Consider the following 57,671-nt stretch of genomic DNA (forward strand, 5'->3'; position numbering starts at 1 on the left):
TCCACGCGGGCGCCCGCTACCTGTTCCTGCTGGATGGCGTGCCCACACCCGACCCCTACGCGCGCTTCCTGCCGAACGGCGTCCACGGCGAGGCGGAAGTCGTGGACCTGCACGCTTACGAGTGGCAGAACACGGCCTGGCGCGGCCTCCCGCTTGCCGAGTGTGTGTTCTACGAGCTGCATGTCGGGACTTTTACGCCGGAAGGGACGTACCGGGCGGCGCTGGAAAAACTGCCCGAACTGAAGGCGCTGGGCGTGACGGCCATCGAATTCATGCCGCTGGGAGCCTTTCCCGGCCAGCGCGGCTGGGGGTATGACGGCGTGGCGCTGTACGCCCCCTACGCTCCCTATGGCCGCCCGGAAGACCTGATGGCGTTCGTGGACGCGGCGCACGGGCTGGGGCTGGGCGTGTTTCTGGACGCCGTCTACAACCACTTCGGGCCGGACGGCAGTTACCTCAGCGCCTACAGCCCGAGTTACTTCACGGACCGCTTTTCCAGCGCGTGGGGGGCCGGGCTGGACTATGCCGAACCGCACATGCGGCGCTATATCACCGGCAACGCCCGCATGTGGCTGCGCGACTACCACTTCGACGGCCTGCGGCTGGACGCGACCCAGGCAATGCAGGACGACTCGCCGGTCCACATCCTGCGCGAACTGGCGAGCGAGGTTCACCGGCTGGGCGGCACCCACCTGCTGCTGGCCGAGGACTACCGCAATCTTCCCGAACTGGTCACCGAGGACCACCTCGACGGCATGTGGGTGGACGACTTCCACCACGAGGTGCGCGTCACGCTGACCGGCGACCGCGACGGCTATTACGGGCCGTACCGGGGCGGCGCGGCGGCGCTGGCGAACGTGATCAATCGCGGCTGGGTCTTCGAGGGGCAAATCTGGCCGCTGGAAGATGTCCCGCGCGGCAAACCAGCCGACGGGCTGAACGCCCCCAGCTTCGTCTACTTCATCCAGAATCACGACCAGATCGGCAACCGCGCGGTGGGGGACCGGGTGCATCACCTGGAGCGCGTGACGCCCGCGATGTTCCGGGGCGCGTCCACGCTGCTGCTCACGCTGCCGATGACGCCGCTGCTCTTCCAGGGGCAGGAGTGGGCGACCACCTCCCCCTTCCCCTTCTTCAGCGACCACCACGGCGAACTGGGCCAGCTCGTCAGCGAGGGGCGCAAGAAGGAATTCGGCCATTTCGAGGGCTTCAGCGGTGAGAACGTGCTGGACCCGCAAGCGGAGGCGACCTTCGAACTGGCGAAACTGGACTGGGCCGAACGCGAGGGGGGCGAACACGCCCGCACGCTGGCGCTGTACCGCGACCTGCTGCACCTGCGCCGCGACGACCCCGTGCTGAAGGACCGCGAGCGCCGGAATCTCCACGCGGGCAGTGCCGGGAACGTGCTATGGGTGCGCCACGTCACGGGGGGCGGTGAGCGGGTGCTGCTCTGGAATGTGGGGCAGGAAGCCGTGGACGTGGACCGGGCGTCCCTGCCCTTCTCTCCCCCGGTGCAGGTGCTCCTGCATTCCGAGGGCCGCGAGGACCGCACGCTGGAGCGCGGGGAGGCTGTCCTGCTGGGGTCCGGGGCATGACCGATCCCGCAGCCCGCGACCCGCGACCCACGACCCACCTCCCCTCCGCCACCTACCGCCTGCAACTCCACGCGGGCTTCGACTTCGCGGCGGCGCGGCGGGTGCTGCCGTACCTCAAGCGGCTGGGCGTGACCGATCTGTACCTCTCCCCCATCTGGACGAGCGCGCCGGGGTCCACCCACGGCTACGACGTGACGGACCACGCGCAGGTGAATCCCGAACTGGGCGGCGAGGCGGGGCTGCGGCAGCTGGCGGCGCGGGCGGGGGACCTGGGGCTGGGCATCATCGTGGATTTCGTCCCCAACCACATGGGCATTCAGGGCGGGCACAATCCGTACTGGGAGGACGTGCTGACGCACGGGCAGGCCAGCCGCTACGCGCACTTCTTCGACATCTCGTGGCAGCCGCTCAAGCGGGCGCTGGAAAACAAGGTGCTGCTGCCGGTGCTGGGTGACCAGTACGGGCGCGTGCTGGAGCGCGGCGAACTGCACCTGGGACGGGAAGGCGGGCGTTTTTTCCTGACCTACTGGGAACGTCGCCTGCCCCTCTCGCCGCGCAGCCTCTCGCCGCTGCTGAAGGAGGTGGCGACGCAGCTCACCCCCCGCACGCCCGAACAGGCCGAACTCGCCAGCATCGCCAGGGCAGCGGGCAACCTGCCGCGCAGCACGAGCGCCGACCTGACCGACGAGGACCGTTTGGCCCGCGCGCAGGAAGGCGAGGTCATCACCCGCCGCCTGGGGGCGCTGGCGGAGGCGTCAACGGTCCGCACGGCCCTCGACCGTGTGGTGGAGGCTGTGAACGCCGACCCCGCCCGCCTCGACGCGCTGATTCAGGAGCAGAATTACCGCCTGGCCTCGTGGCGGGTGGCCGCCGAGGAGATCAACTACCGGCGCTTTTTCGACATCAACGACCTGGCGGCGCTGCGGATGGAAGACCCGCGCGTGTTCGCCTGGGCGCATGCCAAGCTGCTCGAACTGATCCGAGACGGCGTGGTGAAGGGCGTACGGCTCGATCACACCGACGGCCTCTTCGACCCCGCCGGGTACTTCCGGGCACTGCAACGCGGCGCGGCGGAGGCGCTGGGGCGCGAGTGGACGGAAGGTGAACCTCTCCCCCTCTACGTGGTCGCGGAAAAGATTCTGGAACCGGGCGAACGGCTGCCGGAGGACTGGGCGGTTCACGGGACCACCGGCTACGACTTCCTGGCGCAACTGAACGGCGTCTTCGTGGACCGGCAGAGCGAGGAGGACCTGACCGCCATCTACCGCCGTTTCACCGGGGACCGCGAGAGCTACGGCGAGCATCTCTACCGGGGCAAGCTGCTGATCCAGCGCGTGTCCCTCCCCGGCGAGGTGAACGTGCTGGCCGAGCACCTGGAGCGCATCGCGGAGGCGGACCTGCGCTCGCGGGACTTCACGCTCCTGGCGCTGCGCGACGCCATCCGCGAGGTGATCGCCTCCTTCCCGGTGTACCGCACCTACGTGCGCCCCGACGGTTCCCGCGAGCCGGGCGACAACGCCAAGATCGAGCAGGCCATCCGTGATGCGCGCAGCCACAGCCGCCAGGGCCAGCGCGACCTCGACCCCAGCCTCTTCGACTTTCTGGAGGCGGTCCTCAAGCTGGACGCCCCCGACGAGGCCACCCGCGAACGCTATGCGGGCTTCGCGCTGAAGTTCCAGCAGCTCACCGGCCCGGTGACGGCGAAGGGGGCGGAGGACACGGCCTTCTACCGCTACGCGCGGCTCATCTCGCTGAACGAGGTGGGCGGCGACCCGGCCCTCTTCGGCACGCCCCGGCAGGCGTTTCACAAAGGCGCCCAGGGGCGGGCGGAACACTGGCCCGGCTCCATGCTCGCAGGCAGCACCCACGACACCAAGCGCGGCGAGGACACCCGCGCGCGCATCAGCGTCCTGTCGGAGATGCCGCAGACCTGGGCCGCGTACCTGAGCGCCTGGTCGCCGCTGATTCGCGTGCTGGAACGCCCACTGGACCTGGGACCGGCGCCCACGGCGCTCGACGTCTACACCTTCCTCCAGTCCGCGCTGGGGGCCTACCCGCTGGACGGGCGGCTGGACGACTTCGCGGACCGCCTGAGCGCCTACATGCTCAAGGCGGCCCGTGAAGCCAAACTCCGCACCAGTTGGGCGGCCCCCGACCAGGAGTATGAGGAGGCGCTAGAAGGGCTGGTGCGCGGGTTGCTGGCGGAGGAGCGTTTTGCCGAGAGCCTGCGCGAACTGCATACCCGCATCAGTCCTTACGGCGCGCAGAACGGCCTCTCGGCGGCGCTGGTCCGCCTGACTGCCCCCGGCGTCCCCGACACCTATCAGGGTTCGGAGGGCTGGAACCAGAGCCTGGTGGACCCCGACAACCGCCGCCCGGTGGACTACGCCTGGCGCACCCGGCTTCTTTCCCGCATCGAGAAACGCCACGCGGAAGACGGCCCCAGACTCGCGGCGGACCTCCTCGCCCGGTATGAGGACGGCGGCGTGAAGCTGCTGGTCACCTGGGCAGCCCTGCGAGCCCGCGCGGCCTTCCCCGACCTGTTCCAGCATGGCACTTACCGCCCTATCGAGGCTGGGAAGTACCTGCTGGCCTTCGCCAGAGAACACGAGGGACAGACGGCGGTGACCGTCGCCCCCCGCCTGACGTACACCCTCACGCGCGAGCAGACGCGCTGGGCGCTGGGCGAAACGTGGGGCAACCGACAACTGGCCCTCCCCCGCCCCGGCACCTATGAGAACGTGCTGACCGGCCAGCGCCTCCGCGCCCGTAGCGAGAAAATCCCGCTGGCGAAGGTGCTGGAGGAGTTCCCGCTGGCGCTGCTGGTGAGGAGGTAGGGAAGCGGTCAGCTTTCAGCGGTCAGCCGTCAGCAGAAGACGGAAAAGCTCTCGCCGATGCGGAGGCATTTTTGCTGCTGAAAGCTGAGGACTGACCGCTGATGGCTCCTCCGGGAACCTTTCGCCCCCCCGCCCCGTATCCTGTCCCGTATGCAACTGACTGCTACCCGGACGGAAAATCTGGTCCGCACCTTCATGGCGCGGACGTACTCGTGGATGGCGGCGGGGCTGGCGCTGACCGCCGGGGTCGCGTACCTGACGGCGCAGAACGAGGGGCTGGCGTATCAGGTGATGGGCCTGCGGCTGCCGCTGGTGCTGGCGCAGCTCGCCATCGTGTTCGTGCTGAGCCTGGCCGCGCAGCGCCTCAGCAGCGTGGTAGCGGGCATCCTCTTTATCGCCTACGCCGCGCTGACCGGCCTCACCTTCAGCGCCCTGCTGTTCGCCTACAGCCCCAGCGCCGTGATCGCGGCCTTCCTGACCACGGCGGGCACCTTCGGCGCCATGAGCGTGGCGGGTTACGTGATCAAGCGGGACCTCAGCGCGATGGGGCGCTTCTTCCTGTTCGCCATCCTGGGCCTGTTCGTCGCCATGATCGTGAACGTCTTTATCGCCAGCAGCGCCCTGACGCTGGGCATCAGCATCATCGGCGTGCTGCTGTTCGCGGGCCTGACCGCCTACGACACGCAGATGCTCCGCAACCTGGCCCTGAGCGGCGTCAGCGGCGAGATGGCCGAGCGCGCGGCGATCAACGGGGCGCTGGCCCTGTACCTGGATTTCGTGAACATGTTCCTGTTCATCCTGCGCCTCTTCAGCGGCAGCAGCCGGAGCTGAGGGGGAAAAGGGGTGAGGGAAAAGATGCTCCAGCCTTTGCCGGAGCATCTTTCTTCTTTCCCTAATGCCTAACCCCTGGCTCCTAACCCCTCACCCCTACCTGACCCCCGACAGCTTCAACCAGTAATAGTCATACTTGCCCAGCGTCAGCGGGTACGGTTCCTCTCCGATGGTGGGAAAGTGACTGCCGCCCGCGAGGCTGACGGGGAGGCGGCCCGCGTGGGCGGCGAGGTCGAGCTGGACGGGCTGGGCGCTCCCGGCGAAGTTGCTGATGATCAGGAGGGTTTCGCCGTCATGGTGGCGGGTAAAGGCCAGCACGGCGGGGTTGTCGGTGTCGACGAAGGTGAGGTCGCCGTACGCGAAGGCGGGGAGGTGGCGGCGCACTTCGAGCTGGCGGGACACCCACTTCAGCAGGCTGCTGGGGTCGAGTTCCTGGCTGTAGACGTTGACGCGCTGGAAGCCGTACACCGGGTCCTGGTTCGGCGGAAAGAAGCACTGCTCGGGCAGGGCCGTGGAAAAGCCGCCGCTGATGCCCGCGTTCCACTGCATCGGCGTGCGGACCCCGTTGCGGTCAGAGAGCGAGAGGTTGTCCCCCATGCCGATCTCGTCGCCGTAGTACAGGATGGGGCTGCCGGGCAGGGCCAGCAGCACGGTGGTCAGCAGTTCGATCCGGCGGCGGTCATTGTCGAGCAGCGGCGCGAGGCGGCGGCGGATGCCCACGTTGATCTTCATGCGGGCGTCCGGCGCGTAGGCCGCGTACATGAAGGCCCGCTCGTCGTCGGTGACCATCTCCAGCGTGAGTTCGTCGTGGTTGCGCAGGAAGGTCGCCCACTGGCCGAAGCTGGGAATTTGCGGCAGGCGGTCCATGATCTCGCGGATGCTGGAGGTGTCCTCGCGCCTGAGGCTCATGTACAGCCGGGGCATCACCGGGAAGTTGAAGGCCATGTGGAACTCGGGCTTCGTCTCCGTGCCGAAGTACTCCACCACTTCCTCCGGCCACTGGTTCGCCTCCGCCAGCAGCAGGCGGCCCGGATATTCCTCGTCCACCGCTCGGCGGAGCTCTCTGAGGATCGCGTGTGTTTCGGGCAGGTTCTCGCCGTTGGTGCCCTCGCGCTCGATCAGGTACGGCACGGCGTCCACCCGGAAGCCGTCGAGGCCGAGGTCCAGCCAGAAGCGGACCACGTTCAGGAACTCCTCCTGCACCCTGGGGTTGTCGTAGTTCAGGTCGGGCTGAGAGGAGAAAAAGCGGTGCCAGTAGTATTTCCCGGCCATCTCGTCGAGGGTCCAGTTGCTCGTCTCGGTGTCGGTGAAGATGATACGGGCCTCCGGGTATTCGGTGCCGGTGTCGCTCCAGACGTAATAGTCGAAGTATTCGTTGGGGCTGCCGTCGGGCAGGGTGGGACCGCGCCGGGCCGCCTGAAACCAGGGATGGTCGGCGGAGGTGTGGTTCATCACCAGGTCCCCGATCACGCGCAGGCCGCGCACATGGGCCTCGCGCAAAAAGACCTTGAAGTCGTCCAGCGTGCCCAGGTCAGGGTGAATCTCGGTGTAGTCGGCCACGTCGTAGCCGTCGTCGCGCAGGGGGCTGGGGTAGAAGGGCAGCAGCCACAGGCAGTCCACCCCCAGGTTCTTCAGATAGTCGAGCTTGCTGGTCAGGCCCGGAAAGTCGCCCTTGCCGTCGCCGTTGCCGTCCGCATAGGTGCGGACCGAGAGTTCGTAGAAGACAGCACTCTTGTACCACTCGGGAAGCGGGGCAGCCTGGGTCATGCGGGGCAGTCTAAGCCGTGAATTGGAACCGCTGCCAGGGGGAGAGATGAGGGTGAGCCAGCTTTCATCCAACCCATTCCTCTTTTTGATAAAGATAAATCATTATGTCCCGTCTTCACCCCTCGGCCCGCAGCAAGCTCCCCAGGGCAAGGCGCCTCCCGGCCCCGCTGCTGCTCACCGTCAGCCTCGCCGCCTGCGCGTCCCCGACGGCTCAGGCGGCGGCCCTCCCCGTCAGCGCGACGACCAGCATCATCGGGGACTTCGTGAAGGCGGTGGGGGGCAACCGTGTCAGCGTGAACGTGATCGTGCCGCCGGGGGGGGACACCCACAGTTTCCAACCGACCACCGCCGCGATCCGGGGCCTGGCGGGAAGCCGCGTCCTGTTCGCCAACGGCGCGGGTCTGGAACCCTGGCTGCCGAAGCTGAAAGCCGCCGCGCCCAGCATCCCCGTGCAGGAACTCACGGCGGGGCTGAAGCTGCACACGGTGGGGAGCAGCCGCGTCCCTGACCCCCACGCCTGGTGGGACCCGGCGCTGGCCGCCGGATATATCCGCCACGTGCAGCAGACGCTGACCCGGCTTGACCCAGCGGGCAAGGCCATGTACGCGAACAACGCCGCCGCGTACCTCAAGCAACTCGCGGCGGCGGACGCCTACGCCAGAAAACAGTTCGCCACCCTCCCCGCCTCTCACCGCCAGCTCGTCACCAACCACGACAGCCTGCATTCCCTGGCGGACCGCTACGGTCTGAAGATCGTCGGTACCGTGCTGCCGGGGCTGGGCACCGAGCGCGAACCGGGCGCCCGCGAGCTGGCCGCGCTGGTGCAGGCGGTGAAACAGAGCGGCGCCCGCGTCATCTTTACCGAGAACACCGTCAACGCCCGGCTTGCCCAGGCCCTCGCCCACGAAACCGGCGCGAAGATCGCCCCGCCCCTCTACACCGACGCGCTGGGGCCGAAAGGCAGTGCGGGGGACACGTACCTGAAGGCGTTCCGGGCGAATGTGGACACGATTGTGAAGGCGCTGCGGTAAAACGTCCGTTCCCCAGAACTGCCCCCTCTTGATTCCGCACTCGCAATATCAACACTCCCCGCGCTATGCTGCCGCCCATGCTGGGGGTGGAGAACCTGACGGTGCGGTACGGGGCGCAGACGGCGCTGGAAGACGCGACGGTGCGCTTCCTGCCGGGCACCTTCAGCGCCATCATCGGGCCGAACGGGGCGGGCAAGAGCACCCTGCTCAAGACGCTGGTGGGCCTGACGCCGCCGTCGGCGGGAAAGGTGGTGTTCACGGACGGCGGAAGCGTGCGGGACGACGTGGCCTACGTGCCGCAGCAGCAGACGCTGGACTGGGCCTTTCCCGTCACCGTCTGGGACGTGGCGATGATGGGTCGCACCGGGCGCGTCGGCTGGCTGCGCTGGCCGGGGCGGGCCGACCGGGAGCGGGTGGCGGAAGCCCTGCGGCAGACGGGCGTCCTCGACCTGCGCGGGCGGCATATCGGCGCCCTCAGCGGGGGGCAGCGGCAACGGGTCCTGCTGGCACGGATGCTGGCGCGGGACGCGCGGGTGCTGCTGCTGGACGAGCCGCTGACCGGGGTGGACGCCGCCACGCAGGAGCAACTGATGGCCCTGCTGCGAGCCCAAGCTGGCGGGGGCCGCGCCGTGGTGATGGTCACGCACGACCTCGAACAGGCCCGGCGCTGGTGCGACCAACTGGTGCTGGTGAACCGCCGCATCATCGCGGACGGCCCGCCCGCAGAGGTCTACACGCCGCGCAACATCGAGGCGACCTTCAGCAGCAGCCATCTGGGACACACGCATGCAGAGGCGTGAGGCACGGGGCAGGGGGCGGAGCCAAAGCTCACGCCATCGCCGCTCCCCATTCACCGCCGAAGGCGACTCCTGATGCACCTGCTGACTGACCCCCTGCAATTCGACTTCTTCCTGCGGGCGCTCGCCGCCGTGGCGCTGGTCAGCATGCTGTGTGCGCTGGTGGGCGCTTGGGTGGTGCTGCGGGGGCTGAGCTATATCGGGGACGCGATGAGTCACGCGGTTCTGCCGGGCATCGTGGGGGCGTTTCTGACGGGGGGGAATCTGCTGCTCGGTGCGCTGGTGGCCGCCGTGCTGACGGCGCTGGGCATCGGGGCCATCGGTGGGCGGGGTGGGCTGAAGCAGGACAGCGCCATCGGGATCGTGTTCGTGGGGATGTTCGCGCTGGGCGTGGTGATGCTCTCGCGGGCCTCCACCTTTACCACCGACCTCAGCAACTTTCTGATCGGGAACCCGCTGGGCGTGACGGTGGGGGACCTGTGGGGGGCGCTGGGCGTGACGGTGGTCGTCGGTGCCCTGCTGACCGCCGTCCAGAAGGAACTGCTGCTCGCCTCCTTCGACCCCACGGAAGCGCGCGCCATCGGCCTCCCGGTGCGGTGGCTGAACAACCTGCTGCTGATTCTGATCGGCCTGGTGGTGGTCCTGACGGTGCAACTGGTCGGCACCACCCTCAGCGTGAGCCTGCTGATCACCTCCAGCGCCGCCGCGCGTCTGCTGGCCCGCAGCCTGAAGAAGATGATGGGGCTGGCGGCCCTGCTGGGCACCGTCGGCGGCGTGACCGGGCTGTACCTCAGCTACTACGTCAATACCGCACCGGGTGCGACCATCGTGCTGGTGAACACGGCGATTTTTCTGCTGGCGCTGCTGCTGAGGCGGCGGGAGTGATCCGCCATCTGGCGTATCCTGCTCGCCCCGCCCCCGCGCTAGGCTGCCCCTGACGGTCCGGGTTTCCCGGCGTCCCGCCTTCCCCCACTCAACGGAGTTTCTGTTCTTGCGTCCCCTCCCCCTGCTCTGACTTTCGGCCCGAAGTTCCGTCCCGCTGCGTGTGGGGCGGCTGCGCCCGCAGGGGGTTGGTCTTGTTGCGTCTGAATGGCGTCGCCCGTGTGTACGGCGACCGGACGGTTTTTGAGGATGTCGATCTGGAGGTCGGTGCGGGCGAGCGGCTCGCGCTGATCGGGGAGAACGGCAGCGGGAAAAGTACGCTGCTGCGCCTGATGGCGGGCCTGGAGGCGCCGGACGCGGGGACGGTGACGCGAGCGGGGCGGGTGGCCCTGCTGACCCAGGACGCCGACACCGGGACGGGCACGGTGCTGGACGCGGTGACGCCGGAAGAGTTGCGGGCGGCGCAAAGAGCGTTCAACTGTGCGTCAGCCCGGCTCGCGGAGGGCACCGATGAGGCCCTGACCGCCTTTGCCGAGGCCGAGGAAAGCTACCGGCTGGCAGGCGGCTACGACTTCGAGGTCCGGGCGGCAGGCGTATTGCACGGCCTGGGGCTGGACCCGCAGGCGCAAGCGGCGCGGCTCTCCGGCGGCCAGACCCGGCGCGTGATGCTGGCGCGGCTGCTCCTCTCCCCCGCCGACCTGTACCTGCTGGACGAACCGACCAACCACCTCGACGCGGACGGCGCGGCCTGGCTGGAGGGCTGGATTCGCGCCTCGGAGGCCGCCTTCGTCCTCGCCAGCCACGACCGCGCGTTTCTGGACGCCGCAGCGGACCGCACGGCGGAACTGGAACGCGGGCGGCTGACCGTCTACCCCGGTGCGTATACGGCGGCGATGGAGGTGAAAGCCACGCTGCGGGAGGCGCAGGCGCGGGAGTACGAGGCGTACAGACGCAAACGGGAGGCGCTGGACGAGGAGCGGCGGCGGCAGGCCAGCAAGGGCGCCGTGGAGGAAAACCGCCGCCGGGCGCGGGACAACGACAAGTTCCTGTCCAGCCACAAGGCGGGGCGGGCACAGCAGATTCACTCGGCACGGGCACGCGCCATGCAGAAACTGATCGACCGGCTGGACGAGCAGGCGGCCGAGAAACCCTTTCAGGACCGCCGCACCGTCCGCCTCGACCTGCCAGCGACCCCACCCGGCCCCGCCGAAGTGCTGACCGTCCGCGACCTGACCGTGACGCGCGGCGGGCAGGCGGTGCTGTCCAGCGTCCGCCTGGACGTGCGCCGGGGGGACCGCATCGCCCTGACCGGACCGAACGGCGGCGGCAAAAGTACGCTGCTGGCGGCCCTGCTGGGCACGTTGCCGCACACCGGCGAGGTCCGCTGGGGCCAGGGCCTCCGCCTCTACGCGGCGGGCCAGCACGGGGAGGAACTCGCGGACCTGGGGACGGTCGGGGAGGCGCTGCTGGACGCGAACCCCGCCCTCACGCCGCACCAGCTTCACGAGGTCGCCGCGCAGGTCCAGCTCCCAGGTCCCGCTTTTCCCCTCGCGGGTCTGTCGGGTGGGCAGCGCACCCGCCTGAGCCTCGCGCGGCTGAGCGTGACGCGGGCGCAGGTGCTGGTGCTGGACGAACCGACAAATCACCTGGACATCCGCGCAATTGAGGCGCTGGAAGGTCTGCTCGTCGCCTTCCCCGGCACGGTCCTGCTCGCCAGCCACGACCGCGCCCTGGTGGGCCGGGTGGCGACGCGGGTGTGGGAGGCAGGAGGGGGCGGGGTGGGGGAGGTTTGAGAGCATAGGACTTACGCGAAACTCCGACTTGGAGTATCGAGGGAGTTGAGAAAACGTGGCGCTGGGACGCTCTGCCCGTTCACCCCCTCCCGGCCTCCCCCCTCAAGGGGGAGGAGTAAAAACGCCCTCGCAAACGGCCTCGGTCTTTGAATCGCGTAAGTCCTATGCATTTAGCGCCCCTCCCCCGCGTTACGCTGGCCCCCGCGTTCCGGGTTTGGTTGCCGCCTATTCACTATTCAAAGGACGGTGAGATTTACGCCCACGCTCTCCACAGCATAGAGTCTGGCCCCAACTCCCACATTGGGCCATAAGTCATTCAGCCCATTTAGCCCAATTCGATGAGCAGTATCCTCTTCGCGACTTATCAGGATGTCGTGGGTGTGTGCCATTGAGTGGCAAACCCCAGGTAGCGGCATGAACATGCCCTTCGTCTTACTAAAACGAATGAGGACTGACGATGACGGAAGCAGAAGCTATTGCGCTGGCAGACGCACCCCGCACCCGGGCCAGCCTCGCCGCTGACCTTCGCGCACTCGGCGTGCAGGCGGGTGAGGTGTTGATGGTTCACAGCAGTCTGAGCAGCCTGGGGTGGGTGGCGGGCGGCCCTGTGGCTGTCCTTCAGGCCCTTCAGGACGTGCTGACGCCAGCGGGAACGCTGGTCATGCCTACGTTCACCCTGCACCTGACCGACCCGGCGGGCTGGCGCAGATTCCCTGTTCCACAGCACTGGTGGGCCACCATCCGGGCCGAAACACCAGCTTTCGACCCGGCCCTGACGCCCACGCGGGGCATGGGCCGCATGGCGGAACTCTTCAGAACGTGGCCGGACGTGAGGCGCAGCAATCACCCGCACAGCTCTTTTGCGGCGTGGGGCAGGCACGCCGAGTTCATCACGGCGAACCATGAGCTGAGGTTCTCGCTGGGGGAAGGTTCCCCACTCGCTCGCGTGTACGACCTGAACGGGCGGGTGCTGCTGCTCGGCACCGAGAACAACAGTAGCCTGCATCTCGCGGAGGTCCGGGCCGGGAAGCAAGCCACCGTGCAGTTCAGCGGCCCTGTCCTCGTTGACGGGCAGCCGCAGTGGGTGACCTTCGACGAGTGCGATTACGCCGAAGAAACCTTTCCGCCTGTGAAGGCCGCCTTTGAGGGAAGCGGCGCGGTCACCGTTGGAAAAGTCGGCTCCGCCCCCGCAAAACTCATGTCCCAGCGTTCCCTGGTGGACTTCGCCGTGCATTGGTGGAAGACGAATCCTCCGGTAGGGAACAACCCAGCCTTAGAGCCTTAGCAGCGCAGGAAAACGCCTGACGTGAGGACCGACCTGAACCCTGTGCCTCCTGTGGGATGGGCCCAGACCCACTAGGATGAGGGCGTGGAACCCTCGGGCGCGAATCAGGGCCAGGCGGCAGCAGAGCTCATCTCGCAGAGAATCGCCGAACTCGGGGACTGGCGCGGGGAGACGCTCGGTAAAATGCGTCAGCTCATCCATGACGCCGACCCGGATGTCGTCGAGGAGTGGAAGTGGGGCGTTCCGGTGTGGTCGCACGGCGGCATCCTCTGCACGGGCGAAGCCTACAAGAACGCCGTGAAGCTGACCTTCCCCAGGGGCGCGTCTCTGGACGATCCGGCGCGGCTCTTCAACGCGAGTCTCGAAGGCAAGGTGCGCCGCGCAATCGACATCCACGAAGGCGAGGACGTGGACGCGGCCGCCTTCCAGGCGCTCGTTCGCCAGGCGGTCGCCCTCAACGGGGCGGGCAAGTCGAAGCCCTAATCCCCGTTCACCCCACCCGCCACGCTCGCCCTCTGCCTGGGCATCCGCCGCAGCACCGCCCACACCAGCAGCGTGCCGAGGATGGCGAAGACCGCGCCCATCAGGAACGCCGCGCCGGGGAAGCGGAGGGGCGCGCCACCCCCGTTGAAGTAGGCGAAGACGGCGGTGGCGAGGATCGGCCCGACCACGCCCACCAGGCTGTTCAGGCTGGTGATCGCGCCCATCACCCGCCCCTGCTCGGTTTCCTTGACCTGACGGCTGATCAGACCCTGGATGGCGGGGTTGGCGAGGCCGCCCAGCGCCCCGAAGATCAGCGAGAGGTACAGCAGGAAGGAGGTCCGCGCCACGCTCAGCACCAGGAATTCCCCGATGGACATGACCAGCCCCAGCAGAATGGTGCGCCGCTCGCCCAACACCGCCATCGCCCGGCCGATCAATCCGGCCTGGACGCCCGCCGTCAGCAGACCGAAGACCGCGAGGGCCAGGCCGTTCTGCGCGGGCGACCAGTTCAGCACCGCCTCGGTGTACAGCACCCAGGTGCTGAAGACCACCTGCCCCGCCAGCCCCAGCAGCACGAACGTTCCCGCGAGGTTGCGCGTGATGGTGTATTCCCCCAGAGCCTTCAGCGGCGTGAAGGGGTTGAGGTTCCGGCGGCTTAGCCGCTGCCCCCGTGCTGAGGCGGGCAGCGATTCCGGCAGCACGAAGAGGCCGTACAGGAAGTTCAGCAGGGTCAGGCCCGCCGCCGCTAGGAACGGGAGGCGCAACCCGAAGTCGCCCAGGAACCCGCCGAGCGCAGGCCCCAGGATGAACCCCACCCCGAAAGTCGCCCCCAGCAGCCCGAAGTTCTTCGCGCGGTCCTCGGGCGGCGAAACGTCCGCGATGTAGGCGTTCGCCACCGTCAGGCTCGCGCCCGTCACCCCGGCGACGATGCGGCCCAGGAGGAGCCATCCCAAGCTCGGCGCGAAGTAGAGCAGCAGGTAGTCAAAGGCCATCCCCAGCAGGCTCAGCAGCAGCACCGGCCGCCGCCCATAACGGTCCGAGAGCGTCCCCAGGATGGGGGCAAAGAGAAACTGCATGATGGCATAGGCCGCTGTCAGCCAGCCGATGAAGCGCGCTCCCGCCGCCTCCGACCCCGCCAGTTCCTTGACCAGCCCCGGCAGCACGGGAATGATCAGGCCGATGCCCATCACGTCGATCAGAGCCGTCGCCAGAATGAAGATCAGAGCCGCAGGTCGCTGACGCATAACAGTTCACTCTAAGCGCCGCGCCTCGGGGGTGGGATAGCGCGACTGGCCTAACAGGGGACCGTGCGACGCGGCGCGTCAAACGGTCAAACAGTCTAAGGCCCAAGGAGAGGGAATCCCGACCTCCTTAGACCTTTAGACGGTTAGACCGTTAGACAGGCGCGCAGCGCCTCAGTAGAACGTGGCGACGCGCTCGACGCTGTGGCGGTGGTGGGGGAAGCCTTCTTCCGCGCGCTTGCCGATGGGCAGCATCCCGGCAAACTGGACGTGTTCGGGCAGGCCGAGGAGGTCGCGGACCTTCTGGGGATCGAAGCCCAGCATGGGCACCGTGTCGTAGCCGAGGCCACGGGCGGCGAGCATCAGGAAGCCGAAGGCGATGTTGGCCTGGGTCAGCCCCCACTGGCCGCGCTGGGCCACGTCCTGGCTTTCGAAGTTCTTGCGGAGGCCCGCCGCACGGGTCTTGATCTGCTCCTCGCCCATGCCGGGATGGACCGTTTCCTCGGCGGTGTTCAGCACGTCTTCCATGTCGCTGTAGACGACGATGACGGCGGGGGCGCTGGTCACCTGGGTCTGACCGTAGGCGGCTTCCTGAAGCCTGGCCTGGAGTTCGGGGTCCTGGATCACGGCGAAGCGGGTGGGCTGCACGTTGTTCGCCGTGGGCGCCAGGCTCGCCAGCCGCAGGATTTCGCTCAGGTCGTCCGGGTTGATGGGTTCGGGCGCGAACTTGCGGATGCTGCGGCGGGTCTGGATGGCTTCGGTGACGGTGAGGGGCCGGGTCAGGGTGGCGGTCATGGGCAGAATGCTATCCCCACTGGTTTGAAATGTCAAGCGGTGTGATTTGCGCCGCACTTTATCTGCCCTGAAGGTGTACAGTTGAGGCATGAATCCCGCACTCCCAGCCTTTTGCCCGGTCTACCGGGCCATCGGCGTGTTGCAGGAGAAATGGGTGCTGCACATCGTCCGCGCGCTGCTGGACGGCGAGAAAGGCTTCAACGAACTCGCCCGCGCCGTGGGCGGCTGCAACAGCGCCACCCTCACGCAACGCCTCGAACACCTCGAAGCCCTCGCCCTGATTGCCAAGCGCACCGAGGACACCCAGGGCAAACTGGCCCGCAGCGTCTATAGCCTCACCCCCGCTGGCCGCGAACTCCAGGGCGTGATCGACGCCATCGGCAACTGGGCACGCGAGCATCTGAGCGAGGCCGCCCTCGACCCCGCCCCGCTGGCGTGAGCTACACCAAACGCATCGTCATCGTCCCGCCCGATCCCACGTGGCCCGCCCGCTTCCAGACTGTCGCCCGCCAACTGCGGGACGCCCTCGGGGAGCGGGTTTCTGGCATTCACCACATCGGCTCCACCAGCGTGTCCGGCCTGCCCGCGAAGGACGTGCTGGACGTGCAGCTCACCGTCGCGGACCTGGGGACGGCGAACGATGTGCTGGCCCTCCTGGCTGCCCTGGGCCTCACGTTGCGCCCGGAGGTCACGGCGGACCACCTCCCGCCCGGCCTGGAGTTGCCCCCCGCCGACCTCGCCAAACGGTACGCGCACCGGCCCGGCGAGCTACACGTCCACATCCGGGAAGAAGGCCGCTTCAACCAGCGCTATGCCCTGCTGATGCGTGACTTCCTGCGGGCCGTCCCCGCTGCCCGGGACGCCTACGCGGAGATCAAGCGGCAACTGGCCCGGCTGCAGCCGGCGGATACGGAGGCCTATTACGCCGTCAAAGACCCGGTGATGGATTTGCTGATCGCGGGCGCCGAACAGTGGGCCGCCCGTACAGACTGGCACTTGCCCCCGGCCGACGCTTAGACTCAGGCCGGGCAGGTGAGAGGTGAGGTCGCTGATATTCACGCTTTCAGCGGTGATCACGGCAAAGCTCACGTCTATAGCGCGTTGGAACGTGTCGCTTCGCGGGTGTGAGGCATGGACTTTGAAGGAGTCAGTGAGTTGGTTAGCCTGTCCGCAATGCTCACCAGGCGATGATTAGAGTTTTATCCCTGCCAGGAGGCACTTGGGCTAGAGTTGTCCGCTACCGAAAGGTGTGAGATATGACTACTGAGCAAGCTCACAGTTGGCCGGAACTCAATTACCAAGAAGACCAGGAAACCATTGAGGTCATTCACCTGCTCAGTCAGATGTTGGGCAAAGTGCGTCTGGCACTCTGTCCGAGAATGAATCAGTACTGGCAGGTGGCTTTGAACGTCGGTCTGTATGGCCTGACGACTGGCCCTGTTCAGGCGCAGCATACCCAATTCCAGATCACCCTTGATTTGGTGCACAGTCGTTTGGTCATTCAAACTCAGGATGGAAGACAGCGCGATATTGCGTTGCGGCGCCAGAGCATGGCCGATTATTTTGCACAGTTCACTCAGAGTCTGCGTGAGCTGGAACTGCATGTGTACCTCTGGCCGCAGCCCCAGGAAATCGAGAACGCCGTGAGGTTTGATCAGGATCATGTTCAGCGCAATTACGATCCCGACGTGGCCGGGCGGTACTTTCAAGTATTGGGTCTGGTTTCCAAGGTGTTGCAGCGTTACCGGGATGAATTTCAAGGCAAGTCAAGCCCAGTGCTGTACTGGTGGGGAGGAGCAGATTTAACGGTCACGCGGTTCTCTGGCCGAACTGCTCCCGCACACCCGCCCAGCCCTCTCCTGGCTTATAAAGTGATTGAGGATGCCTATTCACATGAAGAATGCAGTGCTGGCTTCTGGGCAGGCGGCCCTGATCACAAAGAGGCGGCTTTTTACGCATACCACTATCCTGAGCCAAAGGGGTATCCTCAGTGGCCTGTTCAACCTGCCGAGGCGAAGTACGACTCAACGATGGGTGAATTTCTCCTGCCCTATCAGGCGGTGAGGGACTCGGATCAACCTGAAGTTTTGCTGATGAGTTTCCTGCACAGCACGTATGAGGCGGCAGCCACCCTCGCGCATTGGAACCAAGCTGAATTTAAGTATGTGCCGACATAAGTAGCTGGTGGGTGTAACTCAGGAGTTACAACCTTGCGATTCTGGGTGAATAGCCGTGGTGGCGCAGAAATTCCTCGTCTTCTGCCAGGCGGTCGAAGATGACGTTCAAGCGGAGGAAGGGGAAGGACAGGGTCAGGGCCAGCCCGGCAGCCTCTTCGAACGAGAGGTCTGGGGCGCGGTGCAGCATCATCCAGGTGAAGGCGAGGAACACCAGCAGAATTCAGCGGTCCAGGCCCCTGGCAGTTTGCAAAGCGAACTGGCTCAATCCAAAAGAGCATGGGTCAAAAAGCCCCCCTCACCCCTTGCTTCGCAAGGCCCTCTCTGCTTCGCAGCTTTGCAAGTCCCACCAGGGGAGAGGGGCAAAAACAAAGTCATCTTTACGACAACTGCTCTAAATCTAAAACAGTGCCCCGGCATGGGCCGCGATCAGCAGCGCCGCGTCTGCCGGAGCGAGGGTTGAGGTATCGATACGGATGGCGTCGGGGGGCGGGGGCAGGTTCCCCGCCTTCTCCAGCAGTTCCCGCAGTTGCTCCGGGTCGCGCAGCTTGAGCCGTTCGGCCCGTTCGGGCAGGGTCATCCGGCGGGCGAGTTCGTCGGTGTGGCAGGACAGCCAGACGGGGACAAAGGCGGCGCCGCGTGCCGAGGCGAGGCCGCGCAGGCTCTGCACAAACTGCCACTCGCGTTCCTCGTTGGTCAGATAATTGGTAAAGATGTGGCTCACGTCACGGGGCGCCGCCAGCGCAGCTTCGAGCACAACCGCCCGCACCCTTTTCACCAGGGTCCAGACCTGGGCAGGTACGGGTTTCTGACCATCCAAGCCAAACGCCGTGAAGACCGGATCATTGCTGAGATGGTTATCCAGCAGTGCCGCCCCCGTCAGCCGCGCCAGTTGCTTGCCAATGGTCCGCTTGCCGCTGCCAGGCGGCCCGACGAGGTAATAGACGATGGGCGCCATACGTGCAGGCTAGCGGGTGGCGAGGTGGGAGGCATGGGCCGGATGGCACAGGCGCGGCCCACTTTCCTCTCCAGAAAAAAAGGCCCCACACCCAGGGCCTTCCTAACTCCTAAAGCCTAACCCCTTACTCCAGCACCGCCTCGTGCGTGATCTCCACATTCCCCTTCATCACGTTGCTGATGGGGCACATGTCGGCGGCCTGCCGCACGTGCTTCTCGAACTCGGCCTGGTCGATATTGCCGACCTTGCCGCGCACGATGAGGCGCATGGTGCTGACCTTGAAGCCCTGGCCCTCGCGGACCATCTCGCAGGTCGCCTCGGTGCGGAGGTCCTGCGGGTCGTGGCCGTCACCGGCGAGCAGCGCCGAAAGCTGCATGGTGAAGCATCCGGCGTGCGCGGCGGCGAGCAGTTCTTCGGGATTGGTGCCCGCGCCGTTCTCGAAACGGGTCTTGAAGGAATACTGGGCGTCCTTCAGTACACCGCTCCCGGTGCTGACGGTGCCCTGGCCGCTCCTGAGGTCGCCCTTCCACTGGGCACTGGCCTTGCGCGCGATGTCTGCCATGTCAGGCAGTTTGCGCCCCAACTATCTTGCGGCGCGTTGAGACTCGCTTCACATTGAGCGGAAGCTAGACTGCCTTCCATGCAGAACGCAAGCTGGGAGCCGTCCGCCTGGGACCTGTCCACCGGGAAAGGGGGGGCGCCCGTCCAGGGGTACGTCTGGCAAGCGGAAGATCCCCGCGCCGCCGTGCTGCTCGCGCATGGGTTCGGGGAGTACGCCGGGCGGTACGTGGAACGCTACCACCGCCTGATTCCGGCACTGGTGGAGGCCGGGTTCAGCGTGTACGCCTACGACCACCGGGGACACGGGCGGTCGGAGGGGCGCCGGGCCGTGGTGGACGCCGCGACGCTGGTGGAGGATCACCTGCGGGCACGGGAGACGCTGCGCCGTCAACCGCTCCCGGTCTTCGCCTTCGGGCACTCGCTGGGCGGCCTGGTCACGGCGGCGAGCGCGGCCCGTGATCCGCGTGGCCTCAGCGGCGTGCTCCTCTCCAGCCCGGCCCTGCTGATCGGGGAGGACCAGCCCGCGTGGTTGAAGTCCCTCGCGCCCGTCCTGGCGAAGGTCGCACCCGCCGCGCCCGCTGCCGACCTGGGCACCGGGGGCCTCTCGCGCCTGACGGACGAGGTGAGCGCGTACCGGGCTGATCCAAACATCTTCCAGGGCAAGGTGCCCGCGCTGGCCGCCGCCTCCATGCTGCGCCTCAGCGGGCAACTCTGGCCGCAGTACGCCCGCTGGACCCTCCCCACGCTGGTCTTTCACGGCACCGCCGACCGCATCACCGACCCGGACGGCTCGCGCCGCTTCGTGGAGGCCATTCCCGCCCCCGACAAGACGCTACGCCTGGTGGAAGGCGGCTACCACGAACTCCTGAACGACGAGCCGCGGGAGGAGGTGCTGGGCTGGATTCTGGACTGGCTGCGGGAGAGGACACAGGAGCCGCAGCGGGCCTAACGCCGGTCGGGTTCTGCCCCCCGCACCGCCTCCTGAAGCCCGAAATCCTGCGCGATCAGCCGCGCCGTCATCTTGGCGCTCATCATCACGCTGGGGGTGCCCGCGCCGGGCTGTACGCCCGCGCCGACGAGGTAGAGGTTCTGCACGTCCTCCGAGCGGTTGTGCGGGCGGAAGTAGGCGCTCTGGATCAAGGTGGGTTCCGGGCCGAAAGCGTTCCCCAGATAGCTGTCCAGCGTGCCTTCAAAGTGGTCGGGCGTGATGTACTCCAGATGCGCGAGGCGGGCGCGCAGCCCCGGGATGTGCCCGCGTTCTTCCAGCAAGGCCAGCACGCGCTCCACCAGCTTCGGCCCCTCCACTTCCCAGTCGATCCCGCTGCCGTTGTGCGGGACCGGAATCAGCGTGTAGGCGGCATGATGCCCCGGCGGCGCGAGGCTGGGGTCGGTGAGGGTGGGCACGTGGAGATACTGGCTGAAGTCCGTGCCCAGCACCTTCTGCCCGAAAATTTCACGCAGCAGTGCCTCGTAACGCGGTCCCAGGATGATGTTGTGGTGGCGGAGGTTCAGCGGCCTGCCGTCATCGCGGAAGCCGAAGTAGATCACCAGCAGGCTCATGCTCTGGCGGGCCGCCTTCACGCGCAGGTCGCTGTTGACGAGGCGGGCCTGCGGCGGCACCCGCTTGAGGTAGGTGTTGGCCCAGTCGCCGTTGCTGACCACGAGATCGGCGGGGCGTTCCTCGCCGCCCCGGAGCCGCACGCCACGCGCCACCCGTTGGCCGAACGGTGAACGGACCGGCCGCCCCCACTCGTCCGTCACGAGAATCTGCTCGACCTCCGCGCCGTACTCGATGCGCCCACCGAGTTCCTCGAACTTCCGCCCCAGGGCACGCACCAGGGCGCCGGTCCCGCCCAGCGCGTAGTGGACGCCCCAGGTCTTCTCGACGAAGTGGATCATCGCGTAGATGGCGGGCACGCTGAGGGGGTTGCCGCCGATCAAGAGCGTCTCGAAGGAGAAGACCTGCCGCAGCTTGGGCGACCGGAAATACTTGCTGGTAAAGGAGAAGAGCGTCCGCACCGCGTCCAGCTTCAAGAGATCGGGCACGACGCGCAGCATGGTGCTCACGTCCCCGAAATGCGTGTAGCCCAGTTCGAGAAAGCCGCGCCTGAAGATCGCCTCCGCGTCCGCGTGAAACCGCTCGTAGCCCGCGAGGTCGCCGGGTGCGAGTTCGGCAATCTGGCGGCGGGTGGAGTCGGGGTCGCCGTCGTAGTCGAAGAAGGTGCCATCGTCGAAAGAGATGCGGTAGAAGGGCAGGATCGGCACCAGTTGGACGTAATCGCGGGTCCGGGGGCCGCCGCTCTCCCCCGCCCGGACGCGCTCCCCGGTCAGCACGTGCTCCGGGTAGTCGGGCTGCCCGGGCCAGCCCTGGTCCCGCTCCAGCGCGAACAGTTCCTCGATGAAATGCGGCACCGTGATCACGGTCGGCCCCATGTCGAAGACGTAGCCGTCCGGCGTGCGCTTCTGGTAGGCCCGCCCACCTGGCCCGTCCAGCTTCTCCAGAATGGTCGTGTCGAAGCCCAGGCTCTGAAGGCGAATCCCGAGGCTCAGGCCGCCGAAGCCCGAGCCGATGATGAGGGCCTGTTTACGTCTGCTGGGGAGGGAATGGGGCACTAGGAAACCTTTGAAGGGACGTCGGCGATGCGCTTAGGACTGACGTGATTGGGAAGAGGAAAGCGTGTAGGACGCCGTTTTTTCTCCTCCCCCTTGAGGGGGGAGGTTGGGAGGGGGTGAACGGGCAAAGCATCCCAGCACCACTTTCTCTCCCTGCCCCGCTCTTCCCGCGCAGGCTTCGCCTCAGGCCCAGCCTCACAGCTCCCCACCCACCGCCCCCCGCAACTCCCACCATGCCTGCGGCAGCATCAGCAGCTTGCGCGGGCCGCTGACGTGGGCGCGGCGGCGGAAGTTGTCGAAGTCGGCGCGGGCCAGGTCGTCCAGAATTCCCTCGTAGGAACGGGCAGCGGTCTGCACGGCGAGACGGGCGCGGCCATGCAGACAGGGGATCCCGGCGCGGCCCTCGGCGTACCACGCGCGGGCGAGGGCCGAGAGATGGCGCATCAGCGCGCGGTAGCCGGGCGTGACGGTCCCGGCTTCCAGCGCGGCGCGGGAGACGGCGTATTCGCGCAGCAGCGTCTCGGGCAGGTACACCCGCCCGCGTTCCAGGTCCTCGCCCACGTCGCGCAGGATATTCGTGAGCTGCATGGCCTGCCCCAGCCTCAGCGCGTGGGCCAGGGTCCGCTCGCCCCCGCTGTAGCCGCAGATGGGCGCGATCATGTGGCCCACCACACCCGCCACACGGCGGCAGTAGAGCGTGAGGTCGTCCAGATCGCGGTAACGGTGGCCGCAGAGGTCCATCCGCAGCCCCTGGTGCAGTTCCTCGAAGGCGGCCAGGGGAATCGGCCAGCGGGCGGCGGCCCAGGCCAGCGCCGTGTCGGTGGGGTGGGGCGCGGGATTCCCGGCAAAGGCAGCCCGGACCCGTGCCCACCACACACCGAGCTCCGCCTCCGCCTCCCCGGTCCCCAGTTCGTCTACGATGTCGTCCCCGGTGCGGCAGGTGGCGTAGACCGCCCACACCGCCTCCCGCTGACCGGAAGGGAAAAAACGCGACCCCAGGTAAAAGGTCTGGCTGTGCCCGCGCGTCACGTCCCGGCAGTGCGCCACCGCCTCCGCGAGGGAGGGTGGGGGGGAAGGCGGGGGGGCAAGATGCGGCACGGTCAGCGTCCTCCGTGCGAGTGTAAGCGGCGAGGCGGAAGGGAACGTCACGCTTTCTTACAGAAACGGGCGGGGTTCAGGGTTTCTTGGCTCTGGCGCGGGTCAGGCGTGACGTTCATTATGCTGGGCGTGACTGGCCCATCTTCTGGGGGCCTGTGGAGGCAAGCATGCAAGAAGAACATAAGAGCCTGGGGGGGGCGCTGGTCGATGTCTTCGACGCGGGCGTCACGCTCGTCAAGTCTGAGATTCGCGCGCTGCTGCGGCAGGTGACGAACGTTATCAAGGCCAAGGGGATCGGCGTGGTGCTGCTGCTGGCGTCGGTCGGCCCGCTGCTGATGGCCCTGGTCTTCCTGATTCTGGCGGTGTTCTATCTGCTGATGCGGCTGGGCCTGGGCGCCTGGGTGGCCGCGCTGATCATCGCGCTGCTGGGCTTCATCCTGACCGGCGTGCTGGTGATGATGGGCCTGAGGCGCCTGAGCGCCGAGGTGCCGCACGACGAAGGCGAGCGCCGCCGCATGAACCCCGACCACATGACCGAGGACGAGCGGCTGGAAGCCCAGTACCAGGCGGAGCAGTACCAGGCCGAGCAGGCCGCCAGGGCGCGGGCGACGGCAGGCACCGCCCCCGTCACCGTGACCTCCGGCGCGTCCGTGATGGCGGGCAGCGGTGCGGCGAACAACCTGCGGCCAGGGGCGGACTACAGCGTCCCGGCGGGGGCGGAGGACCGGGTGGAGGGCACCGTGACGCTCCCGATGCCGCGCAGTGCAGAGGGCCGCACCGAAACCCTGCCGGTCTACGGGACCAATCCCGACAACAGCCAGCCCGCACACGGCGGCAGCGTGGACGACTTCAGCGTCCTGGGGGACACCGGGGCCGCCGGGGACCACGGACCCCAGCGGGGCCACAAGAAGCACGACCCCAACATCCAGCATCCCGTCGTGCTGAAGGACGAGCCGGGCATCGACGTGAGCACCACCCCCACGTTCCGTGAGGACATGAAGAAGGAGGGCTACTGATGGCGGACCGGGTGACGGTGGAGCGGGCCACGGTGGACATTCCGGCGGCGGACCGGGTGACGGTGGTCCGGCCGGTAACGGCTGAACGGGCGGCGACCGTGGACCGGCCCGCCTTCGGCGCGCAGCACGGCGGGCCGTACCTCGACGAGCGCGAGGAAGCCCGCGCCCGCCTCAAGGCCAGTGTGGACGCCCTGGCCGAGCGGGCCAATCTCCAGGTGCAGATGCAGAAAGAACCCCTCAAGATGCTGGGGGGTGCCTCGGCGGTGGGGGCGGCGGCGGGAACGCTGCTGGGCATCGTCCTGGGGCGGCAGTTCCAGCGCACGAAGAAAATCTACGTGGACGCCGACAGCCCCGAGAAGGACCAGAAGGCGCTGATCCGGGCCCAGAAGAAGGAGAAGGGCGGCACCGGCGTCGGCGGCGCGCTGGTGGCGACCCTTACCACCCTGGGCATCAAGGTTCTCAACGACCGGGTCCTCACGCCCAAGCTGGAGGAGTTCGCCCATGGCCTGCTCGACCGCGCCGGGCAGGAGGGGGGGCAGAAGGCAAGGAACGCGGCACCGCGCGCAGCGGGGCAGCCCCGGCCCGCCGCTCAGCAAACCGGGGGGAACTGGTCCCTCAGCGGGAGCCGCCCCGCCCCGGCCCCGGCCAACACGGACGTGACCGCCAGCTTCCTCAAACGCGACGAGGGCGCGGAGGCCAGCGACGCGGCCCGGGTGGGTGTTCCCGGCGGCCCCAGCGTTCCCGGCACCGGCAGCAGCATCCCCGTGCCCGTCAGCACCGTGCAGGCCAAGGCCCAGGGCAGCCCCATCGGCCCCGAGGAGAAGACCAACCCCAATATCCGCTGAGGCTTCCTGCCCCCGGCCCGCCCGCGACGGTGGGCCGTTTTTGTGTGCTGCTTTTTGATAGGCCGGAATCACTTCTGCTAGCCTGGAGACATGACCGCCACCCGCAGCACCCGCCAGCGCGACGTGATCACCCGCGTCCTCGACGGCGCGGAAGGTCCGCTCGCGGTGGGCGAGGTCCTGATCCGCGCGCAAACCGACCTGCCGGGGCTGGGGGTGGCGACCGTGTACCGCACCCTCAAGCTGCTGACCGAGCAGGGCCACATTCACCCCGTGACCCTCGACGGCGAGACGCGCTACGAGCGGGCGGGGCGGGGCCACCACCACCATTTTTCCTGCACCGGTTGCGGGCGCGTCTTTACGCTGCACACCTGCCCGGTGGCCCTGCCCAGCGGCACCGTCTACCCCGGCGGCTTCATCGTGGAGGCGCACGAGGTCACGCTGTACGGGCGCTGCCCGGAGTGCGCGGCGGCCCCGACTGACGCCTGAACCCACCGTCCTCAGCGGGCCAGGGTGGTCAGCAGGCGCTGGAGGGCCGCCCGGTTGGGCGCCGAGTCGAGGTAGGGATTGTCCTCCGGGTGTTGGGTGAGGCGCAGAACCACGCCCAGGCCGCCGGGTACCTGAAAACCGTAGCGGGTCAGGGTGGGGTTCACCGGACCGTCGGGCGCAGCAAAACGGGCGCGGGCGGCCAGCAGCTCCGCCCGCCGGTCGAGGTCGGCGCGGGCGCGGGTCAGCAGGGCGCGCTGCGGCCCGGTCAGGGCGGCCAGCAGCCGCGTCTGCACCTGCTCCGCCGCCAGCGGCCCGAGGGCCGGCGCGGTTGCCAGCGGCCTCAGTTCCGCCCGCAGAACCTCTGCGGCATCCGGGCCGAACGTCAGTGTGCCGCGCGCAGTCAGCTCGGTGAGCAGGCGCACGGTGAGCAGCAGTTCCAGGGTCGGGACGGCGGACTGCACGGCACCCACGTTCGGATTCCCCCTCCCAGGTGTCCCGCCGCGCGGCGCGGGCGGCAGATCGTTGGGCCGCAGCGGCGCGGCGCCCGCCAGACTCCAGCAGGCACAGACGAGCAGCGGGAGAGTCACCGCAAGGCGCGACATGGCCCCAGCCTACTCCCGGCGGGTGACGGTCGCCTGACCTGCCGCACACGAATCTTCAGCCAGACACGCGCCCGGCTGACTCTCCGGGCGCGTGCGGTCTGGTCGGGACTGTTCAGGCAGGCGAGGCTCAGGGAGCCAGGCGCAGGGCCCGCTGCTTGGGCGTCTCCTCGGGGAAAATCCAGGCGCCCGGCTTCGGCAGCAGGTCGTGGCTGATGCGCGCCTGCCGCCTGACCGCCTGGGTGGACAGGCCGGTGAGGTTCTCGTACCACTTGTACGCCTGCACGTCCACCCCGGCGGCGATGGCGGCGTCCAACACCTGACGGTAGCCCTGGTGGGACAGGCGGGCCGCTTCCAGGTAAGACATGGCATTGTACTGGCTCTGGGCCTGCACGAACAGCGCGTCGGCGCCCTGAGCGGCAGCAGTGACGGGCGCGGCCTTCCCGGCGCGGCGGGTCAGTTCCAGAATCGCGTTGGTGTTGTTCAGGTACGCGGCGCTCAGGTACCGGTACTGAGAGTCGAGGTTGAACTGGCCGAAGGTTCTGCTCAGGTCGTTGTACGACATCACGGTGCCGCTCTCGTCACCCACGTCCACGAAGCGGAAGCGGCCGCTGGGTCCGTAGGAGAGGTCCTGCTCGCTGTCGTACCCGTCGTGGGGGTGCGAGAGGCTGAGGTGGTGCCCCGTCTCGTGGACGAGCGTATCGGTAAAGCCGTACCCGTAGGGATTGATCAGGCTGGGCGTCAGGAAGCCGTACACGAAGCTCTGCGTGCCGGTCTGGCCGTCGTCGTAGGCGATGCCGAGCAGCCCTCCCTGGCTGTCGGTGTTGTCGTTGAAGGCGTAGATGGGCAGCAGGTACTGGCCCGCCGGAGCCGTCTTGTAGCTGTCCCGCAGTTCCTTCACGGTGTACTGGAAGAGGCGCTCGCCGCTGTAATCGGCGTACTCGGGCGAGCAGGCGTCCTCAAAAACCGTGAAGAAGCACCGGTACACGTCGGCCAGGTCACCGTTCAGCGGCGTCTGCTTGACCGTGTTGCTGAACTTGGCGAACGGCCGCAGCACCGACACGCGGTCTTGCACGAGCGGCGCGTTCAGCAGCTTGGCGGGGTCGGCCGCGCCCGCGCCCTGCTCGACATGCATGTCCAGCCGGATGTCCTCGGGCATCTGCGGAGGCGTCAGGGCCGCGCGGTAGAGCGGGCTGGGCGTGAACAGCAGGTTCAGGGCGGTGTAGCGCGTGACCAGTGCGAGGTCCACGCTGACCTTGCGGCCATACGCCGTGCTGGCCTTGCGGGTGCCGTATTCCCAGATGGGCGGCATCCGGTAATCGGCGGTGCCGTCGCCGGTCGAGTCCGCATGGGTCACGTCCCAGGCGTCGGTCCAGTAGTCGGGGTTGGCCGAGAGGTCGTAGAACCACACGCGCTGCGGGGCCTGACCCTGGCGGACGCTGCCACCCCAGGCGATCATGCGGCGGCTGGCCCGCGCGCCGAACTTCGTGCCGGTGTCGCTATCGGCGGCATTGGCGCGGGTGTAGGAGTGGAACTTGAAGTCCGGGCGGCTGTACCAGTTGATCAGGTAGACGGTGTATTCGCCGGACTTTACCCCAACGCGGCTCCCGTTGTCGGCCAGCCAGTTCTCGGTGTCCTGCGCGTCGATCTCATAGTTGCCGGTCACGGGGCGCGTGATCAGCGGGGACGGCGTGGTGCAGGTGTCGTCGGGCTGCTCCACGTCCTTGCCGGTCTGGGGGTCCTTGACCACCACGAACTGACAGTTGAAGTACTTCTGGTACACCGTCAGCGGCTTCTCGGTTCCCTTGCTGGTCAGGAAGGCGAAGAAGTCGTCCTCGAACTTCTGGTCCGCGAACACGTAGTTGTAGTCGTAATCGAAGGCGTTGCCGGTGTACTCGGTGTTGCCGTAGGCGCTGGGAGCGCGGTTGATGGCCTGATAACTTTGCGGCAGCGTGTCCTGGAAGTCGCGGACATTCACCTCCTGGGGCGTCTGGACCTGGCCGGGGGGAGGCTGCCGGTAGCCGACAAACACGACGTTGACCTTCAGACGGGTCCGGATGGTGTCCTGCTTGTTGGGACTGAGCACCTGGAGGCGGCCGAAGTCCGTCTCGGTGCCGGAAGGCGGAGACTGGCCCCCACCGCAGGCCGCGAGCAGCGAGAGGCTGAGCAGGGAAACGGCGACGGTGCGAAGTTTCATAAGCCTCCTGTGTCCACCGGGGACCGTGAATGAAATGACGTTGGTATGAGGAGTGTACGTGTTTTCATCCCTCTCAGGGCCGCAAACGTGGCAGTGGAGGGCCGTTCCAGCCCGCTGTCCGCTAACCAGTGTCCGCCGAAAGGAGACAGCACCTCGGATCTGGCCGGATCACCCGGTTGTCTGCGGCGGAAGCGCGAGCAGCAAGAGAGCGGTGAAGTGCTGGAAAGTGCCCGAACGGGAGCGACGCTGGCAGCCTCCGCCGCACACCCCCTGGCTCGCGGCGTTGCAGGGTCTTGGCCGGGGCGCTCCCCGCTTCCCCGGTTGACCCTCCCGCGCCTCCCCTGCTACCCTCTGTCCAGCTCCCGCGTGGAGCGACCCTATCCAGAGCGCCCGAGAGACCTGGCTCGTTGACGGCGCGGCAACCGGACCTCATCACGTCACGGTGCCAAGGCCAGCCCGGCGCGGTGTTAACGATGACTGCCGTGCCCGGGACCGATCAGGGAAGGTCACGCGGACGAAACGGCCCCGCCCCTTCTCGCAGCCCGAGAGGGGGCGCGGCTTTTGGGCGGCTCCCCCACAGACCAGACGAACCTTTTTCTGTGAGGAGGGCCTCCCTATGGCTTCCAGCAACCTGCCCCGCAACTTGCACTTCGAGACGCTCCAGGTCCACGCCGGGCAGCACCCCGACCCCGCGACCGGCGCGCAGGCCGTGCCGATCTACGCCACCAATTCCTACGTCTTCGAGTCGCCGGAGCACGCCGCGAACCTGTTCGGCCTGCGCGCCTTCGGCAACATCTACAGCCGCATCATGAACCCCACGAACGCCGTGCTGGAGGAACGCATCGCGGCGCTGGAAGGCGGCGTGGGGGCGCTGGCGGTGGCGAGTGGGCACGCGGCGCAGTTCGTGGCGATCACCAATGTCGCGCAGGCCGGGGACAACATCGTCAGCACGCCGAATCTGTACGGCGGCAGCGCGAACCAGTTCCGGGTGACCCTGCGGCGGCTGGGGATCGAGGTGCGCTTTACCAGCAAGGACGAGCGCCCGGAGGAGTTCGCTGCTCTCATCGACGACCGCACCCGCGCGGTGTACCTCGAAACCATCGGCAACCCCGCGCTGAACATCCCCGATTTCGAGGGGATCGCGGCCGCAGCACACGCCCGGGGCGTGGCGGTGTTCGTGGACAATACCTTCGGGGCGGGCGGGTACTACTGCCAGCCCCTGAAGCACGGCGCGGACGTGGTGCTGCACTCGGCCAGCAAGTGGATCGGCGGGCACGGCACCGGCATCGGCGGGATTATCGTGGACGGCGGGACCTTCGACTGGGGGAACGGGCGGTATCCCCTCTTCACCGAACCCAGCCCCAGCTACCACGGCCTGAACTTCTGGGAGGCCTTTGGCACAGGGAACGCGCTGGGATTGCCGAACATCGCCTTTATCACCCGCGCGCGGACCGAGGGGCTGCGCGACCTGGGGCCGACGCTGGCGCCGCAGCAGGCCTGGCAGTTCCTGCAAGGGGTGGAGACGCTCTCCCTGCGCTGCGAGCGGCAGGCGCAGAACGCTTTGAGCCTGGCCTCCTGGCTGAGCGTCCACCCGGACGTCTCGCGCGTGACCTACCCGGGCCTCAGCAACCACCCGCACTACGACCGGGCGCAGACGTACCTGCCGCGCGGGGCGGGGGCGGTGCTGACCTTCGAGCTGCGGGGAGGCCGGGCGGCGGGCGAGGCGTTCCTCCGCTCGGTGCAGCTCGCAGAGCACGTCGCCAACGTGGGGGACACCCGCACGCTGGTGATTCACCCCGCCAGCACCACCCACAGCCAGTTGAACGAGGCGGCGCAGGCCGCGGCAGGCGTGACGCCGGGGCTGGTGCGCGTGTCGTTGGGGATCGAGCACATCGACGACATCCGCGAGGACTTCGCGCAGGCGCTGGCCACCGCCCTGGTGGACGCGGAGGGAGCATGACCGCCGTGACCTACGTGCCGGACTCTCCACCGCCGCCCGTGCCGGACCGATGTCCGCAGCGGCAGACGGCGCGGCTGTTCCGGGAAGCGCCGCTGCTGCTGGACTGCGGGCAGCCGGTGGGTGACGTGCGGGTGGCCTACCACACCTACGGTACGCCGTCCAACCACGCCATTCTGGTGCTGCACGCCCTGACCGGCAGCAGCGCCGTCCATGAATGGTGGCCGGACTTTCTGGGGGAGGGGCGACCGCTGGACCCCACGCGCGACTACATCGTCTGCGCGAATGTGCTGGGCGGCTGCGCGGGCACGACCGGCCCGGCCGAGCTGCCGCGCGTGAATGGGGAGGACGCGCCCCTCACGCTGCGGGACATGGCGCGGGTGGGGCGGGCGCTGCTGGAGCAGCTGGGCGTGCGGCGTGTCAGCGTGATCGGCGCCAGCATGGGCGGGATGCTGGCCTATGCCTGGCTGCTGGAATGCCCCGATCTGGTGGACCGCGCCGTGATCATCGGCGCCCCGGCGCGGCACTCGCCCTGGGCCATCGGGCTGAACACGGCGGCCCGCAGCGCCATCCGCGCGGCCCCCGGCGGCGAGGGCCTGAAGGTCGCGCGGCAGATCGCCATGCTGAGCTACCGCAGCCCGGAGAGCTTCGCGCTGACCCAGGCAGGCAAGAGCGCCCGGCGGCCCGGGACACCCGCCATCACCAGCTATCTGGAACACCAGGGGGAGAAACTGGCGGCCCGCTTCTGCGAACGCACCTACCTCGCACTGACGGGGGCGATGGACCGCTTCCAGCCCACCGACGCCGAGTTGCGGAGCATCCGGGTGCCGGTGCTGACGGTCGGGATTTCCAGCGACGTGCTGTATCCGCCGGACGAGGTGCGCGCCGGGACCGCCCTGCTGCCCCGGGGCCAGTACGTGGAACTGGAAAGCCCGCACGGGCACGACGCTTTCCTGATGGACCCGCAGGGCCTGCCGCAGTGGGTGGCGTCGTTCCTGAACAGTGCTGAAGCCTGAACCGTTCTGAAACGGACCGTTTCGACTTCAGAACGTCCGGACACACCACCGGATGTTCATCTGGTCCCAGGCTCGGGGGCGGCCTCTTTCCTTGGAACTTGTAGAGCTGCTGGCAGGGCTGGGCCCGTCGCCCTTCTTGCCGCCCATGACGCAGGCGTACCTGCTCACGGGGCGTCGCCGCCAGCCATGAGTTCTCGCTGCCGCTTCACTCACCCCTCCTCCATGAATGAATACAGGTTGCTATGAAAGCGGCGGACGGGTGCTTAACGTCATCACACCGCCTCCACAGGAACAGCGGGAATGCTGGCGTTGTCCATCTCCATTCCACCCTGAAGAAACCGTCCTGCCGGAGTCAGAACGCTATGTCCACCTGTTTCGAGATCGTGGAGGGGATCGGGTCCGTCCTGCTGACCCTCTATCTGACCTACTCGCTGTGCGCCCTGCTGGCCCGTCCCCCGGGTTCTACTCCACCGGAGAGGCCGCTGCACTTTACCTTCCTGATCCCGGCGCTGAACGAGGCGGCGGTGATCGGCGCGACCCTCCAGAACCTGCTGGCCGCCGCTCCCGGCGCGCGGGTGGTGGTGATTGACGACGCCAGTGACGACGCCACCGCCGAGCAGGTGACGGCGCGGGCAGAACAGGACGCGCGGGTGAAGCTGCTGCGCCGCCACTTCCCGGAGGCCCGCCAGGGCAAGGGGGAGGCGCTGAACTGGGGCGTGGCGCAACTGCTGCGGCGCGGCCTGCTGCCCCCCGTCCCCCTGGAAGAGCAGGTCCTGGTGGTGTTCGACGCCGATGGACGGCTGGACAGCACGCTCCTGGGCGAAGCGCGGCGGGCCTTTGCCGACCCGGACGTGATGGCCGCGCAGGCCCGTATCCGGGTCCGGCAGGGCGGGCCGCGCCAGGCGGGGTGGCGCGGGCTGTTCGGGCAGTTGATGCTGCTGCAACAGGACCTGGAGTTCTATGTGGTGCGTCATATCCAGCTCCTGCGCCAGCGGGTACAGACCGTGGGGCTGGGGGGCAACGGGCAGTTCATGCGCCTGTCCTACCTGGCGGCGCAACTCGCGGTGGGGCGCTCTCCCTGGCCCGCGGTCCTGCTGGAAGATTTCGCCAGCGGCCTGGAAGTGCGGCTCGCCAGCCCCCGTTACCGGCTGGTCTTTCTGGAATCCGGCGTCACACAGCAGGGCCTGACGGATCTCGGGCGGTTCTTGCGGCAACGCGCCCGCTGGACCCACGGCAACCTCCAGTGCTTCCCCAGGCTGGGCCGGGTCTGGTGTACCCCGATGCACCTGGGCGCGCGGCTGGACCTCACCTACTTTCTGGCGCAGCCCTGGCTGAATCTGGTCACCCTGTTCCTGCTGGTCTACTACCCGGCGCGCGCCGTCCAGCGCTTCCTCTCCGGCGAGGTGAACTGGCCGCTCACCTGCTCGCTGCTGGCCCTGAACCTGAGCATTCCCCTCGCCTGGGTGCTGCTGTACAGCCGCGAAAACCGCCTGACGCCCCGGCGGGCCGCCTTCGCCGCACTGGGGATGCCCCTCTACATGCTGATCATGATGCTCAGTGTGCCGCTGGCCTTTCGCAATTTCTTCCGGGGCCAGCACGGCTGGGTCAAGACGGCCCGGCATGCCGAAGTCTGACGTGGTCGGGAAAGCTCTGAACACAAGACCGGCAGCGAGCAGAAAACAAGGGACCTGCAAAACCTCGGAGCAGCGAAAGATATTCTCGTGTCGGCCTCTTTATGGCGGCCCCGGTCTGATAGCGGCTGGCCCGGTTCGAGAATGGAAGGGACATTCTTCCTCTCAGACGTGAACGGCGCGTCTGGTCAAGCGCCGCCCTTCTCTGTCACAAGTCCCGTGGTCTTCGCTTCATCTTCCATGCATAGTAAGGGGGTAAAACGGGTCCGCTGGGCCTGGCCCTGCCGAGGTGAATCTTGACGAACTTCTTTACTGCACTGGACCTGATCGGGCTGATCCTGCTGTGTTTTTACAGTTTCCAGATGCTGCTCGCGGCGCTGCTGCCCAAACCGAGACGTTCTGCTCCGGCCGATCCCGGTCTGCGCTTTACCTTTCTGATTCCGGCACTCAACGAGGCGCAGGTGATCGAGGCGACCGTGCGGAACCTGCGCCTCGTCTCGCCGGGCGACCGGGTGGCCGTGATCGACGACGGCAGCGACGACGCGACGGCGGTGCTCGTTTCGGCGCTCGCGGCCTCGGACCCCGGTGTGCTGCTGCTGCGGCGCGTCGCCCCGGAGGCCCGCCAGGGCAAGGGCAAGGCGCTGAACTGGGCGGTCACGGAGCTGCTGGCGGGCCTGCGCGCCGAGGGCGCCGACCTGTCGCGCGAGGTCTTCGCGGTGATCGACGCCGACGGCCGCATCGGGCCGGAACTGCTGGCGGAGGCGCGGCGGGCACTGGGGGACCGGCAGGTGATGGGCGCGCAGGCCCGCGTGCGGATTCGCCAGTCGGCACAGCGCCTCCAGCCCGCCAACCTGATTGGCCGCATGCTGGAGCAGCAGCAGGACGTGGAATTCTTCATCACCCGGCACCTCCAGGTGCTGCGGTCGCACTGGCACACGGCCGCGCTGTGCGGCAACGGGCAGTTCATGCGCGCGAGCTACGTGGCGGAGCAGTTCGCGCGGGGCGTGGACCCCTGGCCGGACGTGCTGCTGGAGGACTTCGCCAGCGGGCTGGAGGTCCGCCTCGCGCAGCCCGCGCACCGCCTCGCCTTTCTGGAACACCCGGTCACCCAGCAGGGCCTGCCCGACCTGCGGCGCTTTACCCGGCAGCGGGCACGCTGGACCCAGGGCACCTTGCAGTGCCTGCCCTACCTGGGACGGCTGTGGCGGACGGGGGTCCCCCTGCTGGCGCGGCTGGACTTCACGTACTTCATCCTCGGCCCCTGGTTCAACGTGGTGATCGTGCTGACGCTCCTGACACAGCCGCTGCGCTGGGCGACCGGCGCGCACGGCCTGATCCTGTCGCCCGAGGTGGGCCTGACCGTCAGCCTGCTGAACCTGGGCCTGCAACTGAACTGGCTGGTCCGCTACCAGTTGGAAAACCGGATGCCCGCCGGGCGGGTGCTGTTCACGGCGGCCAGCTTCCCGGTCTACGGGTTCGCGCTGTTCCTGAGCCTCCCGCTGGCCTTCAAGAACCACTTCACGGGCCGCCGCACCTGGGACAAGAGCGCCCGCCACGCCGAACCGGAAGGGGGACGCGCGGCCCGGGCGTGAGCGTGAACGCCGCGTCGTCCGGGGATTGACGGCCACAAGGAGCAGGGGGACGCCGAGCCAGCCCGCGTCCCCCTGCTCCTGTTTTTCCCCGGCTATTCCACCGACTCCCCCCGCTGCAACTTCACCGCGCGCACCAGGTTCTGGTACATCAGCGCGCTGGTGAGGGGACCGACGCCTCCCGGCACGGGTGTCTGGGCGCGGACGGGCAGATCGGGCAGGGCATCGCCCACCACCCCCTCCGGCGTGACGCTGATGCCCGCGTCGATCACGATGTGCTGGGGCTGGACGTGTTCGGGGCGCAGCAGGCCCGCGTGACCGACCGCCACCACCACCGCGTCCTGGGGGGCCAGCACGTCCGCCAGAGCACGGGTGTATTCGTTGCAGAGCGTGACCGTCACGCCGCGGTTGTTCAGCATGAAGGTGAGGGGGCGGCCCACCGTGCGCCCGGGGCCGATCACCGCCACTCGCCGTCCCCGCAGGTCATCGCCCAGCGCCTCCCGCAGCAGGAAGCGCACGCTGCGGGGCGTGGGCGGCAGCAGCGCCTCGGCCTCGCGTCCGGCGGCGATCAGGGCGAGGTTGGCGGGCGTCAGGCCCTCCACGTCCTTGCGGGGGGCGATGTGCAGCAGCGCGGCGTCGGCGTCCAGCCCCGCCGCCAGCGGCAATTCCAGCACGATGCCGTGGACATCAGCATCTGCCGAAAGCGTCTGCAAGGCCGCGTGCAGCTCGTCCTGCGTGGCGTCCGCGCCCAGATCACGCACCGTGAAGCGCACGCCCAGGCGCCCGGCCTGCCGCGCCTTGCTGTGGACGTACACGCGCGACGCCTCGTCGTCGGAGGCCAGCACACTGACCAGGTGGGGCCGGAAGCCGGGTTCCGCCTCGGCCCAGGCCGCCAGGGCGGCCCGGACACCGCGCGTCACGGCGTCGGCCAGGGGCTTGCCGGGAAGGGTCTGGGGTTGGGGTTCTGCCATGCGTCTCCTGGGTGGTCAACGTTCAACCATCAGCACTCAGCCTGAAGCGGAAGCTCCCGCTTGCGCCGCTGAAAGCTTCTCTCAATGCCGGAAGTGCCGCGACCCCGTGAACACCATGCTGAGGCCGAGGTCGTTCGCCGCCGCGATCACTTCCGGGTCGCGTTTCGCGCCGCCGGGCTGGAGGACGGCCGTTACGCCCGCTCCCGCCGCAAGGTGCACCACGTCGTCGAAGGGAAAGAACGCCTCGGAGGCGAGGACCGCGCCGCGTGCCCGCTCCCCGGCGTTCTGCACCGCCCGCTCGGCGGCCCAGATGCGGCTGACGGCCCCGGCGCCCAGGCCGACCGTCACGCCATCCTTCGCCAGCACCACGGCGTTGCTGCGCGCGTGCTTCACGACTGCCCAGGCGAAGCGCAGGTCCAGCCATTCCTGCTCTGTCGGCGGACGGGTAGTCACCACCTCGGGGCAGAGGTCGTCCCAGGGGCGGGCGTCGCGGCGCTGCACCGCGAAGCCCCCGGCGAGGGGCCGCACGTCCAGGGTGCCGGGGTAGGCGGCGGTGTCGGCCACCAGCACACGCAGGTCCGGTTTTTTCGCGGCGAACCACTCCACCGCCTCCGGCGTCACCTCCGGCGTGATCAGCACTTCCAGAAAGGTGCCGCGCATGCTCTGCGCCGCCGCGAGGTCCACCGGGCGGCTCACCGCGACCACGCCGCCGAACACGCTGAGGGTATCGGCATCGCGGGCCTGTTCCCAGGCGGCCTGGACGGTGTCCGCCACCGCAACACCGCAGGGGTTGGCGTGTTTCACCGCGACGCACACGGCGCGGGTTCCGGCCGGTTGGTCCTCCTGCGCCGCGAGTTCCTGCGCGAGTGCCCAGGCGGCGTCGGCATCGGCGTAGTTGTTGAAGCTCATCGGCTTCCCGGCGACCACGCGGGCGTCGAGCACCGGGCCGCGCTCCGCCCCGAGGCGGTAGATCGCGCCCGGCTGGTGAGGATTCTCGCCGTAACGCACCTCAGCCACCCGGGAGAGGTTCAGGGTGAGGTGCTCGGGGAGCGTCTCCTCCGCCCCGTCTGTGCCTGCCCCGTCTGCGCCTGCCCCGGCTGTGCCTTCCAGATAGGCGCTGATGGCGGCGTCGTAGTCGCTGGTGTGGCGAAACGCCTTGGCGGCGAGGCGGCGGCGGTCGGCCTGGGAAACCTCGTCCGCCAACGCCAGCCCGTAGTCGGCGGGGTCCACCAGCACCAGCACACCGGCGTGGTTCTTCGCGGCGGCGCGGATCATCGCGGGGCCGCCGATGTCGATGTTCTCGATGGCCTCCTCAAACCCGGCTCCACGCGCCACCGTCTCGCGGAAGGGGTAGAGGTTCACGCACACCAGGTCGATGGGGCCGAGGCCATGTTCCGCGAGCTGGGCCAGATGCCCCTCCTCGCGCCGGGCCAGGATGCCGCCGTGAATGGCGGGGTGCAGGGTCTTCACGCGCCCGTCCAGAATCTCGGGGAAGCCGGTCACGTCGCTGACCGCCGTCGCCGGGATGCCCGCAGACCGCAGCGCCGCCAACGTCCCGCCCGTGCTGAGCAGTTCCCAGCCGCGCTCTGCCAGAGCCCGCGCGAAGTCCTCGATGCCCGTCTTGTCGCTGACCGAAATCAGTGCCCGTCTCGTCATGCCTTCTCCTGCCTCCCCGCAAAAAAGCGCGGACGCCCCCGCAACAGGCGGTGCGTCCGACCCAGGCGCGCGATCACGTCTCTTTCCAGGTGACTTCCCCGTGGTCAGCCCACGTTCAGCGCCAGTCGCCACCCGCTCCGGAAACAGGATACAGGTTCAGGGGGCTACGGCAATCGCCTCGACCTCGATCAGCAGTTCAGGGCGCACCAGCGCCGCCACCTGGACCGCGCTGCTCGTCGGTGGGGTTTGCACGTTCACGAACTCATCCCGCACGGCCCGCATCTGGGGCAGGTGGGCAAAGTCCGTCAGGAAGAAGGTCAGTTTCACAACCGAGTCGAAGGTCAATCCGACCTCGGCCAGCGCCAGGGCGATGTTCCCGAACACCTTCCGGGCCTGGGCCGTGAAGTCCCCTGCGCCGACCGTCGCGCCGGACTCGTCCACGGCGATCTGCCCGGAGAGGTAGACGGTGCGCCCGCCCCGTACCTCGGCCAGATGGGAATAGCCGGGTGCGCGGCCCAGGGTGGGAACGTTGACGAACCGGACGTTGGGTGGCATGTCGCTCATGGGCGTCAGCCTAGCCCGGGCGCGTTCCGTTCAGCCCTTCACCCGCTGTTGCCCGACCCGTCCGGGTTTACGGGCGGCGTCTCGTGGGTGATGGGCACCGCACCTGTCCCCGCGTCCGGGCCGATCACGCGGCGCAGTTCGTCCAGTACGGCGCGTTCCTGCTCGCTCACCTGCTCGCCGCCGAGGCCCAGGAAACCGCCTTCCCTCGCGGCCTGGGCGGTGCGTTCGGCCACGGTCCAGAGCAGGTGGCGGTAGGCGGCGGCGTCCTCGGGGCTGGCCTTGCTGTTGACCAGCCAGACGGCCTGGCGCACGCCTTCCACGTTCTGCGCGCGGGCCTCGTCCATGTTGCGGGGCCGCTCCTGTGGCGGCAGGTCGCGGGGATCGGGCGGAGTGCCCACCAGGTCGGCGGCCATCGCCTCCAGCAGCGGCGTGCGGCCCTGCGCGCTCACCTGCTCGCGGATGGCCTGCCCGATGGCCTGCGCCTCCGCGAGCAGTCCGGTCACCCCGCTGGGGCTGGCGGCCACCACCGCGGCCCCTGCCCGGCCAGGACCGTTCATCACCTTGAACCACTCGTCCGCCGTAAAGTTGTCCTTGACGCTCATGCGGTCACCTTAAGGGGCGGGGGCGGCGGCGTGCCTTGGGGGAGCCTTCAAGGGGGGCGGCGAGGGGAGCTTCTTCTCACAGGAGACGGTATGGCGCGAACGATCACCAAGGACACCCAGCTCTGCATGTCCCTGGCGGGGCGACCGGGCAACTTCGGCACCCGCTTCCACAACTTCCTCTACGAGGAACTGGACCTCGACTTCATCTACAAGGCCTTTACCACGGATGACCTGCGGGCGGCCATCGGCGGTGTCCGGGCACTGGGCATCCGGGGTTGCGCCGTCTCGATGCCGTTCAAGGAAGCGTGCATCGCGTGGGTGGACGAGCTGGACCCCTCGGCCGCCGTGATCCAGTCCGTCAACACGGTGGTCAATACGGCGGGCTGGCTCCGGGCCTACAACACCGATTACCTGGCGGTAGCCAGCCTGCTGAAGGTCCATCAGGTGCCCCCGGATGCCCTGTTCGCCCTGCGCGGCAGTGGCGGCATGGCCAAGGCAGTCGCGGCGGCGTTGCGGGACGCGGGGTTCCGGCAGGGCGTCATCCTGGCCCGGAATCAGGCGGCCGGAGAGGCGCTGGCCCACTCCTGCGGTTTCCGCTGGCAGGCCGAGCTGGGACCGCTGCGCCCGGACGTGCTGATCAACGCGACGCCTCTCGGCATGGCGGGCGGCGAGGAGGCACAGGCCCTCGCCTTCCCGCCCGAGGTGGTGGCGAGCGCGGACACGGTGTTCGACGTGGTGGCGCTCCCGGCTGAGACGCCGCTGATCCGCCTCGCGCGGGAGCAGGGCCAACGGGTCATCACCGGAGCGGAGGTGATCGCCCTTCAGGCCGCCGAGCAGTTCGTGCTCTATACCGGCGTGCGCCCCAGTGCCGAACAGGTGCGCCGCGCCGCCGCTTTCGCCGCCACCGGGTAACTGGGCGACCGGAAGACGCCGGGGACAAGCTCAAGCATCAGCCTCCCTTCACCGTTGCCGCCGCTGTCCTGGCCCGCCCTTACCCTGGGGCCATGAACGAAATCCGGGTGTCGTCGTGGCCGGAACTGCATGAGGTGCTGTACGGGGAGTCCTGGAACGCCAGCCTGGGCCGCTTCCGGTCGCCCTTCGTGTTCCGGGGGCAGGGTCAGGCGGACGCCAAGCTCACAACCACGCTGCAACGGCTCTCGGGGGAAACGCGCGAGGTCGAGCGGCACCTGCTGCGCAACTTCCGCAAGTATGCCTACAGCAGCGGCATGGACCGCGACCTGTCGTGGTACTGGCTGGCGGTGGGCCAGCATCACGGCCTGCCGACCCGCCTGCTCGACTGGACCACCTCGCCCCTGGTCGCCCTGCACTTCGCCACCGGCGACGAGGACCTCTATGACCGGGACGGCGTCATCTGGATGGTCAACTTCACCCGGACCAACGAGGAACTGCCCCCCCCGCTGAAAACCCTGCTGGCCCAGGAAGGGGCGGACGTATTTACGGTGGACATGCTCACCGCCTTTTCCAGGGAGCATCAGGCGCGCGGGCCGGGCCGCCGCCCCACCTTCGACCTCGGCTGGCTGGAAGACCTGGAGCGGGAGGCCGAGCATCCCTTCCTGCTGTTTCTGGAACCGCCCTCCATCGACGAGCGCATCGTGCAGCAGGCCGCCCTCTTCTCGCTGCTCTCCGACCCGGAAGAACCCCTGGACGACTGGCTGGCCGATCATCCCCAGACCTATCGCCAGGTCATCCTGCCCGCCGCCCTCAAGTGGGAGGTCCGCGACAAGCTGGATCAATCCAACATCACCGAGCGCACCCTCTTTCCCGGGCTGGGCGGCCTCAGCCAGTCCCTCAAGCGTTACTACCGCGTGCGCCGCGAGCCGCCCCCACCCGGCGACACGCCGGAAGGGCAGAAGGAGGCAGTGGAGCGCCATACCTGAGGGGAGGCAAAAACCCCTCACCCAAGCCTCTCCCCAGGGGAGAGGGCTTTTCTATGACCCCTCTCCCCTTGGTAGAGGGGCCTGGCGAAGCCAGGGGGTGAGGGGTCTTTTTCCCCATCGTCCCGCCGCATCAGTACACGTGAAACTCCCGCAGCCCAGTCGCCTCGCTGTACTGGGTCTGCACGTCCTCGACGCGGGCGTGGGGCGGGCCGCGCCGCAGCCAGTGCAGCAGGCGGTCAAGGCCCTCCTGGGGACCTTCAGCGACGACCTCCACCCGTCCGTCGAGCAGGTTCTCGGCACTGCCGGATAAGCCGAGGTCGCGGGCGTGGCGTTGCACGTAGCGGCGGTACCCGACGCCCTGAACGGTACCGGAGACGAGAGCGGTCAGGCGCATGGGCCGCATGGTAGCGGGTCGGGGCACCCACAGAGCGTGCGTTTCTGACGGTCGGGTGAGGGTCCGGGGCTGGGCGCTCACCTGGGGAACGGTAGACTAGAAAAGATGCCCGCTCGCCCCGTTTCAAGCGCCCTGTTTCGCCTGCCAGCGGTCCGCGCGTGACCGACACGCCGCGCCCGGACCTCACCCCCATGACCCCGCGTCGTCCCGCCCGGCGGCGCTGGCCCTGGGTGCTGCTGGTGATCGCCGCCCTGCTGGGTTTGAGCGCGTGGTTCGCGCCCGCGCTGCTGGGACAGTGGGCACTGGAACAGGTGAGCGGCGGGAACGTACAGGTCACGGCGCAGGGCGTGGGCGGGCCGCTGTGGTCCCCCAGGCTGCAAGGCGCGCAGGTCAAGCTGCCGGGCGTGGACGCGGCGGCCGGTCAGGCGGGCGTGAGCGTGGCGGGGGTGGACCTGCCGGGCCGGACCGTGCACCTGAACGTGGCCGTCTCGGACGCGACCGTCACCCTGAAGCTGAAAGACCTGCTGGCGGGCGAGAAAGGCAAGAGCCGCGCGGCAGGCGGCGGCTGGAAGGTCGTGCTGAACGGCGTGGACGTGCAGCGCACGCGGGTGAACGTGGACGGCTCGGGCGTGAACATCCCGGACGGCCGCTTCCGCGTGACGCCGGGCCAGAACGGCACTCTGGCGGTGCGCGGGCAGACCCCGGACGGCGAACTGAACGCCGACGTGACCGTGAAGCCGGGAAATGTCTTCGTGCTGGACCTGGACGCCGACGCGCGGGTGCTGAACCACTACTGGCACGGCGTGACGGGCGGGCGGATCACGGGCCGCTACGTGCTGGGGGAAGGCCCCGTGCGCGGCGACCTGAAGGTGAGGGGCGCCAGCATCCGCGTGCCGGAAGCGCGCTTCGTGACGGTCCGCGACATCTCCGGCACGGCGCTCCACCGGGGCGAGGACATCACCCTGAGCCTCAGCGGGCAGGGGTGGGACGGCCCGGTCACGGCCAGGGGCGGCGTGGACCTGAAGGCGAAGAACTGGACGGTCACGGCGGAGGCGGCGCCGACGGTGGCGGGCCTGGCCCACGCGCTGGGCACCACCGGGCACGGCGATCTGAGCCTGCGCGTGACGGCGGGCGGCTGGAGTACCGTCCGCGTGAAGGCATACGGGAAGGGGGCGGGCACCCTGGCGGGCCTTCCCTTCCGCGACCTGAAGGCCGAGTACACCTTCCTCAACCGCGACGGGGCGGGCGGTTCGGCGGGGCAGACGAACGACCTGGCCTTCAGCGCGAAGACGGCGCTGGCGGGCCAGCAGGCCCTCAGCGGGCGCTGGGCCTTTGGCCGCGCGGGTGAAGCCGACTGGACCGGCACCTTCGCCGGGAAGCCGCTGGACGTGACGGCCGACATCGACGCCCACAACGTGCTGACGCTGGCAGGCCGGGGGCTGGGCGGCCCTCTGGGTGGCACCTTCGCCCTCCACACGCAGGCCCTCCAGGCGACCCTCAACCCCACCTACGGCGCGGCGCGGGCACAGGTGACCCTGCGGGGGAAGCCGCAGGACCTGCGCGCTGTGGTGACGAACGGGCAGGCCGGACCCTTCGCGTTCGCCGGAACGGCCCGGCTGAACAAAGAGGGCCTGAAGGCCGACCTGGGCAGCGTCACCCTCGACCTGGACCGCAACTTCCGGGGCCACTGGACCGCCCGGAACCTGACTGGGGCGGGCGTCACGCTGAGCGGGCAGGGCCGCGTGGACCTGACGGGCGGGGACGTGGTGGGCACGCTCGCCGCAGACGTGCCGGGCGTGCCGGGGACGCTGCGCGGGCCGCTGAACCTGAACTACGTGGCGCAGCGAGGCACCTTCACCCCGGGTGATCAGCGCCTGACCTGGCGCGGGGACGCCTTCATTCTGGAGGCCCGCCATCTGGAGGTGGCGGGCGGCGTGCGCGTGAACGGCACGGCGACGGTGACCAACCGGCTGCGGGCGGTGGGCACCCTGACCGCCACCGGGAACGGCTTCAATCTCACCGCGACCGGGCTGGGCGACGTGGTGCGGCTGCGGGGCACGGCAGGCGGCGTGACCGTGCTGGCCGATACCCAGCTCGCGGAGGGCTTCCGAACGACCGCGCGGGTCCAGGGTGCGGACATCCAGGGCGTGCTGAGCATGGATGACGGTGTGCGCTTCACGCTGACCACCGTTGGAGAGACGGCGCGCGGCGTGCTGAACGGCCAGAACTGGGACGCGACCGGACGGGTGAACCTCGCGGCGCTGCGGCCATTGATCGGGGTAAAGGACCTGGGCGGTACGCTGGACCTCGCGCTGGCGGGGCGGGGGGGGACGGCCCGCGTGGACGGGACGGCGGCGGGCGCGAGGGTGCGCGGCACGCTGACGCGAACGGGCGGAAACGTGCAGGCGAACCTGAACGGCGCCTTCTCGGACCTGGCGGCGCACCTCACCGGGCAGGTGTACCCGCAGGTGCAGGCGAGCGGCACCGCCTCCTGGCAGGGGCAGACGCTGAACGCGGCCCTGAGCGGCGAGTACGGCCACCTGCGGGCGAGGCTGACGGGGCGCACGGGGGAACTGTCCTTCTCGGGCGTGACGATTCCGGGGCAGGCGGTGAATGTCACGGGCACCCTCACCCCCGCCCTGACCCTGAGCGGCACCTGGGGCGACCTGCGGGTCAAGTACGATGCCAGGTCCGGGCTGCTGGCCGTCTCGGGGCAACAGGCGCTGACGGCCTTTGGGCAGGCGGGCCGGGTCCAGGGGCAGGCGACCTGGGCCCCCGGTTTCCGGGGCACCGTCAACGCGAGCGGCGTGCTGGACCAGTACACCGTCGCCCTGCGCGGCCCCTGGCAGAACCTGAACGTGCGGCTGACCGACCGCGAAGGGCTGCGCGCCGTGGGCATGGCCGCGCTGCCGGAGGGGCGCTACGATCTGAACGTGCGCGGCCCGGTGGCGGGTGTGTACGTGGACGGCCACGTGACCGGCACGGGCCTCTCCCCGCGCGGCACGGTGGACGTGTTCGACGGCTCGGGCGGCAGCGCGCGGGTCACCCTGCGCGGCTTCTCGGATTTCGACGTGCGCTCGCGCGGCCTGACGCTGGCCGGGCAGCGCGTGGGCGGCGACCTGACCGCCCGAAATGGCGTGCTGACCGGCGACCTGACCGCCGGGCCGCTGCACCTCACCGCGAGTGGCGGGCGCGTGAACGCGGCGGGCGAGGTGGCCGGGCATACCGTGACGGCGACCGGGCGCCTGACCCTCCCCGCCACGCTCGAAGACCTGCGGGTGAACGTGAACGGGCCGTACGTCACCGCGCAGGCGACGGGCGGCGTGGCGAACCTGCGCGGCACGCTGCGGGTGAACCCCCAGACCTTCGGGGAGGGGGCCACGCGCGTCACCCTCCCCGCGCAGACTCTCCCGCTGTCCGCCTCGCTGACGGGGGGCCGGGTGGAGGTGGGCGGCCTGACGTATCTGGCGGGCCACTGGAGTGGCGGCGCGAACCTCCGCTACACGCTGGCCGGACAGGCGGGCACCGTGCGGCTGGTGGGTGAAGGGACGAGGCTCAACGCCGTGCCGTCCGGTCCGGTCGCGGGCCGCGTGACGCTGCTGCCCACCCTGGGCGGCACGCTGACGGCGAGCCTCTCCCCCCTCCTGCCGCTGCTGCCCGCCGAACTGCGCGCGGAAGTGGTGCCGGGACGACTGGTGGCGCAGGTGGGCGCGGACGAGGCAACGCTCACCACGCGGGGGACGAGCTACCTGGGTGACCCGCTGGACCTCACGGCCCGGGTGGGCTGGACGCACGGGCTGAGTGCCTCGGGCACGCTGACGCATCCCGGCAGCCGGATTCCCGTCCGCTACGACGGGCGCACCCTCACGGTGAACGGCGCGGTGCTGGACGCGCGCGCCCTGCGCCCCTGGCTGGAGGCGACGGGCAGCGTCACGGCGGACCTGACCGTCCCAAACCTCGACTTCGCACGGGCAAATGGACGGGCGCGCGTGAACCTGGCGGCGGCGGGGCAGCGGGCCGTCGGCAACGTGACGCTGGCGGGCGGGCAACTCGGCGCCGACCTGACCAGCGACCTCGCGGGCCTGAGCGTGCGGGTGCGCGGCCCCCTCTACCCCCGTGCAAACGCCGTGCTGAACGTGGGCGACGTGCGCGGCACGCTGAGCGGGAACGCGGCGGACACCTTAACGCTGCGGGCGGCCGGAACGTACCGGGGCCGTTCCCTGGACCTGACCGCCACCGGGCAGGCCCTCACCGGGCTGAACGCGGCGGTCACGCTGAATGGGGTCGTGGCGGGCGCGAACGCGAATCTGAAACTGAACCGGGCGGACACCGACTGGCGCGTGGCGGGCAGCTTCGACGCCCCGGACCTCCAGGCGCTGGCAGGCACGGCGGGAAGCGTCAGCGGCACCGTCACCGGCACCCTGCGTGACCTGCGGGTGAACGCGGCCGGGGAGGTGGCGGGCGCCGCCTTCCAGGCCCCGGCCACCTACACCGGAGGGGTGCTGCGGGTCCAGGGGGCGACGGCGAAGCTGCCTTACGCCACGCTGCGCGCGAGCGGCCCGGTCTTCCCCACCCTGAACCTCAGCGCGAAGGCCACGCTGACGGACTATCTGCCGGGCACATACACGGTGCAGGCGCGGGGCCCCCTCAGCAAACCCGACGTGCGCGCACAGGGCACCCTGACTGGCGCGGCGGGCGGCCTCCAGGCGAGCGGCACCGCGCTGACCGCCCGGCTGCTGGGCCAGGCCTGGAAGGTGAACTTCAGCGGCGAGGCGCTGGTCGGGTTCGCCCGTGGGCAACTGGGGTCGGGGGCGCTGGGTGGGTTGCAGGACAGCCGCCTGAGCGTCCACGCGCCCTTTGTCAGCGGAGAGACGCGGGTGCGGCTGGACGGCGTGACTGGCTGGAACGCGCGCAGCGGGTGGCTGGGGTCATTGCGTGCGGTGGGCAATGTTCCGGGCGGGGCGCTGGACGCGACCCTGAAGGGAGCGGGAACACTCGCGCTGGCGGGCAGGATCGGCCCGGCGAGCGTGGCCGGAACCTTCCCCGCCGACCTCCCGCTGAAGCCGGGCGGCACGCTGGACCTCACCGCGCTGGACGTGGGGGCGCTGTGGGGCCGCGCGGCTGAGCTGCGCGCCACGGGCCGCGCGACGCTGGCGGGCGCGAGCTGGAGCAGGCTGGAAGCCAGCTTCGCGGGCCGCCTGGCCGACGCGGGCGGCGACCTAACCGGCGACCTGGGCGCGACGTACCGCGCCGGAGACGTGGCGCTGCGCCTCGCGGGCGAGCGGCTGGCGAGCGGCGCGACGCTGAGCGGCGGACGCTACGAGGCCACCCTCCGTGCCGAACCCGTCCGCCTCGCCCGGCTGCTGCCCCCGGCCTGGGGCGTGGACGCGCTGACCTTCGCCGGGACGGTGCGCGCCTCGGGCACGCTGGCGCGGGGGCCTGAACGGGTGGAAGCCCAGAACCTCGCCCTGCGCGGCGAGCAGGGCACGGCCGGGCCGTTCAGCCTGTATGGCCGCGCGACCTATCTGCGCCGCAGCGGGCAGCCTGGCGTGCTGGAGGCCGACCTGTCCGGCAGCCTGCGCGGCGGCGTGCTGAAGGCGAGCGGGGCGCTGCCAGCAGGTGTGCGCGTGACGGCGCGGAACGTGAACGCGCAGGCCTTTGGCGCGGGTCTGGTCAATGCCGACCTCACCCTCAGCGGCCCGCTGGAGGCCGTGCTGGTGACCGGGAATGCCTCCTCCGTCACGGACAGCTTTGATGCACGGATCGCCCTCTCCGGCCCGCTGCGGGACGCCCGCGCGAATGCCCGCGTGACCCTGAAGGGCAAAGGGCAGGAAGGCATCCTGTACGCCGACGCTGACGCCCTCGACCTCGCGGCGGGCACCGTGCGGGCGCGGGTCTACGGCACGGCGCGGCAGGGGGACAGCACGGTGCGGCTGGACCTGAACGGCGTCTGGCCCCGCCTGACAGGCACCGCCACCGCGACGCTGCCCGGCCTGCCGAACCCCGTCACGCTGACGGGCGACGGCCAGGGCGGCTATGCGCTGAATGCCGGAACGCTCGGCACGGGCCGCCTCACCCTGACGCCCGGCCAGGGCTTCCTGCCCGCGCTGGCCGGACAACTCCACCTCACGCCGCTGGCGCTGGTGAACGGCAGCGGCACGGCGGCGGCGGACGTGACGCTGGCGGGCACGCTGGCCGCCCCGCGCCTCGCCGGAACGCTGACCACACGCGGGGCGCAGGTTTCCGGCGTGCAGCTCTCCGACACCACCGGGGCCTTCACCGGCACGCCGAGCGAGCTGCACGGCACGCTGACGCAGGCCGGGACGACCGTCGCCACGCTGGAGGGGCAGACACTCACCCTGAACGGCTTCACGGCGAACGCGGCGGGCAGCACCCTGCGTGCCAGCGGCACGGCGAAGCTGAACGGCACGGCGGACCTCACCCTCACGGCGAACGGGGTGCCGGACGGCAACCTGCGCGCCACGTACCAGGCCCGCGCGCTGGCCCTGAACGGGACGCTGAGCGGGCAGGGCCTGCGCGCGGCGCTGAACGTGAACGCCGACCCCTTCACCGGCTGGCACGGCACCGCCCGCGTGACCGGCGGGCCGGACGGCGTGCTGACTGAGGCCGCGAACCTGAAGTTCTCCGGCCCGCTGGCTCACCCCCTGGTGACGGGCGAGGCGGGGCTGCTGGGCGCGGGGACCCGGCTGGTGGCGAACGCGGACGGCGTGCAACTGCGGCTGACCGACGGCCCCGGCGCCACCGCGAACGGCGTGCTGGAACTGCGTCCCGACGAACGTGGCCAGAATGGGGGGAGCGGGTGGCACTGGCTGGGCACGGCGGCCCTGACCCGCCCCGAACTCAGCCTGAGCGTCACGCCGACCGGGCCGCTGGCAGACCCGACTCTCACGCTGAGCGTGCGGCGGGGCGAGTGGCGCGCGGCGGGCACGGCCAGCCTGAAGGCAGCGGACCTGAACGTGACCGACGGCCTCAACGCGGGCCGCGTGACCTGGAACGGGGGGACCCTGCGGGCGGACCTGCCGGGCCTGGACCTCGCTCGCCTGGAGCTGCCGCACGTGACCGGCCAGCTCACGGCGAACGGTACGGTCAGCACCGCCACCCAGGACGGGCGCGTGAACGTCCGCGTCACGAACGTCACCACCGACTACACCGTGCCTTACCTGGGCGTGACGCTGGCGGGGGACCTGGCGGCGGACGTGACCCTGACCGGCGGCCAACCGCAGGTCCAGGCGAGCGCGGCGCTGCCCTCCGGCGTGGTGAAGGTGAACGCCACGCGGGGCGAGGCGGGCTGGACGGGGAACCTGACGGGAACGCTCGCGCGGGAGGGCGGCACCCTCACGGCCAACGTCATCTCCGGCGCGGGGGGCCTGACGGGTTCGGTCACGGCGGCGCGCTATCCCCTGAATGCGCTGGGGCAGGACGTGCGGCTGGCGGGAACGGTCACGCTGGGCGGGCAGACCTTCCAGGCGAACCTGACGGCGGGGAACGACATGGGCGAGGCGCAACTCACCGGGGGTGGCGGCCTCGCGGACCTGCTCCCGGCCCTGGGCGGCCTGGGCAACGTGCGCCCGACCGACCAGGGCTACCGCCTGCGCGCCCTGCTGGACAATGTGGAAGTCGCCAAACTGAACATCGCCCCCGGCCTCTCGGGCCGCGTGAGTGGCGAGGCGAACATCCAGGACGGCGGCGGCACGGTCGTGATCAGCAGCCCGGCCCTGCAAATCGGGCCGAAACAGCTCGGCGCGCGGGTGGAAGGCACGCTGGTCGGCGGCGACTGGCGCATTCGCGGCTTCCTGGGGGAGACGGACTTCTTCGCCAGCCTGACCGGCGGCACGCTGAACGGGCGGGCAACCTTGCAGGCGCTGCCGCTGGGCGCCGTGGTCGCGGCCTTTACCGGCACCCCCGTGGGTGAGGGCGTGGTAACGGGCGTGGCCCGCTTCTCGCTGCCGCTGGCCGATCCCCTCGCGGGCAACGCCACCGTCGTCGCGGAGCGCATCCGCGTCACCGCGACGAGCGGCACGGGTGAAAGCGCCGTCACCGAGACGCTGACCGGCACCGGCACGCTGGATTACGCGGCGCGGGAACTGCGGAACCTGAACATCCAGCTTGCGGGCGCGGGCACCTGGGACGTGCGCGGCGGATACACGCGGCAGCGGGTGGACCTCAACGCGCAGTTCAGCAACACGACCTTCACGCCGGTGCTGCGGCTGATTCCGGGCCTGGCCGAACTCACCCCCAGCCTCAAGGGCAGCGTGACGCTCACGGCGGCGGGCACCTACGACCGCCCGCGCGGCCTGCTGCGCGCGCAGAACCTCGTCGGCAGCGTGGCGGGCCTGAGCCTCCAGATTCCCAGCTTCGCGGGCGACCTGCCGGACTCCGGAGCCTTTACGGCGGGCGGGCGCGTCCTGACGGGGGGCACGGTCGGCAGTGACGGCACGGTGGACGTGAAGGGCCAGCTCACGCTCGGAAAACTGTCGGGCACGCGGGTGACCTTTACCGGCCTGCTGGCGCCGCAGGCCCTCGGCGCGCTGCCGAACACCACCGTCACGCTGACGCAGGCGACCGGAACGCGCTGGACGCTGGACGCGCAGAGCCTCAGCGCCGCGTCCCCCACGAACCCGGCGGGCGCCCTGCGCGTGACGGGCACGCTGGCGCCCCGGCCCGACCTCACCCTCACCGCGCGGAACTACAACCTGCCGCTGGCGGCCATCTACGCGCGGGAGAGCGTGCTGAACGCCGACCTGCGGGCCGTGGACGACGGCCAGCTCGTCCACGTCAGCGGCGCCGCCAACTTCCTGCGGCTCACACTGGGGCGCGCCAACGCTCCGGCGACCATTCCCGCGCCGGGGCAGAGCAGCGTGGGCGGTCCGGCCTCGGCCGGTGGCCGCACCACCGACAACTACCCCAGCCCGCTTCCCCCGGAGTACACGACCTTCCCGCAGCCCCAGACCGGCCCGGCGGCGGAACGCCCCGCGCTGCCCTTCCTGGAACGGCTCGTCTTCGACAACATCCCCATCCAGGCGCCCAACGGCATCCGGGTGGACGAGGCGCTGGCCCGCGCCGAGTTCAGCGGGAACCTGGTGCTGTCGGGAACGGGCGCGCGGCCCCAGTTGCGGGGGGACATCCTGGCGCAGCGCGGCACGCTGTTCCTGCGCGAGAACGAGTTCACGCTGCGGAGCGGGCGGGTCAGCTTCTCGGGCGACGGGGTGCTGCCGACCTTCGCGGTCCTCGCTGGCGGCACCGTCCCCTCCGCCACCACCGGGCAGCGGGTGCCCGTCACGCTGGACGTTCAGGGCGAGTTCCGGCCCGCCACGAACGGCCAGGACGTGCTGGTCCTCCGCACCAACCTGAGCTGCACGGCTGCGGCCGCCGCCACCACCTGCACCGACCCCACGACCGGCAACCCCTATACCGAAGCGCAACTGTACGCGCTGGTCGCCACCGGCGTGCCGGACCTGCAAGCCCTGCCCGAGAATCTGGCCGCGCTCGGCACCAGCGCCCTGCAAACCGCGCTGAACGTGTTCGTGCTGGGCGAACTGGAACGCAACGTGGCCCGCGCGCTGGGGCTGGACGTGTTCCGCCTCACGCCGAATCTGGCCGCGGCGGACGGCACGCTGGGCGCGACCCTGACGCTCGGCTCGTACCTGACGCGCGACCTGTACCTGCAATATCAGGTGAACCTGAACGGCGAGGGCCTGCTCGACGCCACCTACAGCACGCCGGATGGCCGCGTGACCTTCAAGGTCAGCACGCCCCTGAGCGGCCTGAACCTCCAGTCGATCCGCCCCAGCTTCAGCGCCGCCTACAACATCAACCGCCGCGCCAGCATCAGCCTGGGCGTGCAGAACGACGAGGACAGCACCAAGGTGCGCTTCGGGGTGACGTACCGGCTGTTTACGCGGTAGCCGGGAAGCAGTCGGCAAAGAAGAAAACGCCCCGGCACAGGCCGGGGCGTTTCTGCTGATGGCTGAGAGCTGACGGCTCCTCAGCGGCTGACGCTGGCGCTCGCGCGCGGTTCCAGCGCGTAGAAGGCCACCACCGCGACCAGGGTGCCCACCCAGCCGGGCGCCGTACCGAGGTCGAGTTCGAAGGGGCGGCCCAGCACCGTGCTGCCGAGCTGACCCTGGAGCTTCTCGCCCTGCTGCTGGGCGACGACGTTCCAGCCCACGATGGGTTCGCCCAGGAAGCCGGTCACGCGGTCCACGCCGCGCAGCACCAGCTTCTGGCTGCCGACGTTGCCGCGCAGTTCGCCTTCTTCCAGTTCCACCCGGACGGGTTCGGTGCCGACCGTGCCCTGCACGCCCCGCTCGGTGATTTCCAGGTCAATGTCCTTGCCGTGCAGCTTGCCGCCTGCGCGGCCCGAGATGCGGTCGCCGTCGATGGCGCAGCGGACACTGTAGCCGTCCGCGCCGCCGAGACGGCCCTTGATCAGGTCTTCACTCATGACGGGGAGTATAGCGGGGCGGGGCGCTGGGCGCGGGAAGTGGTGAGTGGTCAGTGGTGAGTGGAAAAAAGACAGGGGCAGAGGCCTGGGTAGAGCTACAAAGACCCCTCACCCCCTCGCTGCGCGAGGCCCCTCTACCAAGGGGAGAGGGGACAGAAAAGCCCTCTCCCTGGGGAGACTTGCAAAGCTGCGAAGCAGAGGGTTGGGTGAGGGGTCTTTTTTCGCCGCTCTGCCCTCCTCCAATCACTCCACGCTGCCTCGTGGCTCTACTGAAGCCCACGCTTCAGCCTTATCTTTCCCACTCACCACTTACTACTCACCACTGACCACCCCAATCCGCTCGAAGTACGCCCGCCGTTTCAGGACCGGGCCACCCTCACCCAGCCGCACCCGACCCACATTCCACTGCTCAAAGAGGATGCGGAGTGCTCCACCGAGCAGCGCCGCGCCGTACCAGGCGGGCGGCAAGGCCGAGAAGCGCAGCGTCTCACCGTCCCAGGCGAGGTGGGGGCATTCCTCGTCGCGGGCGGCCCAGAACATGCCGCCCCCCCTCCCACCCACACAGTCGCCGAGTTTCTGCGCGCGGACCGTCAACGGCGGCTCGCGCACCTGGGCGTCGAACTGGGGAGCGGCGTAGGCCTGCGCGTACAACTCGTCCAGGTGTGCCTGAAGCTGATGCGCCTGCGCCCGCAGCCGGGCCTCCTCGCGTCCGGTGAGGGTGCCGGGCGGCGCATCCAGTTCGCGGCGGATGTCCGCGAGTTGCAGCTCGATGGAAACAAGGCGCTGGCGGGATGTGGGGGGTGGAGGCGGTGGCGGCGGATCGCCCGTGAGCGTCCGGGCCGGGTCGCTGTACTCGCGCGAGCCCCACCCGGCCACCTCGCGCAAGCGGCCGTCCTCGATCACCCACAGGCGGTTGGCGACCTCGCGGGCAAAGCGGCGGTCGTGGGTGACGATCACGACCGCGCCGCCGTAAGCGTGGACGGCCCCTTCCAGGGCCAGCAGCGCCTCCACGTCGAGGTGGTTGGTCGGTTCGTCGAGGATCAGCAGGTCGGCCCGCAGGGCACTCACCAGGGCCAGCCCCGCCCGCGCCCGCTCGCCGCCGGAGAGTTCTGAAGGCGTCTTGGCCCAGTCAGCTTCGACGAATCCGGCGCGGCCCAGCAGGGCGTTTGCGCGCGTCCCGAACCGGCGCTCGAACTGCGCCTTCAGCCCCTCGCCCGGCGTCAGGCCGTGCCAGGTCTGGTCCAGGCTGGCGACGGTGACGCCGTTCGCCACGCGCAGGACGGGTTCGGGCGGGCCGGGATCGGGGTGAAGTTCTCCGGCCAGCAGCCGCATCAGCGTGGTCTTGCCGGTGCCGTTCGCGCCCATCAGGGCCACGCGGTCGCCCTGGCGCAGCTTGAAGGCCACGTCTTGCAGAACCATGCGGTCGCCATAGGTCTTGGAGAGGTGTTCGCCCCACGCGACCAGCCGCGCCCGCGCCGTCCCGGCCAGCAGCCGCATCCGGAGCTGCCGTTCGGGGAGGGGCGCCTCGATCACCGGCAGGCGTTCGGCGCGGGTCTTGAGGGCGCGCGAGCGGCGGCCCCAGCGGTCCAGTTGCTCGACACTTCCGGCCAGGCGGGCGGCCTCCCGTTCGCCCAGGCGGGCGGCGCGCTCGCGCGTGCGGCGTTCGAGGTCGCGTTGCGCCCGGGCGCGGGAGTAACCGCCCGGATAGTCCGCCCCCTCCCCGTCCTCCAGCCACAGGCTGCGGGTCGCGGCGGCGTCCAGAAAATCGCGGTCGTGGCTGGTCAGCAGCACGCCGCCCCGGAAGTCCCGCAGCCAGTCTTCCAGCCACTCGCGCATCCGGATGTCGAGGTGGTTGGTCGGCTCGTCGAGGATCAGCAGGTCAGGTTCGCGGGCCAGGGCCAGCGCCAGCGCGAGCCGGGTGCGCTCGCCGCCCGAGAGAGTCGCCGCCTCGCGGAAGATGAAGCGCGTGAGGTCGAGCATCCCCAGCACCCGCGCGGCGCGGGCGGGCCAGGTGTAGGCCCCGGCGTCTTCCAGGCGGGCGTGCAGCGCGGTCCAGGCGGCCAGCGTCTGCGGGTCGCCCAGGTTCGCTTCCAGCAGCAGCAGTTCCGTTTCCAGCTCGCGGTAGGGGTGCGCGGCGTCCACCAGTTCCCGCACCGTCAGGCCCGGCGGGGGGGCGTGGTGCTGTTCGAGGACGCCCACGCGCAGGCCCGGTGCCCGCCACACCGTCCCTTCTTCCGGCACCACTTCGCCGGTCAGCACGCGCAGCAGCGTGGTCTTCCCCGCCCCGTTGCGCCCCAGCAGCGCCACGCGCTCACCCGCCGCGACCGAGAGCGAAATGTCCACCAGCACGGGCCGCTCCCCAAAGGTGACGGAAATGGATTCGGCGGACAGCAGGGTGGGCACCTTGCGAGCAGGCTAGCGCAGCGGCGCGTCCAACCTGTCAGCAGGCAGGCTGAGCCGCCCCGCCGACCCACTCTTGACATTCGCCGCGCGATGAACGACACTGCGTGCATCGGAAACTGAAATCGATTTCAGAGCGGTGCAAGCCCCCGTCTCGCGCCTGTATCCCTCCCGTCTGAACGGGTATCTACCCCGCCACCTTCCCTCTCGTGAAAGTGAAAACGATTTCATGATCAGCCTCGAAGATGTCGCCAAACTCGCCCAGGTTTCCCCCGCCACCGCCTCGCGGGCGCTGACGCGGCCCGAACTGGTGGCTGAAGCCACGCGGGAGCGGGTGCTGGAGGCGGCCCGGACGCTGGGGTATCAGCCCAACGTGCTGGCGCGCAGCCTGCGTCAGCGCGGGAGCCGCAGCCTGGGGCTGGTGGTCACCGATATCCTCAACCCCTTTCACGCCCTGCTGGCCAAGGGCGTGCAGGACGTGGCCGAGGCGCAGGGCTACACCGTCCTCATGTTCAACACGGACGAGGAATCCGCCAAGGAACGCCGCGCGTTCGAGACGCTGCGCGGCCATCTGCCCCAGGGCCTGATCGTGGTGCCCACGCCCGCCACGCACCTGAACCTGAAGCTGCTGCCCAATCTGCCGGTGATCGAACTCGACCGTGCGAGCGGCCGGGCAGGCGCCCATACCGTGATGGTGGACAACGAGGTGGGTGCTTACCGGGCGGTATCGCACCTGGCGGCCCTGGGCCACCGCCGCATCGGGATGATCGTGGGGCGGCTGGACATCAGCACCGCCGTCGAGCGGCACGAGGGCTACCGGCGGGCGCTGCTGGACGCGGGCCTGCCCTACCGCCCCGAACTGGTCGTGCCCGGCAACCACCGCGAGGCGGACGGGCGCGCGGCGGCCCACGCCCTGCTGACGCTCCCGCCCGCCGAGCGCCCCACCGCCCTCTTCGTGGGCAACAACGAGATGACCGTGGGCGCGGTGCTGGCCGCCCGCGAGCTGGGCCTGCGCCTGCCGGACGACCTCTCGCTGATCGGCTTCGACGACTCGCGCTGGGCCCAGACCATGACGCCCGCCATCACGGTGGTCGCGCAGCCCGCCTACGACCTGGGCGCCCTCGCCTGCCGGACGCTGCTGAACCTGCTGGGCGGCCAGACGGTCCCCCAGAGCGTGCGGCTGAAGACCACCTTCATCGAGCGGGACTCGGCCGCGCCCCTGACCCCGCAGCCTTCCCCCCTGGCGGGTTCCCGGTGACCCGGCCCGTGTCTCTCTCCCCGCTGGCCGTCACCCCTGCACGCCGCACGTCCCCGCGACTCTGAACGTCCCCACGCGCTGCCCGGAGGTTCCTCCCGTGCCCCTCGGTCCCTGAGCCTGCCCCGCCTCCCGGTCCCCGGAGGACCGGCCCCCGTCCGCCCCCGGCCTCCCGCCCCGATTCCCCCCAGGAGAACCAGCATGCGCGCACCCTTCAAGTTCGTGACCGCCAGCCTCACCGCTGCCACCGTCCTCGGCCTCGCGCTCGCGCAGGGCAACCAGCCGGTGATCGGCCTGATCACCAAGACCGAGACCAACCCCTTCTTCGTGAAGATGAAGGAAGGCGCGCAGAAACAGGCCAGCGCGCTGGGGGCCAAGCTGATGACGGCGGCGGGCAAGACGGACGGCGACAACGCCTCCCAGGTCACCGCCATCGAGAACATGGTCGCGGCGGGGGCCAAGACCATCCTGATCACGCCCAGCGAACCCAAGGCGATCATTCCCGCCATCCAGAAAGCCCAGGCCCAGGGCGTGCAGGTGATCGCCCTCGACTCCCCGACCGATCCCCAGAGCGCCGTGAACGCCCTCTTTGCCACCGACAACTTCAAGGCGGGCGTCCTGATCGGGCAGTATGCCAAGGCCGCCGGGTTCTCGGGCAACAAGGTCGCCAAGATCGCCATGCTCGACCTCTCCCCCGGCCCGCTGGTCGGCATCGCGCGCCACAACGGCTTCCTGGCGGGCTTCGGGATCAAGGGCATCACCGCCAAGACGGCCACCCTGGCGACCGCGCCGCAGGTCGTGTGCGCGCAGGACACCTACGGGGACCAGGCCAAGGGGCAGACCGCGATGGAAAACTGCCTCCAGAAGAACCCCGACATCAACCTGGTGTACACCATCAACGAGCCCGCCGCCTTCGGCGCGTACCAGGCCCTCAAGACCGCCGGGCGCGAGAAGGACGTGATGATCGTCTCGGTGGACGGCGGCTGCGCGGGCGTGCGCGGCGTGCAGAGCGGCCAGATCGCCGCCACCTCGCAGCAGTACCCGCTCAAGATGGCCGCGCTGGGCGTGGTGGCGGGCGTGAACTACGCCAAGAGCGGCAAAAAGGCCAGCGGCTACACCGACACCGGCGTGACCCTGATCACCAACAAGGCCGTCCAGGGCGTCTCCAGCAAGGACGCCAAGTTCGGCCTCGCCAACTGCTGGGGGCAGTAAGTCGGGCACACGTCCCTTCGCTCAGGGCGTCCACGCGGCGCCCTGATCCCACAGGCCAGGTACACCCATGACGAACCCCAATCCCAAATCGCTCACGGTCCCGCCCCAGCGCGGCAGCCTGCGCGAGCGTCTGCCCAGCCTCACCGTGCTGGGACCGCTGCTGGCGCTGATCCTGGCGTCCGCCTTCTTCGCCACCCAGTCTGACCGCTTTCTGACCGGCCAGAACTTCTCGCTGATCCTGCAACAGGTGATGGTCGTGGGCGTGCTCGCCATCGGGCAGACGCTGATCATCCTGACGGCCGGGATCGACCTCTCGAACGGCGTGATCATGGCGCTGGGCAGCATGGTGATGACCAAGTTCGCCGTCGAGGCGGGCGTGAATCCCTACCTCGCCGTCCTGTGCGGCCTGCTGACCACCACCTTCTTCGGCCTGCTCAACGGGCTGCTGATCACCCGCATCAAGCTGCCGCCCTTCATCGTGACGCTGGGCATGTACAACATCGCCTTCGCCCTGACGCAGCTCTACTCGAACGCGCAGACCGTCACCGGCCTGCCCGCCCCCCTCACCTTTTTCGGCAACACCTTCAGGGTGGGGAACACGGCCATCAGCTACGGCACGGTGCTGATGCTGGTGCTGTACTTCGTGACGTGGTTCGTGCTGACGCACACGGCCCCCGGCCGCCACGTCTATGCGGTGGGCAACAACCCGGAAGCCGCGCGCCTGACCGGCATTCCCACCCAGCGGGTCCTGCTGCTGGTGTACACCATCGCGGGCCTGATCTACGGCATCGCCGCGCTGCTGCTGGTGTCGCGCACCGGCGTGGGCGATCCCAACGCCGGGCAGACCGAGAACCTGGAAAGCATCACGGCGGTCGTGCTGGGCGGCACCAGCCTCTTCGGCGGGCGCGGGATGCTCTTCGGGACGCTGCTGGGGGCCCTGATCGTGGGGGTGTTCCGCAACGGCCTGACCCTCATGGGCGTGTCCAGCGTGTACCAGATCCTGATCACCGGCATCCTGGTGATTCTCGCGGTCGCCACCGACCAGCTTTCCAGAAGGAAGACCTGACATGAGCGCCGTTCACAACCTCCCGGTCGATCCTCCCGCCCCTTCTGTCCCACTGGTGCTGGAAGCGCGCGGCCTGGTCAAACGCTACGGCCACGTGACGGCGCTCGACGGCGCGGACTTCGAGCTGCGCCCCGGCGAAATCCTGGCCGTGATCGGCGACAACGGCGCGGGCAAGAGCAGTCTGATCAAGGCCCTCTCGGGCGCGACCATTCCTGACGCGGGCGAGATTCGGCTGGACGGCAGGCCGGTGCATTTCCGCAGCCCCATCGACGCGCGGCGGCAGGGCATCGAGACGGTGTATCAGGACCTCGCCGTCGCCCCGGCCATGACCATCGCGGAGAACCTGTTCCTGGGGCGCGAGATCGTCCGGCCCGGCCTGCTGGGGCGCCTTTTCCGGGTGCTCGACAAGCCGCAGATGCTTCAGGAAGCGACGCAGCACATGCAGAGCCTCAAGATCGGCATCCGCTCGATGACCCAGGCGGTCGAAACCCTGTCGGGCGGGCAGCGGCAGGGCGTGGCGGTGGCCCGCAGCGCCGCCTTTGCCCGCCACGTGGTCATTCTGGACGAGCCGACCGCCGCGCTGGGGGTCAAGGAGGGCAATATGGTGCTCGACCTGATCCGCCGCGTGCGCGACAACGGCCTGCCCGTCATCATCATCAGCCACAACATGCCGCACGTCTTCGAGATCGCGGACCGCATTCATATCCAGCGCCTGGGTCGCCGCGCCGCCGTGGTCAACCCGCGGAAGATCAGCATGGCCGACACCGTCTCGGTGATGACGGGGGCGCTCGACCCGGCCCAACTGCCCGCCGAAGTGCTGGCCTGAAGCCGCCGCGCCGCGACAAACAAAGAAGCTCCGGCTGGGAACCGTAGAACCTGTCCCCAGCCGGAGCTTCTCTCTATTCAGTGTTCACATTCGGGTGGGGTGCAGGACTTCAGCGCCCCTGAACCGTTTACTGGTGGCTCTGCTGTTCCTGCCCGGTCTGCCCGCTGCCCTGGGTGCTGTTCTGGCCGCCCTGCTGCGTCTGCCCGCTGCTCTGGCTCCCACCCTGGTTCTGGTTGCCCTGCTCGGCGTCCACGGTCCTGGGAGCATTGAGCTGGCCGCCGCTGC

Annotated in this window: 44 protein-coding genes, 1 pseudogene and 2 riboswitches (2 of these 47 running past the window's edge); of the genes and pseudogenes, 27 read left to right on the forward strand and 18 right to left on the reverse strand. The window is 69.4% G+C overall.

The window, feature by feature from the left end; translation table 11 throughout:
• From treZ to E5F05_RS16595, 3 genes are all read left to right on the forward strand, one after another.
• Positions 1-1,595: the 3' portion of a malto-oligosyltrehalose trehalohydrolase gene (gene treZ, locus E5F05_RS16585; protein WP_129119741.1), read on the forward strand. Its footprint begins 220 nt before the window's first position; the window shows 1,595 of its 1,815 coding nt (coding positions 221-1,815); its start codon lies beyond the left edge, outside the window; the stop codon is at positions 1,593-1,595.
• On the forward strand, positions 1,592-4,432 hold the full coding sequence (gene treY, locus E5F05_RS16590) for a malto-oligosyltrehalose synthase (protein ID WP_129119742.1): 2,841 nt from the start codon (positions 1,592-1,594) through the stop codon (positions 4,430-4,432). Before treZ ends, treY begins: the two co-directional genes overlap by 4 nt.
• 150 nt (positions 4,433-4,582) lie before the next feature.
• Positions 4,583-5,263: a Bax inhibitor-1/YccA family protein gene (locus tag E5F05_RS16595; RefSeq protein WP_129119743.1), complete on the forward strand. Its 681-nt coding sequence runs from the start codon at positions 4,583-4,585 to the stop codon at positions 5,261-5,263.
• Positions 5,264-5,359: 96 nt separating this feature from the next.
• Here the strand turns inward: E5F05_RS16595 and treS are convergent, their stop codons facing one another.
• Complete coding sequence (gene treS, locus E5F05_RS16600) at positions 5,360-7,030, reverse strand: maltose alpha-D-glucosyltransferase (protein ID WP_129119744.1); 1,671 nt, start codon at positions 7,028-7,030, stop codon at positions 5,360-5,362.
• Between the two features lie 104 nt (positions 7,031-7,134).
• On the opposite strand from treS, the gene E5F05_RS16605 reads away from it, so the two are divergent.
• The 6 genes from E5F05_RS16605 to E5F05_RS16630 all read left to right on the forward strand — a co-directional run bounded on the left by E5F05_RS16605 (position 7,135) and on the right by E5F05_RS16630 (position 13,301).
• Positions 7,135-8,061, forward strand: a complete 927-nt coding sequence (locus E5F05_RS16605; RefSeq protein WP_129119745.1) for a manganese ABC transporter substrate-binding protein MntC — start codon at positions 7,135-7,137, stop codon at positions 8,059-8,061.
• A gap of 77 nt (positions 8,062-8,138) precedes the next feature.
• Positions 8,139-8,861 (forward strand): manganese ABC transporter ATP-binding protein MntA, encoded by a 723-nt coding sequence (locus E5F05_RS16610; RefSeq protein WP_129119887.1) that lies wholly within the window; start codon positions 8,139-8,141, stop codon positions 8,859-8,861.
• Positions 8,862-8,933: 72 nt separating this feature from the next.
• On the forward strand, positions 8,934-9,743 hold the full coding sequence (locus E5F05_RS16615) for a manganese ABC transporter permease MntB (RefSeq protein WP_129119746.1): 810 nt from the start codon (positions 8,934-8,936) through the stop codon (positions 9,741-9,743).
• 191 nt (positions 9,744-9,934) lie between these two features.
• Positions 9,935-11,533, forward strand: coding sequence for an ABC-F family ATP-binding cassette domain-containing protein (locus E5F05_RS16620; RefSeq protein WP_129119747.1), 1,599 nt, complete (start codon positions 9,935-9,937; stop codon positions 11,531-11,533).
• Between the two features lie 457 nt (positions 11,534-11,990).
• Entirely contained in the window at positions 11,991-12,818 is an 828-nt protein-coding gene (locus E5F05_RS16625; protein ID WP_129119748.1) for an AAC(3) family N-acetyltransferase, read from the forward strand.
• 84 nt (positions 12,819-12,902) lie between these two features.
• Positions 12,903-13,301 carry a DUF1801 domain-containing protein gene (locus tag E5F05_RS16630; RefSeq protein ID WP_129119749.1) on the forward strand — a complete coding sequence of 133 codons (399 nt, stop codon included), beginning with the start codon at positions 12,903-12,905 and terminating at the stop codon, positions 13,299-13,301.
• Here the strand turns inward: E5F05_RS16630 and E5F05_RS16635 are convergent.
• Entirely contained in the window at positions 13,298-14,545 is a 1,248-nt protein-coding gene (locus E5F05_RS16635; protein ID WP_129119750.1) for a TCR/Tet family MFS transporter, read from the reverse strand. The two genes, E5F05_RS16630 and E5F05_RS16635, sit on opposite strands and share 4 nt — an antisense overlap.
• 171 nt (positions 14,546-14,716) lie before the next feature.
• Entirely contained in the window at positions 14,717-15,337 is a 621-nt protein-coding gene (locus tag E5F05_RS16640) for a nitroreductase family protein (protein ID WP_129119751.1), read from the reverse strand.
• An 88-nt stretch (positions 15,338-15,425) separates the two neighbouring features.
• On the opposite strand from E5F05_RS16640, the gene E5F05_RS16645 reads away from it, so the two are divergent.
• From E5F05_RS16645 to E5F05_RS16655, 3 genes are all read left to right on the forward strand, one after another.
• Positions 15,426-15,776 carry a winged helix-turn-helix transcriptional regulator gene (locus E5F05_RS16645; RefSeq protein ID WP_129119752.1) on the forward strand — a complete coding sequence of 117 codons (351 nt, stop codon included), beginning with the start codon at positions 15,426-15,428 and terminating at the stop codon, positions 15,774-15,776.
• Complete coding sequence (locus tag E5F05_RS16650; protein ID WP_164973519.1) at positions 15,773-16,354, forward strand: GrpB family protein; 582 nt, start codon at positions 15,773-15,775, stop codon at positions 16,352-16,354. The genes E5F05_RS16645 and E5F05_RS16650 overlap by 4 nt, the downstream gene beginning before the upstream one ends.
• A gap of 239 nt (positions 16,355-16,593) precedes the next feature.
• Entirely contained in the window at positions 16,594-17,514 is a 921-nt protein-coding gene (locus tag E5F05_RS16655) for a DUF5996 family protein (RefSeq protein ID WP_129119754.1), read from the forward strand.
• Between the two features lie 18 nt (positions 17,515-17,532).
• Here the strand turns inward: E5F05_RS16655 and E5F05_RS16660 are convergent.
• The 3 genes and pseudogenes from E5F05_RS16660 to E5F05_RS16670 all read right to left on the reverse strand — a co-directional run.
• Positions 17,533-17,785: pseudogene (locus E5F05_RS16660) on the reverse strand (IS701 family transposase); the annotation flags it as partial.
• A 126-nt stretch (positions 17,786-17,911) separates the two neighbouring features.
• The gene (locus tag E5F05_RS16665; RefSeq protein ID WP_129119755.1) at positions 17,912-18,469 is read right to left on the reverse strand and encodes an AAA family ATPase; all 558 of its coding nucleotides are present in this window, start codon (positions 18,467-18,469) and stop codon (positions 17,912-17,914) included.
• A 124-nt stretch (positions 18,470-18,593) separates the two neighbouring features.
• Positions 18,594-19,031, reverse strand: a complete 438-nt coding sequence (locus tag E5F05_RS16670; RefSeq protein ID WP_129119756.1) for an OsmC family protein — start codon at positions 19,029-19,031, stop codon at positions 18,594-18,596.
• Between the two features lie 78 nt (positions 19,032-19,109).
• Here E5F05_RS16670 and E5F05_RS16675 point away from each other — a divergent pair, with 78 nt between their 5' ends.
• Positions 19,110-19,979: an alpha/beta hydrolase gene (locus tag E5F05_RS16675; protein ID WP_129119757.1), complete on the forward strand. Its 870-nt coding sequence runs from the start codon at positions 19,110-19,112 to the stop codon at positions 19,977-19,979.
• On the opposite strand, the gene crtI is transcribed toward E5F05_RS16675, so the two are convergent.
• Both crtI and E5F05_RS16685 read right to left on the reverse strand, forming a co-directional pair.
• A complete protein-coding gene (gene crtI / locus E5F05_RS16680; protein WP_129119758.1) occupies positions 19,976-21,643 on the reverse strand; it encodes a phytoene desaturase family protein in 1,668 nt (555 codons plus the stop codon). The two genes, E5F05_RS16675 and crtI, sit on opposite strands and share 4 nt — an antisense overlap.
• A 195-nt stretch (positions 21,644-21,838) precedes the next feature.
• Positions 21,839-22,741 (reverse strand): phytoene/squalene synthase family protein, encoded by a 903-nt coding sequence (locus E5F05_RS16685; RefSeq protein WP_375791557.1) that lies wholly within the window; start codon positions 22,739-22,741, stop codon positions 21,839-21,841.
• Between the two features lie 167 nt (positions 22,742-22,908).
• Between E5F05_RS16685 and E5F05_RS16690 the strand changes: the two genes are divergently transcribed.
• The 3 genes from E5F05_RS16690 to E5F05_RS16700 all read left to right on the forward strand — a co-directional run bounded on the left by E5F05_RS16690 (position 22,909) and on the right by E5F05_RS16700 (position 25,088).
• Positions 22,909-23,757, forward strand: a complete 849-nt coding sequence (locus E5F05_RS16690) for a phage holin family protein (protein ID WP_129119759.1) — start codon at positions 22,909-22,911, stop codon at positions 23,755-23,757.
• A complete protein-coding gene (locus tag E5F05_RS16695) occupies positions 23,757-24,602 on the forward strand; it encodes a hypothetical protein (protein WP_129119760.1) in 846 nt (281 codons plus the stop codon). Before E5F05_RS16690 ends, E5F05_RS16695 begins: the two co-directional genes overlap by 1 nt.
• A 90-nt stretch (positions 24,603-24,692) precedes the next feature.
• Positions 24,693-25,088 carry a Fur family transcriptional regulator gene (locus E5F05_RS16700; protein WP_129119761.1) on the forward strand — a complete coding sequence of 132 codons (396 nt, stop codon included), beginning with the start codon at positions 24,693-24,695 and terminating at the stop codon, positions 25,086-25,088.
• 11 nt (positions 25,089-25,099) lie between these two features.
• On the opposite strand, the gene E5F05_RS16705 is transcribed toward E5F05_RS16700, so the two are convergent.
• Together E5F05_RS16705 and E5F05_RS16710 are read right to left on the reverse strand one after the other, a co-directional pair.
• Positions 25,100-25,690, reverse strand: coding sequence for a hypothetical protein (locus tag E5F05_RS16705; protein WP_129119762.1), 591 nt, complete (start codon positions 25,688-25,690; stop codon positions 25,100-25,102).
• Positions 25,691-25,817: 127 nt separating this feature from the next.
• A complete protein-coding gene (locus E5F05_RS16710; protein ID WP_129119763.1) occupies positions 25,818-27,884 on the reverse strand; it encodes a zinc metalloprotease in 2,067 nt (688 codons plus the stop codon).
• Positions 27,885-28,261: 377 nt separating this feature from the next.
• Positions 28,262-28,364, forward strand: a riboswitch (SAM riboswitch).
• Positions 28,365-28,500: 136 nt separating this feature from the next.
• On the opposite strand from E5F05_RS16710, the gene E5F05_RS16715 reads away from it, so the two are divergent.
• The 4 genes from E5F05_RS16715 (at position 28,501) to E5F05_RS16730 (ending at position 34,080) form a co-directional block, all read left to right on the forward strand.
• Positions 28,501-29,844 carry an O-acetylhomoserine aminocarboxypropyltransferase/cysteine synthase family protein gene (locus E5F05_RS16715; RefSeq protein ID WP_129119764.1) on the forward strand — a complete coding sequence of 448 codons (1,344 nt, stop codon included), beginning with the start codon at positions 28,501-28,503 and terminating at the stop codon, positions 29,842-29,844.
• Positions 29,841-30,857, forward strand: coding sequence for a homoserine O-acetyltransferase family protein (locus E5F05_RS16720; protein ID WP_129119765.1), 1,017 nt, complete (start codon positions 29,841-29,843; stop codon positions 30,855-30,857). Before E5F05_RS16715 ends, E5F05_RS16720 begins: the two co-directional genes overlap by 4 nt.
• A 362-nt stretch (positions 30,858-31,219) precedes the next feature.
• The gene (locus tag E5F05_RS16725; protein ID WP_129119766.1) at positions 31,220-32,491 is read left to right on the forward strand and encodes a glycosyltransferase family 2 protein; all 1,272 of its coding nucleotides are present in this window, start codon (positions 31,220-31,222) and stop codon (positions 32,489-32,491) included.
• Between the two features lie 293 nt (positions 32,492-32,784).
• Positions 32,785-34,080, forward strand: coding sequence for a glycosyltransferase (locus tag E5F05_RS16730; RefSeq protein ID WP_129119767.1), 1,296 nt, complete (start codon positions 32,785-32,787; stop codon positions 34,078-34,080).
• Between the two features lie 92 nt (positions 34,081-34,172).
• Here E5F05_RS16730 and E5F05_RS16735 read toward each other — a convergent pair whose 3' ends face one another.
• From E5F05_RS16735 to E5F05_RS16750, 4 genes are all read right to left on the reverse strand, one after another.
• Positions 34,173-35,048: a bifunctional 5,10-methylenetetrahydrofolate dehydrogenase/5,10-methenyltetrahydrofolate cyclohydrolase gene (locus E5F05_RS16735; protein WP_129119768.1), complete on the reverse strand. Its 876-nt coding sequence runs from the start codon at positions 35,046-35,048 to the stop codon at positions 34,173-34,175.
• 81 nt (positions 35,049-35,129) lie between these two features.
• Complete coding sequence (gene purH, locus E5F05_RS16740) at positions 35,130-36,704, reverse strand: bifunctional phosphoribosylaminoimidazolecarboxamide formyltransferase/IMP cyclohydrolase (protein WP_129119769.1); 1,575 nt, start codon at positions 36,702-36,704, stop codon at positions 35,130-35,132.
• A gap of 52 nt (positions 36,705-36,756) precedes the next feature.
• Positions 36,757-36,843: riboswitch (ZMP/ZTP riboswitch) on the reverse strand.
• A 17-nt stretch (positions 36,844-36,860) separates the two neighbouring features.
• Positions 36,861-37,268, reverse strand: a complete 408-nt coding sequence (locus tag E5F05_RS16745) for a RidA family protein (protein WP_129119770.1) — start codon at positions 37,266-37,268, stop codon at positions 36,861-36,863.
• A gap of 38 nt (positions 37,269-37,306) precedes the next feature.
• Positions 37,307-37,870, reverse strand: a complete 564-nt coding sequence (locus E5F05_RS16750; protein ID WP_129119771.1) for a hypothetical protein — start codon at positions 37,868-37,870, stop codon at positions 37,307-37,309.
• Positions 37,871-37,960: 90 nt separating this feature from the next.
• Here E5F05_RS16750 and E5F05_RS16755 point away from each other — a divergent pair, with 90 nt between their 5' ends.
• Together E5F05_RS16755 and E5F05_RS16760 are read left to right on the forward strand one after the other, a co-directional pair.
• Positions 37,961-38,782: a shikimate 5-dehydrogenase gene (locus E5F05_RS16755; RefSeq protein WP_129119772.1), complete on the forward strand. Its 822-nt coding sequence runs from the start codon at positions 37,961-37,963 to the stop codon at positions 38,780-38,782.
• A gap of 92 nt (positions 38,783-38,874) precedes the next feature.
• Positions 38,875-39,768 (forward strand): FRG domain-containing protein, encoded by an 894-nt coding sequence (locus E5F05_RS16760; RefSeq protein ID WP_129119773.1) that lies wholly within the window; start codon positions 38,875-38,877, stop codon positions 39,766-39,768.
• Positions 39,769-39,898: 130 nt separating this feature from the next.
• On the opposite strand, the gene E5F05_RS16765 is transcribed toward E5F05_RS16760, so the two are convergent.
• Positions 39,899-40,162: an acylphosphatase gene (locus E5F05_RS16765; protein ID WP_129119774.1), complete on the reverse strand. Its 264-nt coding sequence runs from the start codon at positions 40,160-40,162 to the stop codon at positions 39,899-39,901.
• Positions 40,163-40,320: 158 nt separating this feature from the next.
• On the opposite strand from E5F05_RS16765, the gene E5F05_RS16770 reads away from it, so the two are divergent.
• Positions 40,321-50,088, forward strand: a complete 9,768-nt coding sequence (locus tag E5F05_RS16770) for a translocation/assembly module TamB domain-containing protein (RefSeq protein WP_129119775.1) — start codon at positions 40,321-40,323, stop codon at positions 50,086-50,088.
• Positions 50,089-50,168: 80 nt separating this feature from the next.
• Here E5F05_RS16770 and E5F05_RS16775 read toward each other — a convergent pair whose 3' ends face one another.
• Entirely contained in the window at positions 50,169-50,627 is a 459-nt protein-coding gene (locus E5F05_RS16775) for a hypothetical protein (protein ID WP_129119776.1), read from the reverse strand.
• 312 nt (positions 50,628-50,939) lie between these two features.
• A complete protein-coding gene (locus E5F05_RS16780) occupies positions 50,940-53,030 on the reverse strand; it encodes an ABC-F family ATP-binding cassette domain-containing protein (protein ID WP_129119777.1) in 2,091 nt (696 codons plus the stop codon).
• A 226-nt stretch (positions 53,031-53,256) separates the two neighbouring features.
• On the opposite strand from E5F05_RS16780, the gene E5F05_RS16785 reads away from it, so the two are divergent.
• The 4 genes from E5F05_RS16785 to E5F05_RS16800 all read left to right on the forward strand — a co-directional run bounded on the left by E5F05_RS16785 (position 53,257) and on the right by E5F05_RS16800 (position 57,386).
• Entirely contained in the window at positions 53,257-54,285 is a 1,029-nt protein-coding gene (locus E5F05_RS16785) for a LacI family DNA-binding transcriptional regulator (protein ID WP_129119778.1), read from the forward strand.
• Positions 54,286-54,483: 198 nt separating this feature from the next.
• Positions 54,484-55,494, forward strand: a complete 1,011-nt coding sequence (locus E5F05_RS16790) for a sugar ABC transporter substrate-binding protein (RefSeq protein WP_129119779.1) — start codon at positions 54,484-54,486, stop codon at positions 55,492-55,494.
• 67 nt (positions 55,495-55,561) lie between these two features.
• Positions 55,562-56,560 carry an ABC transporter permease gene (locus E5F05_RS16795; RefSeq protein WP_129119780.1) on the forward strand — a complete coding sequence of 333 codons (999 nt, stop codon included), beginning with the start codon at positions 55,562-55,564 and terminating at the stop codon, positions 56,558-56,560.
• 1 nt (position 56,561) lies between these two features.
• A complete protein-coding gene (locus E5F05_RS16800; RefSeq protein WP_129119781.1) occupies positions 56,562-57,386 on the forward strand; it encodes an ATP-binding cassette domain-containing protein in 825 nt (274 codons plus the stop codon).
• A 127-nt stretch (positions 57,387-57,513) separates the two neighbouring features.
• Here the strand turns inward: E5F05_RS16800 and E5F05_RS16805 are convergent, their stop codons facing one another.
• On the reverse strand, positions 57,514-57,671 hold the 3' portion of the coding sequence (locus E5F05_RS16805; RefSeq protein WP_164973520.1) for an Hsp20/alpha crystallin family protein. Its footprint extends 406 nt past the window's final position; 158 of the gene's 564 nt are visible here — the last part of the coding sequence; the start codon falls outside the window, past its right edge; its stop codon occupies positions 57,514-57,516.

It is taken from the genome of Deinococcus metallilatus, assembly GCF_004758605.1.
Classification (GTDB): domain Bacteria; phylum Deinococcota; class Deinococci; order Deinococcales; family Deinococcaceae; genus Deinococcus; species Deinococcus metallilatus.

What these genes read in the sequence shown, in the direction of transcription:
- E5F05_RS16745 (WP_129119770.1), bottom strand. Translation starts at nt 37,268, where the DNA reads ATGAGCGACATGCCACCCAACGTCCGGTTCGTCAACGTTCCCACCCTG.
- purH (WP_129119769.1), bottom strand. Translation starts at nt 36,704, where the DNA reads ATGACGAGACGGGCACTGATTTCGGTCAGCGACAAGACGGGCATCGAG.
- E5F05_RS16675 (WP_129119757.1), top strand. Translation starts at nt 19,110, where the DNA reads ATGCAGAACGCAAGCTGGGAGCCGTCCGCCTGGGACCTGTCCACCGGG.
- E5F05_RS16615 (WP_129119746.1), top strand. Translation starts at nt 8,934, where the DNA reads ATGCACCTGCTGACTGACCCCCTGCAATTCGACTTCTTCCTGCGGGCG.
- E5F05_RS16760 (WP_129119773.1), top strand. Translation starts at nt 38,875, where the DNA reads ATGAACGAAATCCGGGTGTCGTCGTGGCCGGAACTGCATGAGGTGCTG.
- E5F05_RS16735 (WP_129119768.1), bottom strand. Translation starts at nt 35,048, where the DNA reads ATGGCAGAACCCCAACCCCAGACCCTTCCCGGCAAGCCCCTGGCCGAC.
- E5F05_RS16595 (WP_129119743.1), top strand. Translation starts at nt 4,583, where the DNA reads ATGCAACTGACTGCTACCCGGACGGAAAATCTGGTCCGCACCTTCATG.
- E5F05_RS16690 (WP_129119759.1), top strand. Translation starts at nt 22,909, where the DNA reads ATGCAAGAAGAACATAAGAGCCTGGGGGGGGCGCTGGTCGATGTCTTC.
- E5F05_RS16640 (WP_129119751.1), bottom strand. Translation starts at nt 15,337, where the DNA reads ATGACCGCCACCCTGACCCGGCCCCTCACCGTCACCGAAGCCATCCAG.
- E5F05_RS16725 (WP_129119766.1), top strand. Translation starts at nt 31,220, where the DNA reads ATGTCCACCTGTTTCGAGATCGTGGAGGGGATCGGGTCCGTCCTGCTG.
- E5F05_RS16795 (WP_129119780.1), top strand. Translation starts at nt 55,562, where the DNA reads ATGACGAACCCCAATCCCAAATCGCTCACGGTCCCGCCCCAGCGCGGC.
- E5F05_RS16700 (WP_129119761.1), top strand. Translation starts at nt 24,693, where the DNA reads ATGACCGCCACCCGCAGCACCCGCCAGCGCGACGTGATCACCCGCGTC.
- E5F05_RS16695 (WP_129119760.1), top strand. Translation starts at nt 23,757, where the DNA reads ATGGCGGACCGGGTGACGGTGGAGCGGGCCACGGTGGACATTCCGGCG.
- E5F05_RS16785 (WP_129119778.1), top strand. Translation starts at nt 53,257, where the DNA reads ATGATCAGCCTCGAAGATGTCGCCAAACTCGCCCAGGTTTCCCCCGCC.
- E5F05_RS16715 (WP_129119764.1), top strand. Translation starts at nt 28,501, where the DNA reads ATGGCTTCCAGCAACCTGCCCCGCAACTTGCACTTCGAGACGCTCCAG.
- E5F05_RS16610 (WP_129119887.1), top strand. Translation starts at nt 8,139, where the DNA reads ATGCTGGGGGTGGAGAACCTGACGGTGCGGTACGGGGCGCAGACGGCG.
- E5F05_RS16625 (WP_129119748.1), top strand. Translation starts at nt 11,991, where the DNA reads ATGACGGAAGCAGAAGCTATTGCGCTGGCAGACGCACCCCGCACCCGG.
- treS (WP_129119744.1), bottom strand. Translation starts at nt 7,030, where the DNA reads ATGACCCAGGCTGCCCCGCTTCCCGAGTGGTACAAGAGTGCTGTCTTC.
- E5F05_RS16710 (WP_129119763.1), bottom strand. Translation starts at nt 27,884, where the DNA reads ATGAAACTTCGCACCGTCGCCGTTTCCCTGCTCAGCCTCTCGCTGCTC.
- E5F05_RS16755 (WP_129119772.1), top strand. Translation starts at nt 37,961, where the DNA reads ATGGCGCGAACGATCACCAAGGACACCCAGCTCTGCATGTCCCTGGCG.
- E5F05_RS16750 (WP_129119771.1), bottom strand. Translation starts at nt 37,870, where the DNA reads ATGAGCGTCAAGGACAACTTTACGGCGGACGAGTGGTTCAAGGTGATG.
- E5F05_RS16670 (WP_129119756.1), bottom strand. Translation starts at nt 19,031, where the DNA reads ATGGCAGACATCGCGCGCAAGGCCAGTGCCCAGTGGAAGGGCGACCTC.
- E5F05_RS16635 (WP_129119750.1), bottom strand. Translation starts at nt 14,545, where the DNA reads ATGCGTCAGCGACCTGCGGCTCTGATCTTCATTCTGGCGACGGCTCTG.
- treY (WP_129119742.1), top strand. Translation starts at nt 1,592, where the DNA reads ATGACCGATCCCGCAGCCCGCGACCCGCGACCCACGACCCACCTCCCC.
- E5F05_RS16645 (WP_129119752.1), top strand. Translation starts at nt 15,426, where the DNA reads ATGAATCCCGCACTCCCAGCCTTTTGCCCGGTCTACCGGGCCATCGGC.
- E5F05_RS16655 (WP_129119754.1), top strand. Translation starts at nt 16,594, where the DNA reads ATGACTACTGAGCAAGCTCACAGTTGGCCGGAACTCAATTACCAAGAA.
- E5F05_RS16790 (WP_129119779.1), top strand. Translation starts at nt 54,484, where the DNA reads ATGCGCGCACCCTTCAAGTTCGTGACCGCCAGCCTCACCGCTGCCACC.
- E5F05_RS16800 (WP_129119781.1), top strand. Translation starts at nt 56,562, where the DNA reads ATGAGCGCCGTTCACAACCTCCCGGTCGATCCTCCCGCCCCTTCTGTC.
- E5F05_RS16775 (WP_129119776.1), bottom strand. Translation starts at nt 50,627, where the DNA reads ATGAGTGAAGACCTGATCAAGGGCCGTCTCGGCGGCGCGGACGGCTAC.
- E5F05_RS16720 (WP_129119765.1), top strand. Translation starts at nt 29,841, where the DNA reads ATGACCGCCGTGACCTACGTGCCGGACTCTCCACCGCCGCCCGTGCCG.
- E5F05_RS16605 (WP_129119745.1), top strand. Translation starts at nt 7,135, where the DNA reads ATGTCCCGTCTTCACCCCTCGGCCCGCAGCAAGCTCCCCAGGGCAAGG.
- E5F05_RS16665 (WP_129119755.1), bottom strand. Translation starts at nt 18,469, where the DNA reads ATGGCGCCCATCGTCTATTACCTCGTCGGGCCGCCTGGCAGCGGCAAG.
- E5F05_RS16765 (WP_129119774.1), bottom strand. Translation starts at nt 40,162, where the DNA reads ATGCGCCTGACCGCTCTCGTCTCCGGTACCGTTCAGGGCGTCGGGTAC.
- E5F05_RS16705 (WP_129119762.1), bottom strand. Translation starts at nt 25,690, where the DNA reads ATGTCGCGCCTTGCGGTGACTCTCCCGCTGCTCGTCTGTGCCTGCTGG.